45 protein-coding genes and 4 pseudogenes (2 of these 49 only partly in view) are annotated in these 57,671 nt (G+C 59.0%); 37 read left to right on the top strand and 12 right to left on the bottom strand.

What is annotated here, in order from left to right; genetic code table 11:
• The 11 genes in view from JHW44_RS19505 to JHW44_RS19555 are tightly spaced (at most 35 nt apart) and all read left to right on the top strand, a layout consistent with a single transcriptional unit that may run on beyond the window.
• Window positions 1-1,111 carry the 3' portion of a fused response regulator/phosphatase gene (locus JHW44_RS19505; RefSeq protein WP_179217697.1) on the top strand. It extends 29 nt beyond the left edge of the window, so only the last 1,111 of its 1,140 coding nucleotides appear in the window; its start codon lies beyond the left edge, outside the window; the stop codon is at window positions 1,109-1,111.
• A complete protein-coding gene (locus JHW44_RS19510; RefSeq protein WP_089344165.1) occupies window positions 1,108-1,458 on the top strand; it encodes an STAS domain-containing protein in 351 nt (116 codons plus the stop codon). The genes JHW44_RS19505 and JHW44_RS19510 overlap by 4 nt, the downstream gene beginning before the upstream one ends.
• Window positions 1,455-1,871 carry an ATP-binding protein gene (locus JHW44_RS19515; RefSeq protein ID WP_179217698.1) on the top strand — a complete coding sequence of 139 codons (417 nt, stop codon included), beginning with the start codon at window positions 1,455-1,457 and terminating at the stop codon, window positions 1,869-1,871. The genes JHW44_RS19510 and JHW44_RS19515 overlap by 4 nt, the downstream gene beginning before the upstream one ends.
• A complete protein-coding gene (locus JHW44_RS19520) occupies window positions 1,868-2,380 on the top strand; it encodes a hypothetical protein (RefSeq protein ID WP_089344167.1) in 513 nt (170 codons plus the stop codon). The genes JHW44_RS19515 and JHW44_RS19520 overlap by 4 nt, the downstream gene beginning before the upstream one ends.
• Window positions 2,381-2,382: 2 nt before the next feature.
• Window positions 2,383-4,113, top strand: coding sequence for a DUF3131 domain-containing protein (locus JHW44_RS19525; protein ID WP_245847041.1), 1,731 nt, complete (start codon window positions 2,383-2,385; stop codon window positions 4,111-4,113).
• A complete protein-coding gene (locus JHW44_RS19530) occupies window positions 4,110-5,255 on the top strand; it encodes an acyltransferase (protein WP_089344168.1) in 1,146 nt (381 codons plus the stop codon). Before JHW44_RS19525 ends, JHW44_RS19530 begins: the two co-directional genes overlap by 4 nt.
• A gap of 10 nt (window positions 5,256-5,265) precedes the next feature.
• Window positions 5,266-7,092: a glycosyltransferase gene (locus JHW44_RS19535; RefSeq protein WP_089344200.1), complete on the top strand. Its 1,827-nt coding sequence runs from the start codon at window positions 5,266-5,268 to the stop codon at window positions 7,090-7,092.
• Entirely contained in the window at window positions 7,089-8,420 is a 1,332-nt protein-coding gene (locus tag JHW44_RS19540) for a DUF3131 domain-containing protein (protein ID WP_089344169.1), read from the top strand. Before JHW44_RS19535 ends, JHW44_RS19540 begins: the two co-directional genes overlap by 4 nt.
• Window positions 8,417-9,298 (top strand): peptidoglycan-binding domain-containing protein, encoded by an 882-nt coding sequence (locus tag JHW44_RS19545; protein ID WP_089344170.1) that lies wholly within the window; start codon window positions 8,417-8,419, stop codon window positions 9,296-9,298. The genes JHW44_RS19540 and JHW44_RS19545 overlap by 4 nt, the downstream gene beginning before the upstream one ends.
• 4 nt (window positions 9,299-9,302) lie before the next feature.
• On the top strand, window positions 9,303-10,823 hold the full coding sequence (locus JHW44_RS19550; RefSeq protein ID WP_089344171.1) for a hypothetical protein: 1,521 nt from the start codon (window positions 9,303-9,305) through the stop codon (window positions 10,821-10,823).
• A 35-nt stretch (window positions 10,824-10,858) separates the two neighbouring features.
• A complete protein-coding gene (locus tag JHW44_RS19555) occupies window positions 10,859-11,758 on the top strand; it encodes an alpha/beta hydrolase (protein ID WP_179217699.1) in 900 nt (299 codons plus the stop codon).
• Window positions 11,759-11,791: 33 nt separating this feature from the next.
• Here JHW44_RS19555 and JHW44_RS19560 read toward each other — a convergent pair whose 3' ends face one another.
• Together JHW44_RS19560 and JHW44_RS19565 are read right to left on the bottom strand one after the other, a co-directional pair.
• On the bottom strand, window positions 11,792-14,293 hold the full coding sequence (locus JHW44_RS19560) for a hybrid sensor histidine kinase/response regulator (protein ID WP_089344173.1): 2,502 nt from the start codon (window positions 14,291-14,293) through the stop codon (window positions 11,792-11,794).
• Between the two features lie 7 nt (window positions 14,294-14,300).
• Window positions 14,301-14,807 (bottom strand): putative pterin-binding protein, encoded by a 507-nt coding sequence (locus tag JHW44_RS19565; protein ID WP_143811450.1) that lies wholly within the window; start codon window positions 14,805-14,807, stop codon window positions 14,301-14,303.
• 276 nt (window positions 14,808-15,083) lie between these two features.
• Between JHW44_RS19565 and JHW44_RS19570 the strand changes: the two genes are divergently transcribed.
• From JHW44_RS19570 to JHW44_RS19595, 6 genes are all read left to right on the top strand, one after another.
• Window positions 15,084-15,743 carry a response regulator gene (locus JHW44_RS19570; protein ID WP_089344202.1) on the top strand — a complete coding sequence of 220 codons (660 nt, stop codon included), beginning with the start codon at window positions 15,084-15,086 and terminating at the stop codon, window positions 15,741-15,743.
• 70 nt (window positions 15,744-15,813) lie between these two features.
• A complete protein-coding gene (locus JHW44_RS19575; protein ID WP_089344174.1) occupies window positions 15,814-16,479 on the top strand; it encodes a Crp/Fnr family transcriptional regulator in 666 nt (221 codons plus the stop codon).
• A 97-nt stretch (window positions 16,480-16,576) separates the two neighbouring features.
• The gene (locus JHW44_RS19580) at window positions 16,577-16,789 is read left to right on the top strand and encodes a YgaP family membrane protein (protein WP_089344175.1); all 213 of its coding nucleotides are present in this window, start codon (window positions 16,577-16,579) and stop codon (window positions 16,787-16,789) included.
• Window positions 16,790-16,792: 3 nt separating this feature from the next.
• Window positions 16,793-17,224, top strand: a complete 432-nt coding sequence (locus tag JHW44_RS19585; RefSeq protein WP_089344176.1) for a YeeE/YedE family protein — start codon at window positions 16,793-16,795, stop codon at window positions 17,222-17,224.
• Between the two features lie 3 nt (window positions 17,225-17,227).
• Window positions 17,228-17,659, top strand: a complete 432-nt coding sequence (locus tag JHW44_RS19590; RefSeq protein WP_089344177.1) for a DUF6691 family protein — start codon at window positions 17,228-17,230, stop codon at window positions 17,657-17,659.
• Window positions 17,660-17,687: 28 nt separating this feature from the next.
• Window positions 17,688-18,572, top strand: coding sequence for an MBL fold metallo-hydrolase (locus JHW44_RS19595; RefSeq protein WP_089344178.1), 885 nt, complete (start codon window positions 17,688-17,690; stop codon window positions 18,570-18,572).
• A 47-nt stretch (window positions 18,573-18,619) separates the two neighbouring features.
• Here JHW44_RS19595 and JHW44_RS19600 read toward each other — a convergent pair.
• A pseudogene (locus JHW44_RS19600) lies at window positions 18,620-19,024 on the bottom strand (integrase core domain-containing protein); the annotation flags it as partial.
• A 135-nt stretch (window positions 19,025-19,159) separates the two neighbouring features.
• On the opposite strand from JHW44_RS19600, the gene JHW44_RS19605 reads away from it, so the two are divergent.
• Window positions 19,160-20,416 (top strand): IS110 family RNA-guided transposase, encoded by a 1,257-nt coding sequence (locus JHW44_RS19605; protein ID WP_089346217.1) that lies wholly within the window; start codon window positions 19,160-19,162, stop codon window positions 20,414-20,416.
• A 236-nt stretch (window positions 20,417-20,652) separates the two neighbouring features.
• On the opposite strand, the pseudogene JHW44_RS19610 reads toward JHW44_RS19605, so the two are convergent.
• Window positions 20,653-20,933 (bottom strand): annotated as a pseudogene (locus tag JHW44_RS19610) (IS481 family transposase); the annotation flags it as partial.
• A 311-nt stretch (window positions 20,934-21,244) separates the two neighbouring features.
• Here JHW44_RS19610 and JHW44_RS19615 point away from each other — a divergent pair.
• The 4 genes and pseudogenes from JHW44_RS19615 to JHW44_RS19630 all read left to right on the top strand — a co-directional run.
• Window positions 21,245-21,658, top strand: coding sequence for a hypothetical protein (locus tag JHW44_RS19615; protein WP_089346211.1), 414 nt, complete (start codon window positions 21,245-21,247; stop codon window positions 21,656-21,658).
• Window positions 21,659-21,923: 265 nt separating this feature from the next.
• The gene (locus JHW44_RS19620) at window positions 21,924-22,274 is read left to right on the top strand and encodes a hypothetical protein (RefSeq protein ID WP_089346210.1); all 351 of its coding nucleotides are present in this window, start codon (window positions 21,924-21,926) and stop codon (window positions 22,272-22,274) included.
• Window positions 22,264-22,665 (top strand): hypothetical protein, encoded by a 402-nt coding sequence (locus tag JHW44_RS19625; protein WP_143811523.1) that lies wholly within the window; start codon window positions 22,264-22,266, stop codon window positions 22,663-22,665. The genes JHW44_RS19620 and JHW44_RS19625 overlap by 11 nt, the downstream gene beginning before the upstream one ends.
• Window positions 22,666-22,765: 100 nt before the next feature.
• Window positions 22,766-23,580 (top strand): annotated as a pseudogene (locus JHW44_RS19630) (IS3 family transposase); the annotation flags it as partial.
• Window positions 23,581-23,934: 354 nt separating this feature from the next.
• Here JHW44_RS19630 and istB read toward each other — a convergent pair.
• The 3 genes from istB to JHW44_RS19645 form a co-directional block, all read right to left on the bottom strand.
• A complete protein-coding gene (istB, locus tag JHW44_RS19635) occupies window positions 23,935-24,663 on the bottom strand; it encodes an IS21-like element ISPkr1 family helper ATPase IstB (protein WP_028031292.1) in 729 nt (242 codons plus the stop codon).
• On the bottom strand, window positions 24,593-26,161 hold the full coding sequence (gene istA / locus JHW44_RS19640; RefSeq protein ID WP_089346207.1) for an IS21 family transposase: 1,569 nt from the start codon (window positions 26,159-26,161) through the stop codon (window positions 24,593-24,595). The genes istB and istA overlap by 71 nt, the downstream gene beginning before the upstream one ends.
• 131 nt (window positions 26,162-26,292) lie before the next feature.
• Window positions 26,293-27,549: an IS110 family RNA-guided transposase gene (locus tag JHW44_RS19645; protein ID WP_089346217.1), complete on the bottom strand. Its 1,257-nt coding sequence runs from the start codon at window positions 27,547-27,549 to the stop codon at window positions 26,293-26,295.
• A 135-nt stretch (window positions 27,550-27,684) separates the two neighbouring features.
• On the opposite strand from JHW44_RS19645, the pseudogene JHW44_RS19650 reads away from it, so the two are divergent.
• Window positions 27,685-27,957, top strand: a pseudogene (locus tag JHW44_RS19650) (transposase); the annotation flags it as partial.
• A gap of 155 nt (window positions 27,958-28,112) precedes the next feature.
• Entirely contained in the window at window positions 28,113-29,936 is a 1,824-nt protein-coding gene (locus JHW44_RS19655) for a TniQ family protein (protein WP_089346096.1), read from the top strand.
• A gap of 449 nt (window positions 29,937-30,385) precedes the next feature.
• On the opposite strand, the gene JHW44_RS19660 is transcribed toward JHW44_RS19655, so the two are convergent.
• Window positions 30,386-32,224: a TniQ family protein gene (locus tag JHW44_RS19660; RefSeq protein ID WP_179217813.1), complete on the bottom strand. Its 1,839-nt coding sequence runs from the start codon at window positions 32,222-32,224 to the stop codon at window positions 30,386-30,388.
• 11 nt (window positions 32,225-32,235) lie between these two features.
• The gene (locus JHW44_RS19665; protein ID WP_179217812.1) at window positions 32,236-33,177 is read right to left on the bottom strand and encodes a TniB family NTP-binding protein; all 942 of its coding nucleotides are present in this window, start codon (window positions 33,175-33,177) and stop codon (window positions 32,236-32,238) included.
• 626 nt (window positions 33,178-33,803) lie between these two features.
• Between JHW44_RS19665 and JHW44_RS19670 the strand changes: the two genes are divergently transcribed.
• A complete protein-coding gene (locus JHW44_RS19670) occupies window positions 33,804-34,634 on the top strand; it encodes a protein NO VEIN domain-containing protein (RefSeq protein WP_089346093.1) in 831 nt (276 codons plus the stop codon).
• A 624-nt stretch (window positions 34,635-35,258) separates the two neighbouring features.
• Here the strand turns inward: JHW44_RS19670 and JHW44_RS19675 are convergent.
• Complete coding sequence (locus JHW44_RS19675; RefSeq protein WP_089346092.1) at window positions 35,259-36,191, bottom strand: IS5 family transposase; 933 nt, start codon at window positions 36,189-36,191, stop codon at window positions 35,259-35,261.
• A gap of 394 nt (window positions 36,192-36,585) precedes the next feature.
• On the opposite strand from JHW44_RS19675, the gene JHW44_RS19680 reads away from it, so the two are divergent.
• The 8 genes from JHW44_RS19680 (at window position 36,586) to JHW44_RS19715 (ending at window position 49,053) form a co-directional block, all read left to right on the top strand.
• Window positions 36,586-37,497: a hypothetical protein gene (locus JHW44_RS19680; protein WP_179217811.1), complete on the top strand. Its 912-nt coding sequence runs from the start codon at window positions 36,586-36,588 to the stop codon at window positions 37,495-37,497.
• The gene (locus tag JHW44_RS19685; RefSeq protein WP_089346090.1) at window positions 37,490-39,784 is read left to right on the top strand and encodes a hypothetical protein; all 2,295 of its coding nucleotides are present in this window, start codon (window positions 37,490-37,492) and stop codon (window positions 39,782-39,784) included. The genes JHW44_RS19680 and JHW44_RS19685 overlap by 8 nt, the downstream gene beginning before the upstream one ends.
• A 224-nt stretch (window positions 39,785-40,008) precedes the next feature.
• On the top strand, window positions 40,009-42,474 hold the full coding sequence (hsdR, locus tag JHW44_RS19690) for an EcoAI/FtnUII family type I restriction enzme subunit R (protein ID WP_089346089.1): 2,466 nt from the start codon (window positions 40,009-40,011) through the stop codon (window positions 42,472-42,474).
• Window positions 42,475-43,323, top strand: a complete 849-nt coding sequence (locus JHW44_RS19695) for an FRG domain-containing protein (RefSeq protein ID WP_089346088.1) — start codon at window positions 42,475-42,477, stop codon at window positions 43,321-43,323. It abuts the gene before it with no gap.
• Between the two features lie 3 nt (window positions 43,324-43,326).
• The gene (locus JHW44_RS19700) at window positions 43,327-44,772 is read left to right on the top strand and encodes a type I restriction-modification system subunit M (RefSeq protein WP_089346087.1); all 1,446 of its coding nucleotides are present in this window, start codon (window positions 43,327-43,329) and stop codon (window positions 44,770-44,772) included.
• Window positions 44,769-45,848, top strand: coding sequence for an endonuclease NucS domain-containing protein (locus JHW44_RS19705; RefSeq protein ID WP_089346086.1), 1,080 nt, complete (start codon window positions 44,769-44,771; stop codon window positions 45,846-45,848). The genes JHW44_RS19700 and JHW44_RS19705 overlap by 4 nt, the downstream gene beginning before the upstream one ends.
• Window positions 45,845-47,587 carry a restriction endonuclease subunit S gene (locus JHW44_RS19710; protein WP_089346085.1) on the top strand — a complete coding sequence of 581 codons (1,743 nt, stop codon included), beginning with the start codon at window positions 45,845-45,847 and terminating at the stop codon, window positions 47,585-47,587. The genes JHW44_RS19705 and JHW44_RS19710 overlap by 4 nt, the downstream gene beginning before the upstream one ends.
• Window positions 47,584-49,053, top strand: a complete 1,470-nt coding sequence (locus tag JHW44_RS19715; RefSeq protein WP_218822628.1) for a hypothetical protein — start codon at window positions 47,584-47,586, stop codon at window positions 49,051-49,053. Before JHW44_RS19710 ends, JHW44_RS19715 begins: the two co-directional genes overlap by 4 nt.
• A gap of 298 nt (window positions 49,054-49,351) precedes the next feature.
• On the opposite strand, the gene JHW44_RS19720 is transcribed toward JHW44_RS19715, so the two are convergent.
• A complete protein-coding gene (locus JHW44_RS19720; protein WP_076611129.1) occupies window positions 49,352-50,791 on the bottom strand; it encodes an IS1182-like element ISPse1 family transposase in 1,440 nt (479 codons plus the stop codon).
• Window positions 50,792-52,039: 1,248 nt separating this feature from the next.
• Between JHW44_RS19720 and JHW44_RS19725 the strand changes: the two genes are divergently transcribed.
• The 4 genes from JHW44_RS19725 to JHW44_RS19740 all read left to right on the top strand — a co-directional run bounded on the left by JHW44_RS19725 (window position 52,040) and on the right by JHW44_RS19740 (window position 56,078).
• Window positions 52,040-52,585: a hypothetical protein gene (locus JHW44_RS19725; RefSeq protein WP_089345292.1), complete on the top strand. Its 546-nt coding sequence runs from the start codon at window positions 52,040-52,042 to the stop codon at window positions 52,583-52,585.
• On the top strand, window positions 52,585-54,819 hold the full coding sequence (locus tag JHW44_RS19730; protein WP_089345291.1) for a DDE-type integrase/transposase/recombinase: 2,235 nt from the start codon (window positions 52,585-52,587) through the stop codon (window positions 54,817-54,819). The genes JHW44_RS19725 and JHW44_RS19730 overlap by 1 nt, the downstream gene beginning before the upstream one ends.
• 487 nt (window positions 54,820-55,306) lie before the next feature.
• Window positions 55,307-55,573: a hypothetical protein gene (locus JHW44_RS19735; RefSeq protein WP_245847297.1), complete on the top strand. Its 267-nt coding sequence runs from the start codon at window positions 55,307-55,309 to the stop codon at window positions 55,571-55,573.
• A 67-nt stretch (window positions 55,574-55,640) separates the two neighbouring features.
• The gene (locus JHW44_RS19740) at window positions 55,641-56,078 is read left to right on the top strand and encodes a hypothetical protein (protein ID WP_089345289.1); all 438 of its coding nucleotides are present in this window, start codon (window positions 55,641-55,643) and stop codon (window positions 56,076-56,078) included.
• A 389-nt stretch (window positions 56,079-56,467) separates the two neighbouring features.
• Here the strand turns inward: JHW44_RS19740 and JHW44_RS19745 are convergent, their stop codons facing one another.
• A protein-coding gene (locus JHW44_RS19745) for an adenosylcobalamin-dependent ribonucleoside-diphosphate reductase (RefSeq protein WP_089345288.1) crosses the window boundary here: on the bottom strand, window positions 56,468-57,671 show its 3' portion. It continues 1,064 nt past the right edge of the window; 1,204 of the gene's 2,268 nt are visible here — the last part of the coding sequence; its start codon lies beyond the right edge, outside the window; it ends in the stop codon at window positions 56,468-56,470.

Genomic DNA, 57,671 nt, shown 5'->3' on the forward strand with positions numbered 1-57,671 from the left:
GCGCAAGCTAGGCTATGAGCCACTGGAGGCCGAGGACGGTCTGAAAGCGCTGGACCTGGTGCGCAAAATCGGGTCGCAACTGCTGATCTGCGATCTGGACATGCCGGGGCTGGACGGCCACCAGCTGGCACGGCAGGTCCGGCAGGAAAACCGCGACCGCTATGTTCACATCCTGATGGTGACCGGTCGCGACCAACGGCGCGAACGTGAAAAGGCGCTGGAGTCTGGCGTCGATGATTTCATGGCAAAACCGCTGGACACGGCCAGCCTGACCGCCCGGGTGCGCAGCGTCAGCCGCCTGCTGCGCCACGAACAATTGCTCGCCGAACGCAACGAGGCCATCTCGCGCGCGAAGGAGCAGATCGAGGACGACATTCGCGCCGCCGCCACCGCGCAGCGCCGTCTGCTGCCCGTGGCACATGCCGAGGTCGCCGATTGCGCCTTTCATTCGGCCTTCGTGCCGTCCAACATCCTGTCGGGCGACATGTATTCCTATTACGAACTGGCACCCGGCCTGACCGCATTTTACGCGGTGGATGTGGCCGGTCATGGCGTGAACGCCGCCCTGCTGTCAGTGGCGCTTGGGCATCTGTTGACGGCCGAACATTTCCGACAGCAGGTTGTCGATACGGATGGCAACATCAACCCGGCCCGTCTGGTGCACAGCCTGAACGCACGTTTCTTCGACCAGTCCAGCAACGACTATTTCACGATGTTCTGCGGCGTCCTCGACCATCAGGCCAATGTCCTGCACTATTGTCAGGCGGGCTATCCCTCGCCGGTTCTGGCGCAGCGTTCGGGCGAATGCCACCTGATCGGAGAGGGCGGGTTCCCCGTTGCGCTGGTCGCCGGGATGGAGTTCGAAAGCCATCGCATCGACTTCCGGCCCGGACAGGCCCTGGTTCTGGTCTCTGATGGTGCGCATGAGGCCGAAAACCTCGAGGGAGAGCCCTTCGACGACGAAAGGGTCATTGCCACGATCCGCCAACGGGCTGCGGATCCTTCGGCCATCCCCGACAATCTGGTACAGGCGCTGACGCAGTGGCGTCAGGGCGCGACACTTGACGATGACCTCAGCGTCCTCGTTTGCGAAAGGAGACTGAAAGAATGATCAAGGCTCATACCGGTGCCGAGGACGGCATCTGTGTCATCGAGCCGGGCGCGGAACGGCTGACCGCAGCGAATGCGACAATGTTCCGCGACGAGGTAATCGCACTTGTGACACAGGGCGAGGACCGCCTGCTGGTTGATTTGGCCGATGTCAGCTTCGTCGACTCGTCGGGAATCGGGGCCATGGTCGGCGTGCTGAAACGGATCGGCAACCGGGGCGAGGTCGCGATATGCGGCCTGTCCGGGGGCGTCGAAAAGATGTTCAGGATCACCCATATGGACCGGGTTTTCTCCATTCATCGCGATCGAGACGCGGCACTGACAGCCATGAAGGAGCGCTTTGGATGACCTATCGTCTGGACATGTCGCCCGATCAGGCCGAGGTCGACCGCGTCGTTCCGCTGCTGATTGCCGAACTGTCCGGCGCTCTCTCCGAGGACAGGCTGATGTCGGTGGAAATCGCCATGGCCGAAGCCCTGACCAATGCGGTCAAACACGCGCTGGCATCGGGCACGCCCGATGTCATCCATGTCTCGGCGCAATCCGACGCGACACAGGTCCGCCTGGAAATCGTCGATGCCGGTGCCCAGAGTCCGCAGGATCTGTATCAGGATGTGGCCGAACTGGGCGATATCGACCCGATGAACGACAGTGGCCGCGGGCTCTCTCTGATCAGCCACCTGGCCGATGAGGTCGTCTTCAACCCCGCTCATGGCAAGAACCAGTTGATCCTGATCTTCAACCGGGACAGCATCGCATGAGCGGTCAACTGTGGATATATGCGGCCATTGCCTCGGTGCTGCCCATTCTGGCAATCATCGTGGCCATCCGGCGTCACCGCGCAGGGCTGCCGGTTTCGCCCGCCGCGCAGCCGGCCCCCCTGCCCCCCGAGCGTTTCAACCAGCCCGAGGAATTGCACGAGCGCGTCAATGAACTGCGCGAGGAATTGGGGCCGCAAATCCTGCCCTCGCTGCTGAAGGCCGCATTATCCGATCTGGAACGGCATCTTGCGGTGTTCGACAAGCCGGGTCAGCCCGAGGACGAAGACCGTCGCCGCGCCCTGCACTCATTTGTCGGCATCGTGGACACGGTCGGATGTTCCAGCCTGGCGCAAAGCGGACGCGATTTGCAGGAACGCCAGCGTCTTGGTGATCCCAGCCCGGATCAGCAGCGCGCCTTTCTGTCGCAGATCCGCCTGCTTCACGCGGAAATCAGCACATTACTTGAACAAGAATTATCCGGCGCCGAGTCGCCACATTCAGGAGGATAGGCATGAAACGTCCTGGCCTTGCCGTTCTGGCAACTCTCATCGCAGCCGTATTCGTGATCGACGAGGTCAGCTTTCCCGCCAATTCGCAGGAAACCGACAGCGAAACCACCGCAAGCACGGAACTGGACCGTGCAGACGCGCTGTTCCCCGGCGACACCCCGATCGCGGATCTTCTGCCGCCCGACCCTGACGCCGCGGCACTGCAATCGCGCCGCGACCTGCTGTTCTCACGCGCGCCCAGTTCGGGCGAATTTTTCGGCCGGCACGGTGCGTTGACCGAGCGCGAGATGCAGATGGCCCGCACCGCCTGGAGCTATTTCGAGAAAAGCTATCAAGAAGATACCGGTCTGGTGAATGCCGTCGGGTCCTATCCTTCGACGACCATGTGGGACACGGCCTCTTACATCAGCGCGCTGGTTTCGGCCCACGAGCTGGGCATTATCGACAAACGTGAATTCGACAAGCGCGCCACCAAGCTGATCGGAACCCTGCGCAACCTGGACCTGTTCCGGGGGGAAGCGCCCAACAAGGTTTACAACACCCAGAGCGGCGCCAAGGTGAACTATGCCAACCAGCCGGGCGAGGTCGGCTTTTCGGTGCTGGACATCGGGCGCATGCTGGTCTGGCTGCGTATCCTCAAGGAACGCTATCCCTATCTGGCCAATGGTGTCGACAATATCCCGCTGCGCTGGAATTTCTGCAATATCGTGGCAGATGACGGACGGCTTTTCGGGTCGATCCTCGGCGGTAATGACGAAACCCGCTACGTGCAGGAAGGCCGGCTGGGATATGAGGAATATGCCGCCAAGGGCTTTGCGCTGTGGGGCTTTGACGTCGATGGCGCGCTGGACCCGCATCCCCTTGCCTATACCAAGATCTATGATGTCGATGTGCCCTATGACGGGCGAGATCCACGCGTGTTCCACAACCAGAACTATGTGCTGACGGAAAGCTATCTGCTGGACGGGCTAGAGATGGGATGGGATTTGCCGATCCCCGACCCCGACGGGCCGCAGGTGGCCTCGCAGGGGTGGCGGGCCGAATTCGCGCACCGGATTTTCCTTGTCCAGCAGCGCAGGTTCGAATCCACCGGCATCATCACCGCACGTTCCGAGCATCAGGTCGAAGGCAAACCCTATTTCGTCTATGACTCGATCTTCGCGGATGGCTATCCGTGGAATACGCTGGACCCCAGCGGAGTCTATCAGCCCGACCGTGCCGCCGTGGCCGCCAAGGCCGCCATCGGCATGTGGGCGCTGTGGGATGTGCCCTATACCGATCTGCTGTTCGAAACCGTCGCCGACCTGTCCGAACCTGACGGCGGCTTCTACGAGGGCCTATACGAAAACGGCAACGGCTATATCCCGCTGCGCACCGCGAACAACAACGGCATCATTCTGGCCGCCCTGCTGTACAAGGTGCAGGGCCCTATCATGAAGTTCCAGAACGATAATACCAGCTTCTGGGACATGGCCTATTCGGGCAGCGATATCCGCACCAACAAATGCCTGCCCGAAAAGATGGTGGTCGAAGCAACCTGCTGTGCCTGTGCCGATCAGATCGAGATCAAGCCGACCGTGCCCTGGGAAGAGTTCAAATATTGCCGTCCGCTGGATCGTGACGCCGGTATCGCCGCTACCGATTGCCGCCCCGAGGAGCAGAGCTTTGCCAAGCCCGAACCGCGGGTCATCCTGCCCGCTGCCTGCCGGGCAAACCGGACCAGCACGCCATGAGTGGCAGATCCTCGCGCATGGTATGGTTCGACGCCAACCGCGTCTTCGCGGCGGTTGGCGTCGTCCTGATACACAGCACCACCGATTTCAGCGGCCGCCCCTTTCCCGATGCGACGGTGGGCGAGCGTATCGTTCCGGTTTTCCTGCGATCTCTGGGCGAGTTTTCCGGCTCGGAGATGTTCTTTTTCTTCTCGCTGTTCCTGATGGCATTGCGCATCGACCGGCGCCGCCCGACCTATCGCGATGCCATCACCACGCAGGCCGAGCGGCTGCTGGTCCCCTTTGCTTTCTGGACGGTGTTCTACGCGCTGTTCCGTCTGGTGAAGGCTCAGGCCTTCGGCTATGCCCCGCAATATCTGGAGCAGCTGACCCAGACCGACACCTGGGTGGCATTCTTCCTGCTGGGCAAATCGCAGTATCACATGCATTTCCTGCCCACGCTCTTTGCAATCTTCCTGTTTTATCCGGTCATGCGGCTTGCCATGCGCTTTCCGCTTCTGGGGGTCAGCCTGTTTGCCACGCTTGGCGCTATGGATCATGCGCAGGCCTTCTTGTGGGGGCTGGATATCTCGCCGCTGGCGCGTGACTATCTGGTGCGGATCACCAAGATCTGGGGCTATGTCGGCTATGGACTGGCGGCCTTCGCGCTGTATTCCCTGTGGCGTGACGGTCTGCCACGCGGCGAATCCAAACTGATCCGGCGTGGCGCCTTCTATTTCGCCTCCATCGCCTATCTGTCGACAATGCCCTTCTTCGGCACCGCCCTGTTCACCGGGCAATGGGGGCTGCGCTCGGGCTGGGACTATTACGGTCACTTTCTGATGCCGCTGTTCATGTTCAGCCTGTTCATGGGCCGCCAATATGCAGATTGGTCGCCGCGCTGGTCACATCTGGCGCGCTATACCTTTGGCGTCTATCTGGTGCATCCGCTGCTGATCGACCTCTTCGACGTCATGGCCTACAAGAGCGGGCTGGCCGGACTGCTGTCACCCGCAATGCTGGTGATCCTGCGTTTCGCGGTGGTCCTGCCAGCGGCCCTTGCACTGGCAAAGCTGATCGAACGCACCAAGCCCATGGCCTGGACGATCGGGCTGGGGGTCGCCCCTTGGAAAATGCGCCACCGCACGGCGGGACAAGGATGACGATGCCATGATGGACGACTATTTCCGCGCCTTCGAACACCGCCGCCCGCCCGAGCCTCTGCCCTATTCCCGGCTGCGGGAAATGCTGTGGCAATTCCTGGCCGTCATGACGCTGGTCGTCGGAGCATGGTATATCCACTGGCGCTGGACCAGCTCGCTGAACCCCGATGCCATGTGGTTCGCGGTCGCGCTGGCCCTGGCGGAAACCTGCGCTTTCGTGGGTCTGGTGCTCTTCGTCTACAACCTTTGGCAGGATCAGCCGGTGACCCTCCCCGACCCACCGGCGACCGTGGAGCAGATCGACCCCGACAACCCGGATCCGGGGCGCCCCATCGCGGTCGATGTGCTGTTTGCGACCTATAATGAAGAACCCGAACTGGTCCGCCTGGGCATTCTGGATGCCAAGGCGATGGATTACCCCCATCCGATCGACATCCACATTCATGTGCTGGATGACGGCAAACGCCCCGAGATGCGCGCCGTGGCCGAAGAAGAGGACGTGGGCTATATTACCCGCGACGGCAACGAGGGTTTCAAGGCAGGAAATCTGCGCAACGCGATGGAGCAGACCTCGGGCGATCTGATCGTCATCTGCGATGCGGACACGCGACCCTTTCCAACCATGCTGGTCCGCACCCTTGGTTATTTCCGGGATCCGAAAATGGCCTGGGTCCAGACGCCGCAATGGTTTTACGATCTGCCCGAAGGCCAGCCGCTGCCCGAGGTGCTTTCATCCCGTTTCGGCCAGCTCGGGGGACGGCTGGGGCGCGCGTTCCAGCGCATCTTCGGCGAATACCGCGTTGGCGCCGATCCTTTCGTCAATGATCCGCAGATGTTCTATGATGTGATCCTGCGTCGGCGGAACCGCGTCAATGCGGCCTTCTGCTGCGGAGCAGGCTCGATCCACCGGCGCGAGGCGGTGATGGAGGCCGCGCTGCGCAGCTTTGGCGACAATGTCGAACGCCGGGTGATTGCCGCCGAAGAGGAAATCACCCTGGAAAGCCGCGAACGCCGCGTCTCGCCGGAACTGATGGACGCCATCCGCACACAGGCCGTCGAGACCGAGGTGCTGACGCCTTACCGCTTTCACGTCTCGGAAGACATCTATACCTCGATCGTGCTGCATTCCGACCGCGAGCGCGGCTGGAAGAGCTGGCAACACCCCTATGTCGAATCCAAGATGCTGTCGCCGCAGGACCTGCTGACCTGGACCATCCAGCGTTACAAATATGCGGGCGGATCGCTGGACATCATGTTCAACGACAATTCGCTGTTTCGTCCGGGGCTGACCCTGCCCCAGCGTCTGATGTATGGGTCTACCTTCTATTCCTATCTGGGCGCGATCTGGAATGTCGTCTTTCTGTTCGCCCCGGCCATCTATCTGTTCACGGGGATCGCGCCGGTTTCGGCCTATTCCAATGATTTCTTCGCCCATGTGATCCCTTTCATGATCCTCATGGAGTTGAGCATGATGGTCGGCACCTGGGGGATATCGGGCTATGCCTCCAAGGCCAGCTATCTGTCCTTCTTCCCGGTCGGATTGCGCGCGATCTGGGCGGTGATGCGCGGTGAAAAGATCTCCTTCCCCGTGACACCAAAGGACCGGCAAACGGGTCGCTTCCTGTCCCTTGTCCGGCCACAGATCGCGGTGCTGGTGATGACCGGGCTCGGCCTCGTCTGGGCCATTGGCGCGCTGGCCATCGGCAGCACGCCCCATACCCTGACCGGCGTCGTCACCAATGCACTTTGGGGTCTGAACAACTGCGCGGCCATGGCAGGCATGATCTATGCCGCCCTGTGGCAGCCCCCGACATCCACTCAAGAGGCACCGGCATGAGCTTTCGTCAGAACCTTCTGCGCGCGCGCGGCCATATCGTGATGATCTGCGCATTGATCGCGGGATTGCTGCTGGTCCTGTGGCTTGAAACCCTGGGCGAGCCTGAGCCAGACTCGACCCGAAACATGGCACAGGATCTGATGCAACCCTTCGAATCCCTCAGCCCTCTGCCATTGGCGATCCGTGGCGAAAGCTCGGAGCGCGACATGAAACATGCGCGCATCGCCTGGACCTATTTCCAGAACAATGTCGACGAGGAAACCGGGCTGGCCAATTCGGTCCACAATTATCCCTCGACCACCATGTGGGAAACCGGGTCTTATATCGTCGCCGTATTGTCCGCCGAACGTCTTGGGCTGATCGACCGCGCCGAAGCCGAAGCGCGTCTGGGCAGGGTTCTGTCCAGCCTTCAGTCGCTGCGGCTGTTTCAGGACACCCTGCCCAACAAGGCCTATCAGACCCGCACCCTGGAACTGGTCGATTACGGAAACAAACCTTCGGAACTGGGCCTTGGCTGGTCAGCACTGGATGTGGCCCGGATCGTGGGAACATTGGGACTGGTCGAGCGCAATCACCCGGAACTGGCTGGTGAGGTCGAAAAGCTGCTGAACCACTGGCAACTGGATCAGATGGTGCAGGGGGGCGAGTTGATCGGCACCAATGTCACTGCGGGCGAAGTTCGCAGGAACCAGGAAGGCCGCGTCGGCTATGAACAATATGCTGCAAAGGCGATGATGCTGTTCGGCTATGATGTCTATCGCGCCTATGAGGTCGAGGACAATCTGATGGTCAAGCAGGTCGAAGGACAGCCGATCCCGGTCGACAGCCGGTTGCATCGCGCCACCACCCCGGCTTTCGTCGTCAGCGAACCCTATCTCTTCGACGGGCTGGAATTCGGCTTTGATGATCGCTCGCATCGCTTTGCAACCGCGATCTATCGCGCGCAAGAGGCCCGACATGCCGAGACCGGCAAGCTGACCGCCGTGACCGAAAGCCATCTGGCCGAGGCCCCCTATTTCGCCTATTCGACGGTCTGGGGCGGAGGCTCTCCCTGGGCAGTGATGACCTTCACGGGCGAGCGGATCGACAGCCGCAGGACATTGGCAACAAAGGCTGCCTTTGGCTGGGACGCGCTGTTTGGGACCGATTATACCACCCAACTGGTCGATGCGGTCGAGGCCTTTGCCGACCCCGAAAAGGGCTGGCCCGAGGGCATCTATGAAGAAACCGGCGAGGTGAACGGCTCGACCACCGCAAACACCAATGCCGTCGTTCTGGCCGCCCTGGCCTTCAAGGCAACAGGGCCCTTGATGCGGGTCGTGCCATGAAAGCCCTGTTGCTGCCCATTGTCCTGTTTCTGGCTGCGCCCGTGACAGCCCTGGCCGAACCCTGTGTCGGCAGCAATTTCGACCGCGCTCTGCCGGGCGCGGTCAATGTCCAGCGACGAACTTCGGATGTGCCGACCGCGCGCTATCCCGGCATCTGGCAAGAGGGCCGGGTGGCTGGCTATGCCTATCAGATCGCCAGCGATTATTCCGCGCTGCTCACCGATCGCCATGACTCGCCAAGCTGGCAAATCGCGGTGATCTGCGAAGCTGGTGCCGAGAGTTGCGAGATATCGACCGAAGGTCAGCCCGACGCTTCGGCAGGCCCCATTGCCGAGGCACTGGGGCGTTGCCTGCTGGGACAGCCTGTCAGCAGCGCCGATTTCTCGCGGCCGGCCCATCTGGCCAACGACGGATTGCCCCTGGATGTCGGCATCACCGATCCTGAACGCAGTATCGACTCGGTCGCTGCGATTGCCACTGCGGCCGGCGTGCAGCGTTCGGCAGAACAGCAGGCGACGGATGGCACCCGGACCCCGGCCAGCGGCAACGATCCGGAAGCGGATCGCCCCGCGGCCATTCCCGACCCGGTGCTGGAACAACCCACCGAAACCGCCGCCGAAAGGGCCTCGAATATCCAGAATGGCCCCTCGTTGGTTCCGGACCAGCCATGTGGCTTGCAGTTGATCGAGCCCGGCACATCGACCGTCCAGACCCTGCAGCGGCTCTTGACGGCGGCGGGATTTCAGCCCGGCACCGATGACGGCGTCATGGGCAGGCGCACGCGCCAGGCGCTGACTGCAGCCCTTGGAGAGGAGGCCGCGACGCTGAGCATCGAAGAGGCCATCCGCGCGCTCAACAAGCAGATGTGTCAGGAGTGAGGGGATGTCGCTGCGGGCGAACACATGGCGCAACAGCCTCGTGATGATCGCACTGTTGGCGACGGCCTCTTCTGCAGGTGCCCAGACAATCGAAAGGAACACACCGCCGGGCTTGTCCGCGCATCTCAGCTGGCCCGAGGATATCTTTCCCGCGCCAAGTGCCGAGTGGCGGCAGCAAAGCCCCGGCCCCCATGCCATCGACACCGCCACCCCCGCCGTTCCCGGCGCGCACGAAGTGCTGCACGACACACCGAATGTCTTTGTCTGGTCACGCTATCAAACCGGAAGTCTGGGGGGCTGGACCTATCGCCTGTTTCCCGATGGCTCGGCCATTGTCGTGGCCGATGATGGACGGGTGGCCTCTGAATACCTGTTGAAGTGTCGAAGTGGCGTCTCTTGTCAGATATCCAATGACAGCGGTGAAATCCTGTCCGTGCCGGCCATCGGCGCGCCCAAGCCACAGCCGCCAGATGACGTGGACGGCCTGTCCATGGCACGTTTTCTGGCGGAATGGATCCTGGCTGGCACCGGGACGCCACCACCCCCTCCGCCGCCGCCACCGGACCCTGTTTCCGAACCTGCAGAGCCTGTGGTCCCCGAGGTGGCAACCGTCGAAGTCGCCGAGGCGCCGCTTGCCGAAGAGACAGAGCCCAACCTGCTGCTTGCACCTGTCGTGGAATGCACCGATCCCGACCCGTTCTATCCCGACAGTTGCACCTTTGGCGATGAGCCGCCCGGTCCTGCCCCCCTGCCCGCGTCACCACAACGCCAGACAGCGGCACCCCCTTCTGTTCCCGCGCGTTCACAGCCTGCCATCCGCAGCGAAACGGCGCGACCCGAGCCCCAGACGCTGGCCGAGAAATACAAGCTGGCATGTTCCATCAGCACGGGGGCGGGGCTGCAGTATAACGACCATGTCACGCAGGAAAAGAAATATGGCAAGTTTCGCGTCAGCCTGGGCTGCAACGCCCAACTGACCGAACGGGTCAAACTGTCCATGGCGCTGATCCAGTATCCGCTTTCGGATCAGCAGGCTCCATGGGATCCAGATTTCACCTATGCGATGGATATTCGCGTCACCGACAAGCTGAGCCTCAGCTACTCCAATTATTCCGCGCGATTTTCCGGCGGCGGCAGCAATCTGGTGTCATCGCTGCTCGAAGGCAGCCTGCGGGCGTCCTACAAGCTGCCCTCGATCCCGATCCCCTATCTGGAGGGGCGCAAGCTGAATTGCTCGATCGGGCTGGGGCTGAGCGACCCCAGTTCGGATGCCGCCACCTTGTTCTGTCACAGCTCGATCACCGACAAGCTTTGGGCAGGTGTCACCCTCTATGCCTATCCGGCAGACGCGCAAGAGCCATGGAACCCGGACTATTCCTATATGGCCACCTACAAGATCAATGACCGGATGGCCCTGAACTATTCGAATTTCAGCAGCAACCGCTGGCCCTGGAACCGGGGATCCTCTCCGGGACCGGGCATTCTGGGCGGCTCGCTCAGCCTGTCATACAAATTGATATTCTGAGGGGAAACATGCGGTCAGGACGGATCATCACTTGGATGTGCGGCGCCCTTTCCGGCGCGCTTCTGACATGGGGCGCGGCGCAGGCCGAGGTCCGCATGGAAAATGTCATCGCCAGCAAGGTTCTGGGCGAGCCGGTCCGCTACGCCATCTATCTGCCGCCCGATTACCGACAGGACAAACGCGAGTATCCGGTTCTGTATCTGCTGCATGGCGGGGGAACCGGGCAGCCCGCCGATTGGTTCACCCTGGCCGGGATTGACCAATTGCTGGACCGGCTGATCAAGGATGGCCGCATCCGTCCCGTGATCGCGGTCGCCCCGGATGGGCGGCGCGACGCGGACAACATCGTGGCCACCTATTTCCTGGATGATGCCGATGGCACGAGACGTTGGGAAACGATGTTTTTCGACGAGTTCATGCCGGCCATCGAACAGCGCTATCCGATCATTCCGGGCGGAGACAATCGCGTCATTCTGGGCATTTCCATGGGGGCGTTGGCGGCCATCGTCTACCAGTTGCAGGCCCCCGATGAATTTGCGGGAACGATCGCACTCAGCCCCGCCTTCCGCAGGGATGAGCAACTTCTGGCCCTGTCATCCTCAGGCTATGAGGCGCGATATGGCGGGCTGCTTGGCACGGGGCTGGAAGGTGCCGACCGGATGACTGACGACTGGGAAAAGCTGCGCCCCGAAAGCCTTGTGGCCGAGGCAGACATGTCGCGCCTTGGGCGCATACCGCGGCTGCTGATTGATCTTGGCGCAGAGGATCCCTTCTTTGCCGGAGCGGCGGATCTGCATCTTGCGTTGAAAGGCGCCGGCATCCGGCACCGGTTCAGGGTGCAGGAAGGGGGGCACGACTGGGTCTTCTGGCGCTCGGCCCTGAAGGAAGCGCTGCTCCATGCCGATGCGGTATTGACCCGCGACTATGGCGAATAGCACGGACCGCGCCTTGCAGGCCCGCCCTTCCCACTAGAAGCCAGTGTTGTTTCTTTCGCGGTCAAGCCGGATCAGAATATCTGAACGCGCGCGCCGCCAATCCTGTTCGGGCAGGGTTTCGATATATTGCAACGTCTTGTGCAACTGCATCTGCCCCAGAACGGCCGCTGCCCCGGCAATCCGATGTGCGGCATCCCGGTGACCCTGCAACAGTTCGGCCGCGCCATCCAGCTGTCCCGCCAATTCGGTCAGCTCATCAGTCAGCTTGCCCAGCTGCTCACGATAGGCGTCCTCGCCAAATCGTGCGATGAAATCCGCGGCAAGACCCCTTCCGGATTCAGTTTTTTCGGGTTGATCGCTGTGGGCAGCAAGTTTCTGCGTCAGCCGTGCCAGCGTGATCGGCTTGATCAGCATGTCGTCGAATTTCGCCAGAATCCTTTCGCGATCCTGCCGTCCGGTATGGGCAGTGATCGCAATGGCAGGTGCCTTCGCCGTCGGAACCGGCAATTCGCGAATTTCGGCCAGCGTCTGCAACCCGTCCTTGCCGGGCATGCTGATATCAAGAAGCAACAGGTCGAAATGCCCCTTCCGCGCCAGTTCGATCCCCTTGTCGCCGCCATCCGCGCTTTCGAAGCTGCAGCCAAGATCACCCAGCATATGTTCCAGAATCATGCGATTGACCTCATTGTCCTCGACAATCAGCACATGCAGCGGACACTGTCCGACCTCATTGGCATCGGCGTCCTCTCGGTCGATGGCGGGCTGCGCCTTGCCCTGCACCAGCGGCACCCGCATGGTGAACATGCTGCCCTCGCCTTCAAGGCTTTGCACATCAATGCTGCCGCCCAATGCCTTGATCAGCCGCGCCGTGATCGGCAGTCCAAGTCCGGTGCCGGGATTTTCACGTGCATAGGCCGTGTCGATGGTCACAAATTCTTCGAAGATCCGGTCGATGTTCTCTTCGGAAATTCCGACGCCCGTATCCGAAATACGGAACTCGACCATATTGTCCCTTGCCAGTTTTTCGATCTCGACCGAGATCACGCCATCGCGGGTGAACTTGACCGCATTTCCGATCAGATTCACCAGACATTGCTGCAGGCCACGTTTGTCGCCCGTCACCATGCCGATCCTGCCACCCACGAATTCGCTACGCAACTCGTTCCCGCGCGCGCCTGCGGCAGGACGCAGGCTGTCGATCAGATTTTGAATCAGTTCGGCCAGATCGAAACTTGCCCGTCGGCTTTCAGCCTGATCGGAATCAAGCCGGGACAGGTCCAGCACATTGTTCACATGCGACAGCAGCAGTTCACCCGATACGCCAATGGCCCGCAACAGCCGCTGCTGCCGTTCGGTCAGATTGTCGCCACGGATCAATTCCAGCGAACCAAGGATCCCGTTCAGTGGCGTGCGCATTTCATGGCTCATGACGGTCAGCAATTGTGATTTTGCCTTCTCGCCGGCCTGTGCCTTGTCGCGGGCCTCGCGCAGTTCCTCTTCGGCCTTCAACTCGGGAGTGATGTCGCGGATATAGGCGACGAATACTTCATGTTTGCCCGTGGCCGCGGATGAGATCGACAGTTCAATGGGGAATATCTCGCCCGATTTGCGCATGGCCGTGATGCGGATGCGCCCCTGACCGACCAACTTGCGTTCGCGCGTGGTCAGATAATGGTTCATGCCGGCATGATGGGCCGCGCGCAGTTCAGGCGGCACGATCATTTCGGCCATGTCGGCCCCAATGGCTTCTTCGCGGGAATATCCGAAAATCTCTTCGGCGCCGCCATTGAACTCGACAATCTGGCCGTCGGTATTCACGACCAGAATCGCATCAAGGGACGAACTTACCGCCGCCTCGAAACGATTGCGGGCTGTTTCGCTGGAACGTGCGGCACGCCGCCCCTGCACGTAGAGTCTCTGAACCAACAGCATCGACAACAGCAATCCAGCCACCAGGACGACGCCGGTCAGCGCAAGCTCGCGCATGGTATTGAATATCTCGGTGCGCCGCTGATCGGCCGCTTCGGCAAATCGCGAAATCCCGGCCAGCGTCAGACTGCGGATTTCCGGCACCAGCCGCTGGGTCCGCCGGCCGATTTCATCCAGCGCCGCGGCAAGTTCCGTATCGGAGCCATCAATATAGGGAACCAAATCCGCAAGGAACTGTTGCGCCGCAGCCAGATTTCCCTTGGCAACGGGATCCTCGCGCAGCGCAGCATAGATCGGGCTGTCGCCCACCGTCATCAGCCGGCCATAGAAAATGTCGAAACGCGTGCGGACGTCCTTCAGGTCAGGCGCTGGCGAAACCTGCGCCCTGTGAACCGAAGACTCCAGACGCAGCAGTTCGACCTCGACCTGCGACAAATTCCAGCGGATGTCATCGCTGGGGGCCGTGGACAGGTTTTCCAGCCCCCGCAGGGCCTGGTTCGACAGGTTCAGGATCTGCCCCAGAATGAGAATGATCGCAGCAATCCAAAGCGCCTGTTTCCACCTGCGTTGAAGATATATCCGCAGCGACCATTTTTTCCTGGGCATTCAGATCCTATTCCTGATCGACGATGTCGATCCTTGCCAATTGCCAGATACTGCGCGAGTAATATTTTTCGCCATTATACTCAGGGTTGTCATCAAAAGGATAGACAATCCACAAGGGGCCTTTCTCGCGCACGGCCATTTCCTTGCCATCGACCAGATAGGCCAGAAGCGCACCGCCCTCGACAGCGTCCTCCATGGGAATCTCGATGGCATAATCGTTCAATGCGGTGGCCAGGATTGCATCGCCTTCGCCGCCGACAGCCTCGACCAGATCCACCAGTTCGATGCCGGTGAAGGTCAGGGTGCCCTTGGTCCAGACGGTGGACGTCTCGACGACGGTGGCCGGTAGCGCCTTGAGCGCATCGATGTCAAAGCGGGTTGGCGCATCAGGCGAGATATTGCCGCCAATGGTCAGAATGACGTCATCGGGCGTCACCGCGGATTCCCCGGCAAGGCCCGGCAGGGAAGTCGCCAAGAGCGAAAGGGTTGCGACAAAAGTGCTGCGATAACTCATGACATTCTCCAACAATCGGATCAGAGTGCATTATACGCAGCCATGGCCCTCCATCAAACGCGCATAGAGGTATAACCCCATATCCTAAAGGTCATGTCGCAATTGCGCTTTGGGTCAGGGCAGAAGCATGTGTTTCTATTGACAGCTCCGACAAGTTTGGTCGTGATAAGGAAATACAGACTTGCACGTCACAGGCGAGGAGGCCTTCCACTTCATGTGTGATCGAAACCACCCATGATCGCGATCGGCAGATTTCAGGCGCGCGTAGCTGTCCGAATGCCCGCCGAGGCACAGACCGGCGCCGGCGGAACGGCGGCGGCGACGCGTATCCTGCTGGCCGATGATCACGAGATGGTGCGCGATACGCTGGCATCCTATCTGCGCAGTGAAGGCAATGCCGAGGTCGTGGCGGTCGCCGATTTCGACGCGGCATTTCGCAGGCTGAAGGCGGGCGAGACCTTTGACCTGGTGCTGCTGGATTTCAACATGCCGGGGATGAACGGGCTGGACGGGCTTGATCGCGCCATTGCCGTTGCCGGCGATGCGCCTGTTGCCATCCTCAGCGGAACCGCCCCGGCCTCGATCGCGCAGCAGGCCATAGATGCAGGGGCCGCAGGATTCATCCCCAAGGCCATGGGCGCAAACTCGCTGGTCAATGCTGTCCGCTTCATGGTGATGGGCGAAACCTTCATCCCCGCTGCCGCGCTGATGGCCGAGGAAACGCCCGGACAGGCCGATTTCGTCAAGAATCTGAGCAAACGGCAGATCGAAGTGCTGACCGGACTTTGCCGTGGCAGTTCCAACAAGGAAATCGCCCGCGAACTGGACCTTCAGGAAGTGACCGTCAAACTGCATGTCAGAACGCTTTGCCAGAAGATCGGCGCCAAGAACCGCACCCATGCCGCGATGATCGCCAAAGAGGCCGGATTCACCTGAATCCGCGCAGGACGTGCCGCCCTGTCACCTCAGCCCCAAAAGGTCTTGTCCCCATGATGCGGAATTCAGCATGAAGATCGACGACTGGACAGAGCGGTTCCAGGGCACCCGCGCCCTTCCCCGCCCGGTGCGCGACCGGTTGCTGCAGGTCGCCCGGATCGTGCGGCTGAAAAAGGGCGAACAGGTCTTTGGACCGAGGAACATCCCTGACAGTCTTTTCTTTCTGTATGATGGCCGGATCCGTGTGTCCCAGACATCCGAGAATGGCCGCGAGATCGTGCTGTATCGTGTCGATGCCGGGGAAAGCTGCGTGCTGACCACGGCCTGCATGCTGGCGGAAGAGGCCTATCATGCCGAAGGCATCGCCGAGACCGACATCACCGCCATCGTGCTGCCCAAACCGGCCTTTGACCAATTGGCCGCGGAAGAGGCCGCCTTTCGCAATTTCATATTTGCCGCCTATTCGCGCCGCCTCATCGATCTGCTGCGCGTCGTCGATGACGTCGCCTTTGGGCGCATAGACATGCGGCTGGCCGAGCGGCTGCTGAGCCTTGCTGGCGACCGCAGGGAGATCGCTGCAACCCATCAGGAACTGGCCAGTGAGCTGGGAACCGCGCGCGAGGTGATTTCCAGAGTGCTGCATGATTTTCAGAAACGCGAGTTGATTGCCCAGTCGCGCGGACATATCACCTTGCTGAACCGCGCGGCCCTGCAGACCCTTGCCGGCAGCGGCTGACAGATGCCTTCGCTTTTTCCGATTTGCGTGACAATGTCACTGAAGATGCCGGATCTGCAGGCTATCCTGACTGCAACTCTTGTGACTGGAGGTTGTCATGTCGATCAATGTCGGAACGTTTGACCGGGTCTTTCGCGCGATCCTTGGGCTGGTCCTCTTGTATCTCGCCTTTCTCAGCGGCCTGCCGGCCTTTGACGGCGCAATCCTGAAATATGGCGCGGCCCTTGTCGGCATCGTGATGCTGGTCACTGCCGCGACCCGCGTTTGCCCGCTCTATTCGATCTTTGGCTTCAAGACCTGCAGGACCTGATCCATGGAAACCACGTTCACTCCCCTTGCCTCTCTGGGTGGCGGTCTGGCCATCGGGCTGGGCGCGGTGCTCTTGATGCTGGGCCTGGGGCGTATTCTTGGCGCAACCGGCATCATCTCGGGGCTGGTTTTCGCTGAGAACCGTGATGAGGGCCTTTGGCGCGGCGCAATGGTGCTGGGCATGGTTCTGGCCCCCGGCCTGATCTATCTTGTCACCGGCAGCATGCCCGCGCTGGAAGTGCCGGTCAGCCCTGCCATGATTGTCGTCGGCGGCGTCATTGTCGGTCTGGGTGCCAGCCTTGGATCCGGCTGCACCTCGGGTCACGGCGTCTGCGGGCTGGCGCGGCTGTCACGCCGATCACTGGTCGCGGTGCCGGTCTTCATGGCGACGGCGGCCATCACGGTTTTCCTGATCCGCCATGTTTTCGGAGCCTAGACCATGAGATTGATATATGCCCTGATTACCGGACTGGTCTTTGGCATCGGCATCGCCCTGTCGGGAATGATGAATCCGGCAAAGGTGCTGAACTTCTTCGATCTGGCGGGACATTGGGATCCCAGCCTTGCCTTCGTGATGGGTGGTGCCCTGATCGTCACATTCTTCGGTTATCGGCTTGTCTGGCGCAGAAAGGCCCCGCTGTTTGGCGGGCGGTTCCAGATCCCCGGCGCGACGGAGATCGACGCCAAACTGATTGGTGGTGCGGCCCTTTTCGGCGTGGGCTGGGGCATCGCAGGATTTTGTCCCGGCGCGGCATTGCCCGCCCTGGGCACCGGACGCTGGGAGGTGGCCCTGTTCGTTGCATCCGTGATCGGCGGCATTTTCCTGCGCCGCCTCTTGACCCCGACGAAACGCGCGGGCGCAACAGCCTGATCCGAATTGATACGCATTGGAGGAACACATGACCGATTATCCCGTGAACATGGACATCAAACCGGACGTTCAGGCGTTCTTCGATGACGCGACGAATACCATCAGCTATATCGTCAAGGATCCTGAATCCGACGCCTGCGCAATCGTCGATAGCGTCATGGACATCGACTATGCCGCCGGTCGCATCACCTATGACCACGCCGATGAGTTGATCCGTCAGATCAGGGCGCAGGGACTGAAGCTGGAGTGGATCATCGAGACCCATGTCCATGCCGACCACCTGAGTGCCGCGCCCTATATCCAGCAGGAACTGGGTGGAAAGATCGGCATCGGTGCAAAGATCATGGTGGTGCAGGATACCTTTGGCAAGATCTTCAATGAAGGCACCGAATTCCAGCGCGACGGCAGCCAGTTCGATGCGCTGTTCGAGGATGGTGACACCTATCAGATCGGCAGCATGACGGCCTTTGCCATGTATACCCCCGGCCATACCCCGGCCTGCATGACCCATGTGGTGGGCAATGCCGCCTTTGTCGGCGATACGCTTTTCATGCCCGATGGCGGCTCGGCCCGTGCCGATTTCCCGGGGGGTGATGCCGGCACGCTCTATGACAGCATCCAGAAGGTCCTGTCCCTGCCCGATGAAATGCGCCTGTTCATGTGCCATGATTACGGGCCGAATGGGCGCGATATTCAGTGGGAAACCAGCGTCGGCGAAGAGAAGGCGCATAACATCCATGTCGGCGGCGGCAAGACCAAAGAGGAATTCATCAAGTTCCGTACCGAGCGCGATGCCCAGCTTGCTATGCCACGGCTGATCATCCCGTCGCTTCAGGTCAACATGCGCGCCGGACGGGTTCCCACCGACAAGGACGGCAGACCCATGCTGAAAGTGCCGGTCAACGAATTGTAAGACGGCTGCACCGCTGCCTGTTTCATGGCTACCTTGTCCGGTTCGCGTCAGGCGAGAAGGCTCGGGATGATGGCCATGTCCCGAAACGAGACATAGCTGTTTAGTCCCGGCATTTGGTGGATCGGATTTCGGGTTAAACGATCAGGCTCTGAGGTCCAGATCTTGCAGATGTATTCGTAGGGCGTAAGGCCGCTGAGGGTCTTGAGTCTGCGGCCGAAATTGTAGGCTGCCAGGAAGTCCGCAAGACGGGTGCGGAGTTGGTCGTGGTTGTCGTAATGGAACCGCTTGACGGTCGCCTCCTTGATCGTGCGGTTCATCCGCTCGACCTGGCCATTCCTCCACGGGTGCTTCACCTAGGTCAGTCTGTGCTCGATCTCATGCTCCCGGCAGACGCGGTCAAAGATGTGTTCGAAAGCATTCGTATCGCGGCTTCGATTTGCGAATTGCACGCCGTAGCACGTCGGGAAGAAGCGCTGTTTTAAGGTTATGGCCACGCGCGTAGCCCCCAAATAGCGCAGCGTGTGGCCATAACCGGTCTCAGGTCTCAACAGTGGTTTTGCAGAACCACACCGCTGAGGAGACCGGCTATGCCCGCCAACCATTCTACTGCTGCGACTGTGCTTGTCGCCATCGACATTTCCAAGCACCGCCACGAGGTCTTGATCGAGGTACCGGGCAAGAAGCGCCGTCGTCGCATGACGATCATGAACACGTTGGAAGACTTCCAGCGCTTGTCCGCGAGCCTGGCCAGCTACGGCCTGCCTGTGCGGGTCGGGTTCGAGGCGACCGGCAACTATCACAGGCCACTGGCACATCATCTCGGGCAGGCCGGGTTTGACTTGAAGCTCATCCCTTCTGTCGGGCTCGCCCGGACGCGCGAGGCCCTGCACAACAGTTGGGACAAGAACGACCCGAAGGATGCCCAGGTCATCCTGCACATGCTGGAGATTGGCGCCGTGCAGTTCTTTCATGATCCGCTGGTCGTCGGGACCGCCGACATCCAGGAATTGTCAAAGACGCACGAGATCGTTTCACGCTCGAAGACCGAGCTCTGGCACCGCATCCTGACCCATTACCTGCCGCTCTATTTCCCAGAGGCCGAACGGTTTCACCGAAGCTCACGAACCGATTGGTTCCTGGCCTTCCTCGAGAAGTATCCGACACCGACGATGATCACGGCCATGAGCCAGGAAACCTTCATCGCAGACGCTTGGCAGGTGGTGGGCAGGAAGGTCGCCAAGGAGCGCCTGCTTTCAGATATTTACGCTACGGCGGTCAACTCTGTTGGATTGCCCGTGGAACCGGATTCCGACGCCGTTCGCATGTTCCGCCTGGTCCTTTCCGAAGGTAGAAGCCTCGTCCGCCAGCGCAACGAGATCGAGGCCCGGGCGGTCGCGCTGCTCTCCGATCTGCCGGATTATCAGCTACTGACAACCATCCCCGGCATTGGTCCGATCAATGCCATGACCATCTTGGCCGAGGCCGGTGACCTACGCCGATTTCGGCATCATCGGCAGTTCCTGAAGTTCTGCGGCATGGATCTTGCCACCGTGCAGTCCGGCATGTTTCGCGGGCAGAGCCGGATCTCGAAGTACGGCAATGCCCGGCTGCGCCGCACGCTATGGATGGCCGGCCAGACGGCGGTCCAGACAAAGACCAACAGCTTTCGGGACAAGTTCGAACGCTACATCTCGAAAGACCGACACAACGCTCATCTGCGCCGCAAGGCCTACACCGCGATCGCGGCCAAGATGGCGCGCACCGTACACGCTGTGGTCAATCACGGCGAACCCTATCGCCCCTTCTTCGAGGGGGTGAGCCCAGGCGGAAGGACCTCTCTCTGACTGAGCCGTGGAGGCAGTCAATCTGACCTCGTAGATAATGTTCGGGCCTTCTGCTTGGGATTTGGGATCTCGTATTAAGGACGGTGAGGGCCGCCAGCGCGCGTACCCTGTGTTTGCTATGGATGAGATCATTTCTTGACGGCAGAGCCCGTCTGGGCAACCTTATCAGGGTATCCGGACAGCCGGATGCCACACGACCTGCTGACCTAAGCAGCCAGATTTTCCTGACATAGGACGTTGTCGGTCAGCACCCCGTGCAGGCGGTAGGGGACAGCCGCATCAGGTCACACAAGAACTGGGCTGCCGCCATCTTCCCTGCCTTCTTGACAAGCAGGGCGAAAGCGAACCTGCCTGTCCGGTCAATGCCGACGAACAGATAGAGCTTTCCTTCCGCCGTCTGCACTTCTGCGATGTCGATATGAAAGTAGCCGATAGGATAACGTTTGAAGCGCTTTCGCTTTGGTTTGTCGCCGTCAACATCGGGCAGCCGTGAAATCTCATGCCGTTGCAGGCCGCGGCAGATGCCACCTCCTCCTCCTTGGACCAGGAGGCCGCGTATCGCCGGACTGAACCGCGCCGGGTTTGCCGGATACTCCAACTCATGAGTAGGATGGAGCATCCGGCAAACCCGGCGCGGTTCAAGCCGAATGGCGGCTACGGCCAAGGAGTTCCCCAATTTTACCGAATGAAGTTGAAGTTTTTTCTTCGTGCCGCGAGCACTTAGCCAATCTCCGTGTCGAGGGACGAAAACAAGGAGGACCATACCGAAGCGCAGACAGGCTTGACGCTGCCACGAATGGCAGACGCGCAACAAACAGGAGGACCACCATGCTGCGCAAGTTTCCCACGAATACCCTGTCCGCAGATCCGCAACTCGACGCCGTGCGCGCACATTTCGACAAACACGGTGCCGCCCTGTGCAATGCCGCCGGGCTGATCAACGGCGAGGCCGGGACGGCTCGCGTCCTACGCCTCATGTCCGGGCTCCGCGAAGCCTCGCGCCTGGACCGAGCCGCCCGGCGCAAGCTGGTCGAGCTGCACCGGCTCCTGTCCCTCGATCCGTTTGGCGATGATCTCGAACCGGATTTGTCGTCCTGGCCTCTACTCGATCCTGCCAGCCCCGTCGTGGAAGAGATATGCCTACTCACCGACCGGCTCTATGACCTTCTGGTCGAGATCGGAGAACTGGATGACGAGCAGAAGGCGCTGGCACTCGCCCACGGGGTGCAGGACGCCGCTTAAAACGCCATGCCGGTCGTGCGGTGTGCGCATGGCCGGCGGCATGCTCTTGGATAGACGCAAAGAAAAAATTGCGGCCCCGCCAGATTTCTTCTTCGTCTCTCAAAAGAACGACCAATGTTCTCATCACCAGCACCCAAGACCAGCTTTTGAAACCAACCAGTAGGAGCCCGCCGAAACCCAAGCATCTCCCGCGAAGCAAGGAACATGACGCCGCAGAATAGGCGCACCGGCACCGTTTCCGCCACCGCATGAAAGGGAGAACATCATGCTCAACACCACCAACCTCCACGCCGCCGAGGCGCGTCTCAGCGCAGCCTACGCCGCAGAACAGCATCTGCGCCGCCATGGTGCAAGTCTGTGCGACCTGCTCGATGCTCTGGATGATCCCAGCGGCTTCGCGGCACTCTGTGACCTGCATGGCGCCTACGGGCAGCCGATCCCAGATACGGATGCCGTCGAGACTGCGCTGCGCGACATCCAACGCATCCTGGCCGAGCAGACGCCGTCATCGCTCGACCGGATCGGTCATGAGCGGCGTCTTCCCGCGTCGGACATGGCGCGGTGGCACGGCGCGCGCGTCAGCGAGCTTCTCGCGCGGTTCCGCCATGCCCAATAAGGCCGTCGGCACACGCTGTGCCCTTCAGGTGGCGCGTAAGCGCCGCCTGAGCGTCAATCCTGACGCGTTCGCGGTAGAGCAGGACATCTGCGACGTGACGCTCTGGCTCTCCGAGAAGCACAACTTGTCTCGGGTCCACGTATGGGTAGACCGGCACTATACACAGGCCGGTCAAGAGATCGCAGGTGTTACCGTGATAAACTCACCGAGCCTCCCCGCGCACCTGACCGAGGAAGCACACGAGGCCTTCCTCGCGCTTGGTTACAAGGTCGAAGATACGGGGGCTGACATATACGCCTATGGATTCTGTCACGGCAATCATTCGAGGCACGAGGCCATCCAAGCTTACGCGCGCATCGAGAACGCGCTGCGACTCTGGCGAGCACCTTAGGAAAATCATAAGCTCCTCGAAAAGGGCGGCGGTAATCCCCCCCGATCTTAGGGGGATGCGGAAGTAGAATTTTCTCGGCAGGATGAACGAGGAGATACCGATGAAGAAGACACGTTTCACAGAAGCCCAGATCATGGGCGTGCTGCGCCAGATGGAAGGCGGCGTTCCTGCTGCCGAGTTGTGCCGTGAACATGGCATGAGCAGTGCCACGCTTTACAAATGGCGGGCCAAATATGGCGGTATGGATGCGAGCCTGATCAGCGAGATGAAGGCGATGGCCGAGGAGAACCGCCGCCTGAAGCGTATGTTCGCTGATGTCAGCATGCAAAACGACCTGCTGAAGGAGGCGCTCGGAAAAAAATGAAGCGGCCAGCTCAACGCCGAGAGTTGGCCGTGAAAGCGGTGGCGATGAAGGGCGTCAGCATCGCACTGGCGTGCCGGGCATTTGATGTCAGCGAGACCTGCTACCGATACAGCCCGAAGCTGGACGATGAGAACGAGCAGATCGCCGACCTGCTGCTTGGGCTGACGAAGGCGAAGAAGACCTGGGGCTTTGGCCTGTGCTTTCTCTACCTGCGCAATGTCCAGGGCCATGGCTGGAACCACAAGCGGGTCTACCGGATCTACCGCGAGCTGGAGCTGAACCTCAGGATCAAGCCGCGCAAACGGCTGAAACGGGAGAAGCCCGACGAGTTGGCCGTGCCAGAACAGCCGAACGAAGTCTGGTCCATGGCCTTCATGGCAGATCGCCTCGGGGACGGACGCCAGTTCCGGCTGCTGAATGTCCTGGACGACTTCAACCGTGAAGGGCTGGGTATCGAGGTCGACTTCTCGCTACCCGCGGAACGCGTCGTCAGGGCGCTGAACCAGATCATCGAATGGCGTGGTGCGCCTCGAACCATACGAGTCGACAACGTCCTATGTCAGGAAAATCTGGCTGCTTAGGTCAGCAGGTCGTGTGGCATCCGGCTGTCCGGATACCCTGATAAGGTTGCCCAGACGGGCTCTGCCGTCAAGAAATGATCTCATCCATAGCAAACACAGGGTACGCGCGCTGGCGGCCCTCACCGTCCTTAATACGAGATCCCAAATCCCAAGCAGAAGGCCCGAACATTATCTACGAGGTCAGATTGACTGCCTGTCAATCGGCAGGCAATCTTGACCCCCTATCGGCGTTCAAAAATGACCCCCATGGAGCGCACGGGTAGCTGGCCCGATGCGGTGTAGCCCCCATACAGCGCAGCCGTATCGGGCCAGCGTGGCCGTCGGTCATTCTCGGGTCTTGAAGCGCCAGCTCTCGTTGCCGGTTTCGACGATGTCGCAGTGATGGGTCAGCCGGTCGAGCAGCGCCGTGGTCATCTTCGCGTCGCCAAAGACCGAAGGCCATTCCCCGAAGTCGAGATTGGTCGTCACGATGATCGAGGTGCGTTCGTAGAGGCGGCTGATGAGATGGAACAGTAGCTGGCCGCCGGTCTGCGCGAAGGGGAGATAGCCGAGCTCATCGAGGATCAGGAAGTCGAGGCGGCAGAGCAGGTCTGCCGTGCGCCCCTGTCGATCGGCACGGGCTTCGGCATCGAGCTTGTTTACCAGGTCTACGACATTGAAGAAGCGCCCCCGCTTGCCGCGCCGGATGCAGGCCCGGGCGATGCTGACGGCCAGGTGCGATTTACCAGTCCCGGTGCCGCCGATGAGGACGACATTGCGCTGCTGTTCGAGGAACTCTCCGGCGGCCAGATCGCGTACCAGCGTCTCGTTGACCGGCGTTTCCTCGAAGCTGAACTCGTCGACCTCTTTCGCCAGCGGCAACTTGGCGATCGTCATCTGATATTTGATCGAGCGCGCCTGCTTCTCGCTGATCTCGGCATTCAGCAGGTCGCCGACGATCTGTTGCGGCTCGTGCTGGCGCTTCACCGCCGTGGTGATGATCTCATCGTAGGCGGCCTTCATGCCGTAAAGCTTCAGCTGGCTCATCGCGTCCAGCACTTGTGATCTTTCCATGGTTGGGTCTCCTGAGACTGTCGTAGCGTTTGCAATCGGCGACGGGCTCGCAGGTCAGTCGCAACGCGGCCGGCGTATCGATGGTCAGTGGCGGTGGCGGCTCCCGATGCCGTGCAAGGATGTTGATGACGACCGAGGCCGCAGGGACCCCTTCGCTCAGGGCCTCGGCACAGGCAGCATCCACCGCATCCAGCCCATCGATCGGGATCATGCTCAGGATCTGGACCATCTGCCGGTCGCCGTTCGGCACCTTGCCAAGCTTGCGCTGCACGCGCCTGATCGCCGGCGGCAGGTCCCAGCCCTTGAAGGGGGCCCCATTCCGGAGGGCGCCGGGCTTGCGAGCCAGAACCGGAATGTAGTGCAACGGGTCGTAGATGGCCTTGTCGCGCCCGAAGGCTCGGGCGTGCTGCCCCACGATCTTGCCGTCCTGCCAGAACTCGACCCGCTCGGCATAGGCACGGATCTCGACAGGTCGGCCAACGGCCCGGCCGTTCACGGAGTAGCGGTTCTTGTCGAACCGGACGAGACAGGTCTTCGAGACCGAGGCTGGCACGGCATGGAAGCCGTCGAACGGACCGACGTAGGGGACAAGACTCGTGCGCTCGTCCTGGAATACCTCCCAGATCGTTCGATCCCGAAGCTCCTGGTGCGGGTTGGCTTTGGCCCAGGCAACACAGCGATCCTCGAGCCAGGCGTTGAGTTCGGCGTAGCTCTTGAACTTCGGCCGAGGCACGAAGAACCGCCGCCGGACAACGCCGACCTGGTTCTCGACCTGTCCCTTCTCCCAGCCGGATGCCGGGGTGCAAGCGACGGGATCGACGAGGTAATGGCTGCACATCTGCTGGAACCGGCGGTTGTAGGCGCGGTCGCGGCCGACGAAGATCGTGTCGACCGCGGTCTTCATGTTGTCGTAGATGCCCCGTGTGCAGGTGCCCCCGAAGAAGGCGAACGCCTTGTCATGGGCGTCGAAGACCATCTCCTGCGTCTCGCGGGGATAGGCACGCACGAACAGCATCCGGCTGTGACACAGGCGGACATGTGCCACCTTCACTGTGGTCGTCGCGCCATCGATCACTACGATCTCATGGCTCCAGTCGAACTGGTAGGCTTCCCCCGGATCGAAGCTCAGCGGCACATAGGCCGCGGCGGATGCCACCACCTCCTCCTTGGACCAGGTTGCCGCGTATCGCCGGACCGCATCATAGCCGCCATCATATCCTCGGGCCCGGAGTTCCTCGAAGATGCGGATGCGGGTCAGTCGCTCGCGCTTGGGCTTCCGCGCGTTCACCGACAGCATCTCGTCGAGCAAGTCTTTCCAAGGTCCGATCTTCGGCAACGGCTGAATGGTTCGCTCGTAGGTGAGCTCCGTTGCACCTGATCGGATCACCTTGCGCACCGTGTTCCGCGACACCCGCAGTTCACGGCAGATCTGCTTGATCGACTTCTTGTCCTGAAAATACGCCCGCCGGATCTTCGCTATCGTCTCCACGACCAACATCCCACACTGTGCTCCCCGATGACCTCGGGGGCATCATCCACATCAGTGTAAGGGGGTCATTTTTGGACGCCGATCACCCCTCTACGGGGTCAAAATTGCACGCCGGTTCACAGACTGCCTCCACGGCTCAGTCAGAGAGAGGTCCTTCCGCCTGGGCTCACCCCCTCGAAGAAGGGGCGATAGGGTTCGCCGTGATTGACCACAGCGTGTACGGTGCGCGCCATCTTGGCCGCGATCGCGGTGTAGGCCTTGCGGCGCAGATGAGCGTTGTGTCGGTCTTTCGAGATGTAGCGTTCGAACTTGTCCCGAAAGCTGTTGGTCTTTGTCTGGACCGCCGTCTGGCCGGCCATCCATAGCGTGCGGCGCAGCCGGGCATTGCCGTACTTCGAGATCCGGCTCTGCCCGCGAAACATGCCGGACTGCACGGTGGCAAGATCCATGCCGCAGAACTTCAGGAACTGCCGATGATGCCGAAATCGGCGTAGGTCACCGGCCTCGGCCAAGATGGTCATGGCATTGATCGGACCAATGCCGGGGATGGTTGTCAGTAGCTGATAATCCGGCAGATCGGAGAGCAGCGCGACCGCCCGGGCCTCGATCTCGTTGCGCTGGCGGACGAGGCTTCTACCTTCGGAAAGGACCAGGCGGAACATGCGAACGGCGTCGGAATCCGGTTCCACGGGCAATCCAACAGAGTTGACCGCCGTAGCGTAAATATCTGAAAGCAGGCGCTCCTTGGCGACCTTCCTGCCCACCACCTGCCAAGCGTCTGCGATGAAGGTTTCCTGGCTCATGGCCGTGATCATCGTCGGTGTCGGATACTTCTCGAGGAAGGCCAGGAACCAATCGGTTCGTGAGCTTCGGTGAAACCGTTCGGCCTCTGGGAAATAGAGCGGCAGGTAATGGGTCAGGATGCGGTGCCAGAGCTCGGTCTTCGAGCGTGAAACGATCTCGTGCGTCTTTGACAATTCCTGGATGTCGGCGGTCCCGACGACCAGCGGATCATGAAAGAACTGCACGGCGCCAATCTCCAGCATGTGCAGGATGACCTGGGCATCCTTCGGGTCGTTCTTGTCCCAACTGTTGTGCAGGGCCTCGCGCGTCCGGGCGAGCCCGACAGAAGGGATGAGCTTCAAGTCAAACCCGGCCTGCCCGAGATGATGTGCCAGTGGCCTGTGATAGTTGCCGGTCGCCTCGAACCCGACCCGCACAGGCAGGCCGTAGCTGGCCAGGCTCGCGGACAAGCGCTGGAAGTCTTCCAACGTGTTCATGATCGTCATGCGACGACGGCGCTTCTTGCCCGGTACCTCGATCAAGACCTCGTGGCGGTGCTTGGAAATGTCGATGGCGACAAGCACAGTCGCAGCAGTAGAATGGTTGGCGGGCATAGCCGGTCTCCTCAGCGGTGTGGTTCTGCAAAACCACTGTTGAGACCTGAGACCGGTTATGGCCACACGCTGCGCTATTTGGGGGCTACGCGCGTGGCCATAACCTTAAAACAGCGCTTCTTCCCGACGTGCTACGGCCCAGAATACATCAGCGGCACCCTCATGGAATGGGCCGAAAACAAGGGCATCTCCTTGGCCCACATACAGCCGGGGAAACCGCAGCAGAACGCTTATGTCGAGCGCTACAACCGGACGGTCCGGCACGAATGGCTGGACCTCCACATCTTCGAAAGCATCGACGAGGTGCAGCAGATTGCCACCGAATGGCTCTGGTCCTACAACAATGAACGCCCGAACATGGGCAACGGCGGGATGACACCCGCACAGAAACTGAGAATGGCCGCGTAAATTCTACGACCAAGCCCCCGTAAAAACGGGGGGATTACCTGGGCTGTCCAGGAAAAGGCGGATGTCGGAAAGAACGTCTTCTTGTCAAACGATTGGTCGAAGATCGACCTCTCTGAGAAACCCCTTCCACCCCGCGACAGAAAGGGCCGCTGATTATGCTGCTACCCTTCTTGCCGTTCGACCCCAATGAGACGCCGTTATCCTATGCCGCGCGCTTGGCTCACTATCATGCCGACAAACCGATAGTTCCATTTCTGAGGGATCTGCAGATCCGACCGGAGGCGATCGCGTCGTCCGAGCCGGACGCTCTCGCAAGGCTGGCGGAGACTTCTGGTGCGCCACTGAACGATCTGCGCCGGAATGCTGCAGTTCGCCAGGGCAAACGGACATATGATCTTCGTGGTGAGCCGGTCACCGCCGAGTTCCTGTCGAACCCGTACACTGTATTCTGCCCTGCCTGCCTGGCAGAGGATGATATGACTGGACGACGCCGTGGACGTTGGCACTGGGCCCTTTCGATCGTGCGGACATGCCCGCATCACGAGATCGCTCTGGTTCGCCAGGCGCAGGCCGCATGGGATGACAAGCTTCACGAGCTTGACCGCCGGGTGCCCGAGCGCGGCAGTGAACTCCAGGCCATGATCGAAAGGGCAGTGCGCCGCTCAGTTTCGCCCCTGCAAGGCTATGTGCAGCGACGCCTCGAAGGAATTGCGGGCCCAGATTGGCTGGATGCCCAGACCCTTGATCAGGCGACCCGCGCGACAGAACTCCTGGGAGTTTTGGTCGTCTACGGGCGGACCCAGAAGCTCCCGGAGCTCACCTCTGATGACTGGGATCATGCCGGTCGCGTTGGCTTCCAGTTCACGTCGCGCGGCGAAGAAGGCATTCGGGAGGCGCTCGAAACGCAGTTGCGGAAATTCGACGAGGCCACTGGAAACGCTGGACCACGCAAGATCTTCGGGTGCTTCTACAACGCCCTCGCGCACTCGAAATCACTCAAAGAACCTGGCGACATCGCGCGCATTCTTCGCGACGTCATTACCGAGAACATCGTAATGCCGGCTGGGACGAAGGTGCTGGGCGTCGAATTTCCCGAGCGCCAGTTGCACACGGTCGCATCCCTGGCCAAGGAGCAATCCCTCGACTCGCGGACCCTGAGTAACGTGCTGGTTGCCGCGGGGGCGATCCCGGAGAATGCACCGGCACATTTCGCGATCCCGGCAGATCTGGGTCGTGAAATCGCGGGACGCATGAAGCGCACGGTGAACGTGATCTCGCTGTGGAAAGACATGAATTGTACTCGCCCGCTCGTCGATCAGCTTTTTGCTGATCGGCTTCTCACTCCCATTTACTACGGGAGGCCGAGCGCGAGAGGGCGTGCCCAAAAAGCCGTGGATCGCGACGAGATTGCCGTGCTGGTTGGCAAGCTCCATGCGAAGGCGGCTGAACTGGATGCCGAAACCGACGGGTTGGTGCCGGTCTCGAAAGCTGCGGAGAAGGCAAAGGTGCCGGCCGTTGCTGTGGTGCATATGATACTGGGAGGTTTCCTCGGTCGTGTATTTCGCTTGGCTGGTCAGGGCGGGATAGGCGCGCTTCGGGTCGACTCTACGGAGGTCGAGCGGCACGCGGCTGCCTTCGGCGTAGGTCTTTCACCGATGGCGGCCTTCGGCGCGCTGAAAATCCCGAGGGATGTTGGTTGGCGCCTGGTCGATCGGCATCCGCAGGAGGTGAGTTTGACCGTCGACTGGATCGCTGGATCCGACGACAGCCACCGGATTCCACGGTTCGATCCGGCGGACGTCGGCGACTTCAAGGCTCGGTTCACCCATCCTGCACGGATCGCCGAGACTCATGGCCTTCAGGTGGGGGAGGTTGTCGGCCGCCTAAAGCGTCGGGGCATTCGTCCCATCTTGACCAGGGCCAAGATCGGCGTGGACTTCTACCGGACCAACGATCTGGAGCCGGATCTGTTCACTTAACATAATGGGGCTTCTCGGCCCTTTCGCCACATCGAAATCTTGAAGCCGCCCTTACGGGCGGCTTTTTTCATGTCTTGGTCTCGGATGTTGCGAAGAAGAGGGCAGGGGCAAGTTATTCTTACAAGGAGTGGTCAGAATATGCTTCCATAGTGGCCAAATTATTGGAGTGATGGAATAAATTATTCAATGAAATCAATGATTCCAATCTTCACAATGGACAATAAGTCCTTACGGCTACAACAAGTGTGATGACAACCTAATTTCGGCCATCAACAACCTTTAAGCCATTGATTTTATTAAACGTAGAATCAAAGTCGGCGGCAAAATGGGCCATTTGACAAGCTAATCTTGGCTACCGGATTTCGTGAGTTGCAGCCCTGCAGCCGAACAAAAGAACGGCCGCCCCCAAGGGACGGCCGACCAATGATGTTACATGTTGTCAGGGATGTCTACACGCGGAAGCGATCCGGCAGATCGCTTCGTCGAAAGATCCGTACGCCGATGTCGGACTTTAGCAAAAAGGGCTTCGCTCCAGCCGCCTTCATCACCGGCTTCAGGTCTCGAACGCCCATCCCCAATGCGGCACCGATATGCACTTCCGTCGTAAATTCGGAAAGAAACGCATCGACGACTTCAGGCTCAAACCGATGGATGACGTGTTCTCCATCTTCGGACCGGATTTCACATGCCCGTAGAAGCCCCCGCCGAACCAGTTCCCAGCCGGATGCAACGGGAATACCCATCCGGATGAATGCCTCCGAAGGCGACAAGCCGCCCATGACGTCAGAAACGACCGCCTTGGCTTCGATCGGATCCAAGTGGATTGCGTCACATCCGTCAAAACCAACGGCTCGTACCACCTTCTGAAGGTGCCCTCCCAAGATGAGATGCACGATCTCGACCGCAGGAGCGTTCGACTTCATGGCTGCTTTCGCGAGATCGACCATGCCGCCTGGGATTTTCTCGACCGGCTTCGTGAAAGCGGTGATCCGACGAAGCAGCTCCTCGGCCTCCTTTTCATCGACAGCCTTTTTCTTGCGACCCGGAGCATCCGAGACCTCGTCGACGATCGGCGTCAAAATCCGTTCGGCAACGAGTTGTTCTGCGAGAGGACGCGTGCAGCCGAGCAGTTTCGGCAGCCCCGAAATCGGAACAAGTCGACGCACGGTCTGCGAGACTTCGCGACCGAGATCGGCGTCAAAGACGTAGTTGGCGTCTCGAGCCGCATTCAATGGGATAACCGCCTTAGCTTCCAGCACATTTCGAAGCGTGCGTGGGTCGAGACCGCTCTCTTTTGCGAGAGTGGCGCAAGTATGAAGCCGACGCTCAGCAAGTGTCTTGCCGAGCACAGTCTTGCCCGCCGGCATTTCGATGTTTTCGACGATGTAGTCACGGAGGATCCGCTTGATGTCTCCGGGCTCCTTCTTGGCTCGGGACCGCGAAAGCCACTGGTACAGGCGGCCGAAGACCGCCTGAGGGCCAAGCTTGCCGCCCTTTCGGTTGGCGCGCGCGTGAATATCGGCCAGGACGCGACGGATACCGTCTTCGCCTTGGGCAGTGATGGCGTAGCCCGCGGCACCTGCCCGATCCCAATCGTCCTCCGTGAGGTTGTCGAGGTTCGGCCTCGCACCGAACAAAACAAGCGCACCAAGCATTTCGCTTGCACGAACAGCTTGCTCGAGGCCTTCGCTGTCGAGCCAGGCGGGGCCGGTCTCTCCTTCGAGGCGCGCGAGGGTATAATTCTGAAGAGGCGATACGGAGCGAGGCTGAAGCTGGCCGATCATGTCTGCGAGGCGCTCGCCCGTTTCCGGGACAATGACTCCAAGCTCGTGAAAACGGTCGCCCGAGAAATCCGCCTTTCGACGCATGAGGGGAAGACCGTGGCTTGGGCAGGTCCGAACGACAGCCAGTTGCCAGATCCACTGGTGACGCCGTTCACCGGTCTGGCCGCCGGATGCCTGATCATCCTCCAGCAGGCACGCCGGACAGAATACCGTATAAGGTGACGCCAGAAATTCCGCTGACACGTGCTCTCCGCGTAGGTCATAATGCCGTCGATCCAAACCCCGAGGGGCGTTGGCGAAGAGCGCATCTGGCGAGACGCCAGTCCAATCTGCCAGCCGATGTACGGCATCAGAATCCCCGCGCGCAAGCTCCGGAGGCTTTATGCCATTGTCGCTAAGGAAAGAGCCCGTTCGACCGCCGATGTGGAAGGCTGCCAGGCGTGCTACGAAGCCCATTACGGATTCGGCCGGATCATGGGCGATGTGAGGTGAGAGCATTGCCATGAACATGAACCTCACGCGGCTTCGTGGAGTTTGGTGAGGTCGATTTGGGCCCACCGTGGAGACAGGAAAACGTTCTTGCCGGGCATGACGCCCTCCTGCATCGCCCACGAATGCGCGAAATGCTGCGCCGTAAGCTGCCCATCGCCCTTCCGGAGGGCCGTTTCGATTGCGGCAATGATGTTCTCGATGCAGCGACCGAACCGGGAGCGGCTCGCATAGACAAGCCGATGGATGATATCCGACCCGGCATCCGGAACGAGACCCGCGTCTTTGCAGAACTTTTCCATAATACCCCGCAGCATCTTTTCGTGAGTGCTCGCAGAGATTGTGGGCAGCGTGACCTTGGAATAGCGCCTTTTGACCTGATCGTCGTAGGATGCGATGTTCCACAGGGAGTCGATGCCAGTCAGAATGACAATCACCGCGCCCTCCCCTTGCATCACCGATTTCAGCATCTTCAGGATGTCTTCGATCGCCTTCCCGGCCCTGAACAGGTCATGGGCCTCGTCGATCCAGAGTACGGCCGTCCCCAGTTGCTGCATGCGGAAACGGACAAGTCGCCAGATGTCCCACTCCTTGCGTTTTGAAGAAACCTCTGGGTACCCGGTAGCCCGAAGTATCTCGAGGCCCAGGCTTTTTAGGGTCGCGGGACTTGGTACGCGGACCCCGATCCACGGCTTGTGGCCAGGCTCTTCGCTCTGCAACGCGGGATGGGTCTTTAGGAAGTGATGCACCAGCGAAGTTTTCCCGCCGCCAGGACCTTCGACGAGCACGATCCCGTGGGTTTCACCGGTTGAGGTAAACGTCACTGGCTTGGCCATAGGCTGACCCTTTGCGTCGTGCTGCAGCAGCAGCTCGAAGTGTTCCTGGAGAATTTTGTCACGAGCCGTCTCGATATAGTTTGCGCGCAGTTCCGCACTGACCCGGAACGGATCGGTTCCACGTTTGTCCATGTTGTTCTCCGAAATTTGAAGGTTGCTGACAGCCGACGTCCGTCTTTCTGCAGCGCACACCGGTCTGTGCTCCGAAAGTGCGTTCATCGGAATTTCAACAGAAATTGTTTGACGACGCGTAGCGACCTGAGACCAGCATTCTTGCTCATGCCAGGGGCGCGGGGGCCCGTCAGCCTCCAAAGGATGTTGTGCTTCGGGTCTGAGGTACCGTCTTGTGATAGACGGTCACCGCGTGGCGGCGAGTTACGCGTCCCCGCGCGGTCGTGTCTGAATTCTCATGACAATTCTCCTCTATCGTCGCACCCAAGAGGTTGGCCAACTTGTGTGGAAAGGAAGAAGATTTCACATGAAATCCGAACGGATGAATGCGAGGCGGTTTATCGCGGCGCCTCGAGCTTTGTCCGGTTACTCGCGACAGCCTACAGCGCAGGCACTCGCAGATAGCAACCTAACCCATTCACGAAGCCCGACGAGATCAAGCACTCTCGGCTCGACGGGAGAACTGGCCCCCAAGTACACCATGGTGATGGTTCGCCGCCCCCCCCAATACCAGGCCATGTCCGGCCCCGCTGAACAGCGTCGCGTTTCAGAATGACAAGCTATTCGGCACCGCTTATCGTGCGATCATGGAAGCAACCGATTGGTCCGATTTGGAAAACGACGCTGTGGTCGCAGCGTATTTCTCGATGCTAAGCGACGAACTGTCGGGGCGTCGCTACAACAAGGCCGCCCAGAACCGCGCCCTTCAGGACCAGATCAACCGCAGCCGGGGCTCTATAGAATTCAAGATGTGCAACGTCTCTGCCGCTCTGCGCGGCCTCGGGTTGCCGATTATCAAGGGCTACGCGCCCCGCTTCAATTTCCAGATGGCGCTCGCCGAGGCTGCAGCCCGCTGGCTGGCATGCAATCCGGAGTGGGAGATCGCGCTTCATCAGAAAGAGCAGCGCCAGATGGCCGAACCTGCGCCGATTTTCGTCGGCGTGGCCCCCACCCTGAGGAATGCGCCGCCCCCGGACGAGCTTGAACAGATGCAACGCATCGCACGCCGTTTCGACGCGGCAGGACGCGACGAGCGCAACCGCGCCCTGGGATACGCCGGCGAAGAGCGTGTATTTCACCACGAACGCGCGACCTTGAAATTAAATGGCAGAGACGACCTCGCCCGACAGGTACGGTGGGTATCGAAGGAGGACGGCGACGGTCTGGGCTTTGACATCGCCAGCTTCACGCCGGACGGACAGGATCGCCTGATCGAGGTGAAGACAACCAACGGATGGGAACGCACGCCCTTTCATATCTCTCGCAACGAGTTGGAGGTGGCCGAAGAACGGCGCGATCATTGGCACCTGTTTCGCCTCCATGACTTCGCACGGGAACCCAAGGCGTTCGAACTGCGCCCCCCACTGGAGGCGCATGTCTCGCTGAGCGCCACGAGTTTTCAGGCGAGTTTCGAATGACAAGCGAAGGACGCATCTTTCGCCGGACGATCGGCATCGACTACTCTGGCGCCCAGACAGCAGAAGCCAGCCTGAAGGGGCTCAGGGTTCAACAAACACAGTACGATGGGCCAGCGATCTCATATGTAAGACGCGTCAGGTCGCAGGCCTGATAGAGTGACCACAAAGCTTGGACATGTTCCGTTGCAGGGTCATGATCAGGCTCCAATGTGCCTGCACCGAACCATTCCCATTTCACCATCTCGGCGCGCGGCACTTCGCTCGCCGCTTCAACGGTTCGCAAAAGCATCAGCGCAGTGGGGGGCCTCAATAGGGCGGTGCATCCCGAGCGGATCGAGACCGCCGTCTTGACCGAGTTCAGTCCACTCGGGGAAACCAGGTTCAAAGTCCTTCATCGTCAATCCACCAATATGAAAATCAAATAGTGGGATGATGGCCGGAACAAGGTTCGTGTGCAACTCCGAGTTACTATTCCCAGAATGCGATGGCCCTCGTAGATCTCATACCGCAACACGTATTTCCCGTAAGTGAGTTTAGGTTGCAACTGCGTCGTTGGTTTTTGGTACGGTGGGGGTTGTTGCGCAAATCAGCGTTCGGGCTGAAGATGCCCTTTCCCGTGGCCTTTCAGGCGATGGCCTCGATCTCGGCCCTGCCGAGGGCCGAGAAGCGGTTCATAATGGCGATGCGGATCTGGATTTCGGCGGTCTGGCGGTCGGGGTCTCGGGACATGATCCGCTCACCGAAGAGCTTCAGGCGGTTCATCTGGGCCTCGACCCGACTTCGGACGTGGTAGCCCGCCCACTTCTTCCAGAGTGCCCGACCGAAGTGGCGCGTCGCGCGCAGGATCTCATTTCGCGCCAATGCGGCGGGGCAGTCTTCTTTCCACGCGCGGCCGTTGCGGCGGATCGGTATGACGGCATCGGCGCCGTGCTCGATGATGGCAGTGTGGCATCGGCGTGTGTCGTATGCGCCGTCCGCGGTGACAGTGGCGATCTCTTCGCCCTCAGAAATTTGCGACAGCAGGTCTGGCAGCAGGGGGCTGTCGCCCTGGCGGCTTGAGGTGAACTCGACTGCGCGTATGTCCTCGGTCTCCGTGTCCATGGCGATGTGAACCTTGCGCCATTGCCTCCGGCGGGAGGAGCCATGCTTCCGGGCCAGCCATTCGCCATCGCCGCGGAACTTCACCCCCGTGCTGTCGACAAGCAGGTTCAAGGGCTTACCCGAGCGGCGATAGGGGATCTGCACCCCGATCCGCGCTTGCCGTCGGCACAGCGTCGAATAGTCCGGAGCCGGCCAGTCGAGCCCCGCCATCCGGATCAGGCTCTCAACCAGCCCGACCGTCTGCCGCAGCGGAAGGCCGAAGAGGACCTTCAGCGTCAGGCAGGTTTGGATCGCGGCATCCGAGAACGCCTCGGGCCGTCCCCGCTTGCCGGTCTTTCCGGCGTGCCAGGCCGTGTCGGGATCAAACCAGACCAAGAGCGAACCCCGCTGGCGCAGCGCTGCGTTGTAGTCGGACCAGTTCGTCGTGCGATAGCGGGTGGGAGAGGGATTCGGCATGGCACTGATCTAACGCACTGGATTCGCGCAGTGAATCCTCATCACTGATATGTGCAACAAGGTCGGTACGGTGTTCAGATGGAAGGGGTGAAATCGATCTGCGAGAGCTTCTACTGGCATCTTCGCCTCCCTATCAATACTCTAAGCTTAAAAGAGAAATTCTTAGGTTGGGCTTAAAGTGATCGATTGGAAAAGAGGCGGCCGGACAGGCAGCATCAATAGGCTGGTAAGGAGGGAGGTGAGCGATCATCTCCGTAAAAACTCGGTGGCGAGACGGTCACGATATCGGTTTGCGCACCGGTTCCTAAGGCGCTTCTTTTCGATCGGGACATTTGGCCGGTTCGTTGGGTTATACATTTTCTTGGACGTTGCATTGGTAGTAACCGAAGGAAGCATGGCGAAATTTGCTCCCGAGTTCCTCTCCAACTGGCCGGTAGCCACTTCAGCATCCGCAATCAAGGAATCCCTGCGTAGTATAGCAAGTTATTTGATCGCGGCTCAGGTCGGTGTGCTTGGTGTAATATCAATGGCGCTCGCATTGATCACCCTGATCGCTCAAAGAGAAAGCTCATCCACCGATGTTAAGGTATACTATCACGAGTCCTTCTGCTTTGAAGTCGTCGCAAGCTCAATTGCGCTCTTGGCCATTCTATGTGCACAGCTTTTTTGGCCGGTTCAAGCGCCGCTGTTCTGGCTGGGGTTGGACCATCCCTCTCCAATTTTCGAGGCCGGGTTGCTTGGATTCCATCTTTCTTGGTTGCTCCTGAACCTTGCTGGGCTTGCTCACTTCATTACGACAACCTTCGGCTTTGTTCAGCAGTCGGAGCGAGAGTTCTTAAGGAACCGCTACACCGCCAACGTCGTGCAGCCAATGGAGATGACCACACGCTTGCGGAGACATTTTTATTCGGCCGCAAATACAATGCTGGATGGGAACGATGAGAATGCGGATGAAGAACAACCCCGTGCTACCTTCGGATCTGAATTTGGCACGCCATATAGTGTTGAATTGACGTCAGTGTTTTCGCGCCCCAAGGCTCTCCGCGATGTTCGCATGACTTGGGTCCTTTGGGCCCTGCGTCGATGGGCGGCCCGCTGCACCGATGCTGCGACAAAGAAACCCAAAGCAACAACCGACGGGCATTGGCAGAAGAGCCCAAAGATATGGTTTACACCGCATCTCGACGGCACCTTGAAGGGAAAGCAAGACTGGTGCCGGCGCTGCGGTGGGGTTCCTCTTGATTGTATTGAGAAATTTGTCTTGCGGCGGGCCTTTTGCTTCCAAAGGATTGATGAGAATGCGTGACCTTCCAACGCCAGAGCAAATCCTCGAAGAACTGGCCGATAAAACCGCTGCCCACATGGATCGCAAGGCTGTTGTCGCTTTCGACGGCGCATTAGCCGAAATGACACGCTATCACCGTTTCTTGCTGGCCTTGAACGCCTCCCAAGCTCGGGATGGTACGGTTTTTAGTTTTGCCGAAGTAGCTGGAGGCTCTTGGAACAAACCTCATCAAGATTGGACTGGGCAATACCGCCGCCTCTTCGAGCGTGCTGCTGATCAAATTCCAAATGAAACACACTACATTCGCTCGCTCGCCCATATTCCTTCACGTCTTCTGCCAGGATCAAATGATCCGAGCCTAACAACTGATGTTACTAATGGAATACTCGATCTCGGGCCAATGATGATGCATCGCCTGGAAGCTTGGGTCACTAAACGAACGGTACTTGATACACCCGAAGGTCAATCCGCTAAACCCCGGCTCTCGCTTGCAGGTTCTGACGCGAGAGCATTCGAAAGCATTTTGCCCGGGTTGGTTGGCGCGTGGGAGAGCATACTGGAACGCGCTCCAAGGTTGTACAACTGGGGTGAGCGAGGTGAGACCGATGAGGCAAAGCGCTGGGAAGCATTCCGGAGAAGCTGGCCCTTCCTTTGGCAGCACCTCACCAATACGGCCTATTGCCTTGCGATCACAGTATGGAATGAGGATGAAATTGCAGCATCCCTATTCCGCGAAGCCCTCGTGCGGTGGCCGGAAACTTTCCAGTACGTACTTGATCGTGACGCTGATCTACCAAGTAGGCGATATCTCTTTCCTGATGTTATGCAAATGGATTGGCCAGCGGCGAGCGGACACGCGGCATCTTTCGCTCATGAAAACATGCAGCCATTAACAACCGACCAAGTGTTTTCGAACATGATCCGAGGCGCGCATGACGACGTAATTCTTCTAACTGCAGGCCTGCTCTTGTTCTGGACCATGAACGAGAAGCAAACATCAAATATTGGCGGTCAAACAGCATGGGCGCTTCTGAAGCGCGAGAGTGGATGCGAGCACCGCAATCAATCAGTTGGTGATAGTGTGCGCTTGCAATCCCTATTCCTGGATTTTCTTCGGATTGAGATGTCCGGCGATAAAAATACTGATGAATCTTATGCCGTAGATCTCGACAAATTGGTCGAATCTTTAGATCGAATGACTGAACGGCGAGTAGTTCCAGGACGAATTTACACCCCATCCACGTTGCACGGGCGAGACGGTATATTGATGCCTTTGGCAGCGGTGTTGGCAGCAGTGACGCCTGAGAACGGTGATGACAGTGTATCACGTCACATCACTGAAATCGCCGAAAAGGATGAGGTGCTACCAGGCAGAGATAGGTCCCTGCGAAGGATCATTCGTGCACTCAAAAGCGTGCAATCGATACTGGAGGAACCTTCGCCCGATCTTGAAGGCGGTGTTTCTGTGCTAAAGCCGGAATTAGCCACACGTAAAGCAATCGATAGACTACGCACGATTGTTGAAGATGCTATAATTTCTATTGAAACCAAACGCCGCGAACGCTTGCAGGAACGACCGGTTGACCCAGCAAAGCTCGAGCGGATCCGCTCGGCGGTTGAAGCTGCGCTACTGAACGAAGCCGCCGAAGTACCGTTCTTTCGAGATGTGCGGATCGAACAAGCGCCACATAATGCTGATGCCGATCCAAGCGAGATAACCTTCTTGAAAATCGATAAAGCACAGATGGTTGATCCAATTATGGAATCATCAATATCTAACTTTGACGATTGGTTCATTCGGGAAACACAACAGAAGGCTGGCCGCGACGCGTGGGATGCCTTCAAACGTCGACCGCGCATGCAAACGGTGGTCAGCGCGAGCGTTGAGGAAGACGCGTTCTGGAAACAAATCGCTGGCCATATAGAACAAGTGGGTCCCGACCCAATTCTCGTGATTTCTCAGTCCGCAGAGGGCCACGCGCTTCGAAGTCAATTAGATCAGGGTGCGGATAACTTTCCTGATCTCAGGATCGAACGCCGCCCACGAGATGATGCGGGGGGCTCCTATATCGTCACCGTGGAAGGTGTGGACGTTTTCGGTGCCGATTTTCCGGCCGGCGTAGGCTGGCTGTTCTCCGGGCAAATGCTTCAACAAATTCGATATGCCGAGCTGGGCACCTCTGGACGCTATGTCGACATCGCCTTCGAACTCAAGGATGAAGAAAAAGTAGACTTACGGTTTGGGTTCCGCCACCAATTTGTCTGGAATGATAGACCAATCTTCGAGATCAAAGGGCAAGACGCGTGACCTGCCCCCCGCGAAATCCCTCACCGTGATGTAGAGTCTGCGCCAACTCTGAAGGAGCAGACAGATGCTGATCTGATCCCCGCAAACTGGGCTCCGGTCGCGGCTGGATGAAAGTTCAGTGGCAGGTCATGCTCTGGCCCTTGTTTGCGCGATTTTCGGCAAGCCAGCGCTTGTGTGTTGCGGTCGATCCGGTAGGTTGTTCAGATACTTGCGGGAAGGTTGGAATGGAAAAGCGCTTTCTCTCCGAACGAGATATTTGCAGCAAATTTATTATGCCCGCTTTGATTGCGGCGGGGTGGGATCTGAAAACACAGATTTCAGAGGAAAAGACGCTGACAGATGGGCGAATAATTGTCCGAGGCAAAATGGTTGCCCGCGGCCAGAAGAAGCGTGCGGATTACGTTTTGTATTTGAAGCCCAACATCCCAATCGCCATTATTGAGGCAAAGGACAATAAACACAGCATCAATGACGGGATGCAGCAGGCATTGACTTATGCTGGGATGCTTCGCGTCCCTTTCGCATTTTCGTCCAACGGGGATGGGTTCGTGTTCCACGACAGAACCGGTCAGTCTTCTGAAATTGAAACACGGATTGGGCTGGATGACTTTCCCTCGCCAGCGACATTGCTTGCGAAATACAAGGCGTGGAAGGGGTTTACTGACATCCAGGCCGAAAGTGCGCTTTTCCCATACTACGATGATGGAAGAACGCCGCGCTACTACCAGATGAACGCTATCAATGCTTCGCTGGAAGCGATTTCGAAGGGCCAAGACCGACTGCTGCTCGTTATGGCTACAGGCACGGGCAAGACACTCACAGCCTTCCAGATCATTTGGCGCCTATGGAAATCGGGAGCCAAAAAACGGGTCTTGTTCCTCGCTGATCGTAACATTCTGATCGACCAAACCATGGTCAACGATTTCCGCCCGTTCATCGGTGACATGGCAAAATTGTCTTCGCACTCCAAGACGATTGAACGCCCGGATGGCAGCACCGAGCAACTGACGTTGGCCGTTGACAAGAAAAGGCGCATCAACACAGCGTATCAAATCTACCTTGGCCTCTATCAAGCCCTCACCGGCCCGAAAGAATCCCAAAAGATATTCAAGGAGTTGTCGCCTGATTTCTTCGACCTGATAATTATCGATGAGTGCCATCGAGGAAGCGCAGCAGAAGATTCGGCATGGCGTGAAATCCTCGATCATTTCTCAAGCGCCACGCATATCGGCCTCACGGCAACCCCGAAGGAAACCGAATACGTCTCCAACATCGATTACTTTGGGGAACCCGTCTATTCTTATACGCTTCGGGAAGGGATTGATGACGGGTTCCTGGCTCCCTACAAGGTCATCAAGTGCCATATCGATAGAGATGTCGAAGGATACAGGCCCGAGGCTGGTCAAGTAGACCGAGATGGCGTTGAGGTCGAAGACCGCATCTACAACACCAAGGACTTTGATCGCGTCCTTGTCATTGATGACCGCACCAAGTTGGTCGCGCGACGCGTCACCCAGTTCTTGAAAGAGAGTGGTGACCGGATGCAAAAGACCATCGTATTCTGCGTCGACGAAGAGCACGCTGCTCGCATGCGCCAAGCCCTCATTAACGAAAATCAGGATCTTGTCGCGAAGGAATCCAAGTATGTCATGCGGATCACCGGCAGTGACAAAGAAGGCATAAACCAGCTCGCGAACTTCATCGACCCGGAAGCGCACTGTCCGGTCATAGTCACGACATCCCGCCTGCTCAGCACCGGCGTCGATGCCCAAACGTGCCGTCTTATCGTTCTTGATCGGCAAATCGGGTCTATGACCGAATTCAAGCAGATCGTGGGCAGGGGCACACGTGTGCACAGCGACACTGGAAAATACTATTTCACGCTGATGGATTTCCGAGGAGCGACAAGCCACTTTGCCGACCCCGACTTCGATGGTGATCCGGTCCAGATATACCAACCTACCGGTGATGATCCCATGGTGCCGCCGGAGGATGGCGACGATGCCATTGATATCGACAACGGCAATGGAGCCGATCCCAACATTGACGGCATCGAAATTCTGATCAATCCCACCGACGGCGACGATACAACGGCCATCGACGGTAGTGACAACACCGGTCCAATCCGGAAAATCTATATCGATGGCGTCGGTGCCACGATCATCAAGGAACGGGTCGAATATCTGGACGCAGACGGAAAGCTCATCACCGAAAGCCTGAAGGATTTCACCCGCAAGCATCTCACACGCCGCTTTGCTTCGATGGACGACTTCCTGAAGCGTTGGAATGCCGAAGAGCGTAAACAGGCCATCATCGATGAACTCGCAGATGAAGGGCTGGATCTGACCATGATTGGTTCAGAACTCGGCCAGGACCTCGATCCATTTGATCTTGTCTGCCACATCGCGTTCGACGCCAAGCCACTTACCCGTAAGGAACGGGCGGAGAACGTCAAGAAACGGGATGTCTTCAACCGCTATGGCGAACAGGCCCGCGCTGTTCTGGACGCCCTGCTTGAAAAGTATGCCGATGAAGGGGTATTCGACCTCGACGATACGAACATCCTCCAAATCAACCCCTTCTCCCACATGGGAACGCCAATCGAGCTTATGCGGGCTTTTGGTAGGAAACCTGATTATCTGCGGGCAGTTCACGACCTTCAAAACGCCCTATATGAAGAAAGCGCTTAGATGAGGACTATTGGAAAATCCAAGTTGCTGAATATTCCGGCGCAAGGGGGAATTCCCGTCGAGCAAACAAACGATCAGATTAGAAAATCAAAACCCACTCCTGTCCAAAATTACTTAGACTTAGCCAACAAAATCGCAGAAGTTCAATATCTAAACCCAGAACACGTTCTGGTTTTTCGTGGCCAGTCCGCTGATCACACAGACGAAAATCACATGACTTCAATTAGGCCAGGAATATTTCGTGGGCACGATTCTACGGTTACCAGGTCGCCGATTGCAGCTCGATTCGAGAAGCTCAAAAGGGCAGAAAAGCTGTTGATTGAAAAATGGTTGGATGCGCCGATTGCCGGAAATGAAAAGATAAGAAAATATCGAATTCTACGATGGTCAATTTTACAGCACTACGAGATCTGCGAGACACCATTACTCGACGTTACCTACTCACTCCGCGTAGCGGCTTCGTTCGCGTCGTTGCACGACGATAGTCACGGATATGTCTTTGCCCTTGGGGTCCCGAACATCTCCGGAACGGTGACAACTGATATGGAAGCCGGTCTTCAGACAGTTCGACTTTCGAGTGTTTGCCCGCCCCAAGCGCGCCGGCCACATATCCAGGAAGGTTATCTGTTGGGAGAGTATCCAGATATCAGTGTCTATGCCGAAAAGCAAAACTACTCGTCCTTTGAGGTCGACTTCGGCCGACGATTGTTGGCCAAGTTCGAGTTTGTCAAAAAAGCATTTTGGAACCGCAACACATTTCCTCAAATCTCGCAGCAAGCACTCTATCCCAACAGAGAAGACACCTTTAAGGACGTAGCAAAACAGATTATAATCGAACTGGGTGAATAAACTATGTCCATGAGAAACCTCGTAAAATCAATTCAGGACGTGATGCGCAAGGACGTTGGCGTCGACGGTGACGCACAGCGCCTGTCTCAGCTGGTCTGGATGTTCTTCCTCAAGATCATCGACGACCAGGACGAGGCCTTGGAATTCACCCGCGACGACTACACATCCCCCATTCCCGAGCGCCTTCAGTGGCGCACTTGGGCAGCCGATCCCGAAGGTATCACTGGCGACGACCTGCTGGAATTTGTGAACGATGACCTGTTCCCGACGCTCAAGGAACTGCCCGGCACGACATCCCGCGCCAAGGTCGTCCGCTCCGTCTTCCAGGATGCCTACAACTACATGAAATCCGGCACGCTCATGCGGCAGGTGATCAACAAGATCAACGACGTCGATTTCAACTCCCTGACCGAACGCCAGCACTTCGGCGACCTCTACGAACAACTCCTGAACGACCTGCAAAACGCGGGCAACGCCGGCGAATACTACACGCCCCGCGCCGTCACCGCCTTCATGGTCCAGCAGATCGACCCGCACCCCGGCGAAATCCTGATGGACCCCGCCTGCGGCACCGGCGGCTTCCTGACCTGCGCCATGCGCCACATGCGCGACAACTACGTGAAACGCCCTGAGGACGAGGCGCTCATGCAGGCCTCCCTCCGCGCGGTGGAAAAGAAACCGCTGCCCCACATGCTCTGCACGACCAACATGCTCCTACACAACATTGAGGAGCCATCTTGGGTCAAACACGACAACACCCTCGCCCGTCCGCTCATCAGCTGGACCAAGGATGAACGCGTCGACATCATCCTTACCAACCCGCCCTTCGGCGGCAAGGAAGAGGACGGGATCGAAAACAACTTCCCCGCCTTCAAGACCCGCGAAACTGCCGACCTGTTCCTCGCCCTCATCATCCGTCTGCTCAAGAAAACTGGCCGCGCCGCTGTGGTCCTGCCCGATGGCTCGCTCTTTGGCGAAGGGATCAAGACCCGGCTCAAGGAACACCTGCTGACCGAATGCAACCTGCACACCATCGTGCGCCTGCCCAACTCGGTCTTCAAACCCTACGCCTCCATCGGCACCAACCTGCTGTTCTTTGAAAAGGGCACGCCGACGCAGGACGTCTGGTATTGGGAACACCGCGTGCCAGAGGGGCAAAAGGCCTATTCCATGACCCGGCCCATCAAGCTGGAACACCTGGACGACTGCGCCGCATGGTGGGGCGGTGCAACCCGCGAGGGGCGCGAGGAAAACGAACAGGCCTGGAAAGTCTCGATCGACACGATCCGCGAACGTGGCTTCAACCTCGACATCAAGAACCCCCATGTGGTCGAGGACGACCACGGCAACCCCGACGACCTGCTGAACGAACTGACCAAGGCAGAGGCGTCTGTTGAAAGTCTGCGGGCCGAGCTGAAGGCTATCCTGACCGAGGCGCTGGCACGATGACACTGCAATCCATTCCCGAAAATGCCATGGGCCGCTTGCGGGCCGCCAAGGCCGCAATGCTGGACAGACAAGACACCCGTGAAATCTTGGAGGCCAAAGACGAAGTCCTCGCGCGCTACAGCCCCGCATTCCAACCCGATACAATCGGCACAATCGACGAAGATGTCCTGCGCTCCTTCCTCTACTTCGAAAACAACCGCCACTGGTCCGGCCTGAACCGTCAGGTCAACCGCGTCTGTGGTGACATGCCGACCACTCGTGCTGCCCTTTTCCACCTCGTCGACGAAGCCCGCCCAATCGCGGAGCGGATGCAGCCTGTCACCGACATCAAAGGCATGGGCAAAGGCATCATCACTGCGATCCTCCATGTCGCCTATCCCGAAAAATACGGTGTCTGGAACAACACCTCCCATGATGGCCTCGTCGAGCTTGGCCTCCTACCGAAAACCCCACGAGGGGCCAGCTTTGGCGAACGCTACGCCGCCGTGAACAAAGTCCTGCTGCAACTGTCGGCCGCGCTTGATGTCGATCTCTGGACCCTTGATGCGGTCTGGTGGTTCCTCCATTCCGATGGAGAAGACGAGGATACGGATCAGCCTGCCCTGAGCACACCGGATGCCCCCGCACCAAGCCCAACCACCAAACCCACCCGCTTCGCCCTCGAACGCCACCTGCATGATTACATGGTCGACAATTGGGACATGCTGGACCTTGCGCAGGAATGGGACATATACACCCGCGACGGAGAGCCCGAGGCAGGCTATGAATTCCGCACTCCCATCGGACGCATCGACCTGTTGGCCAGGCACAAACGCGACCCGCGCTGGCTGGTGATTGAACTCAAGCGCGAGAAATCCTCGGACGCGGTGGTCGGTCAGGTGCTCCGCTATATGGGCTGGGTGCAGAAACATCTGATTGAGGATGGTGAGACAGTCGAGGGCCTTGTCGTCGCCACCGAAGGTGACCCGCAACTGCACTACGCGCTCGAAGTCGTGCCCTCGGTGTCGTTCAAATCCTACGAGGTCGAATTCCGCCTCAAGAATGGCCCGACGTTTGAGGAGTTCGCCAAGCCATGAACGCTGACCGCCTTTTGGAATTGTTTAATCAGATCAGCGAAGCGCCGGATGCCATCGCACGGCTGCGGCGGTTTGTGCTGGATCTGGCAGTGCGGGGCAAGTTGGTGGAGCCGGACCCAACGGAAGGCACAGGAGCAGAATTGGCCCGCTGCATTGCTGCCGAGAAAACGGAAAAGGCGCAAGCCGGTCTGATCAAACCAACAAAGCCACCAAAAGGAATTACCCACGACACGGCATTGGAATTTCCAGATCACTGGCAGCCGTTGTTGATGGCAGATATTCTGGATGAACTCCAAACTGGGCCCTTCGGCAGTTCTCTGAAGAAGTCAGACTATGTTGTCGGCGGAGTTCCAGTGATCAACCCTGCTTCAATCGTGAATGAAGCTATCCGGCCAGTTGCTGAAATGGCCGTTGGCTCTAAGACTCTTGAGCGGCTGGCATCGTTCAAACTGCAACGGGGCGACATCGTGATGGCACGGCGCGGCGAGATGGGCCGCTGCGCACTCGTTGGCAACACTGAAACCGGATGGCTTTGCGGCACGGGGAGCCTAATACTTCGCCCCTCGAAGCTGTTGTTTGGCCCGTATCTGGTGCTTTTGATCGGCTCCCCATATTCCCGGAATTACCTTTCTGGAAGTGCGGTTGGCGCTACGATGCAAAACCTCAACCAGAACATCCTGCTTTCTATGCCCATTGGCTTACCGCCAAAGCTTGAACAACACCGGATCGTCGCCAAGGTCGATGAGCTCATGGCGCTCTGTGATCGGCTGGAGGAGGCCCGCAAGTCCCGCGAAGAGACGCGCGACAAGCTCACCGCCGCCAGCCTCGCCCGTCTGACCGCCCCCGACACCACGCCCGAGGACTTCCCAGCCCACGCCCGCTTCGCCCTCGCAGCCCTGCCGTCCCTCACCACCCGCCCCGACCAGATCAAAACCCTCCGCCAAACCATCCTCAACCTCGCCGTCCGCGGCAAACTGGTGGAACAGAACCAGGCGGATGAACCGGCTTCAGAACTGTTAGAACGGATCGGGACGTTGCCGCCACCACCGCGATACACCAAGCGTAGCCCCGAACTGATACCCGGAGACTGCGGTCTGTCGATCAACATGCCCGAACTTACAGTTCCGAATGGTTGGCTTTGGGTGCCCCTTGTGAAGATCGCGCGTCTGGAAAGCGGGCACACACCAAGCCGAAACCGGCCGGATTGGTGGGACGGTGACATTCCTTGGATGGGGCTCGTCGATGCGCGAGCCCACAACAACGGCCGCATTTCCGAGACGATCCAGCATACAAACGAAGCGGGCCTTGCAAACTCCGCCGCGCGGCTGCTCCCCAAGGGCACAGTCTGTTTCAGCAGAACTGCTTCCGTGGGTTATGTCGTGATTATGGACCGATCAATGGCGACCAGCCAAGACTTTGTGAACTGGGTCCCGACGGAGGCGATCTCGGCGGAATGGCTGCAACTCGTAATGATCGCGGAAAGACCAGCGATCCCAAGGTTCAGCAAGGGCGCCGTTCATCAGACCATCTACTATCCGGCGTGGCTATCTATGCACGTCGCTCTTCCCCCCGTCGCCGAACAACATCGCATCGTGGCCAAGGTCGACGCCCTCATGGCCCTCTGCGACCGGCTGGAGGCCGCCCTGGCCACCACCGACACCACCCGCACCCGCCTCTTTGAGGCCCTCCTCCACGAGGCGCTGGAGCCGAAATCAGACATCTTGGAAGCCGCTGAATGACACTTGCCCCCAAAGACGCCGAGCGCCTTCTCTATGCCCGCTACGTTGAGCCGGCAAAATCGCCGACCAAGTATGTCGTCGGTTTCCACACCCCAACCGGAAAAGTTCTGGCCATCCACCGCACCGTGGCCGAGACCATGGTCTGGTTCCAGCCCCCCGAACCGCCGCGCCTTGATGGCGTCGACCTTCAGTCAGAACCGAACAACGGAAACCACAACATAAATGGTCCTTTGACCCCGCTGAGCCGCCCAGACACCTTGCGCGCTCGTATCGATAGCGCCACCGCTCTGAACCGTTTCCTTGACTGGTATGACGGTGTAGCGGCCAGCGACGCTGTCCCAACGACACCGCGCCCGACAGATTTCGCGGCGTCCTATGCGCATTTCCAGGACCTCGTGACACAGAAGTCCGGCGAGCCTTTCACCCGGTTCGATGAGGGGCTGATTGCGGCATGGGAAAGCTACAAACCGCGCGTGCGGGACTATGCGTTGGAATTGCTGGCCGCCGACCAATGGACGGAAGATCAGATCGGGTCCGGTGAAATCCTGGGAAAAGTCATCTCTGCCATAGAGATCCAGGCGACGCATGGGGATCGCACGAACAACATGGTCTTCTGGCAGAACCGATTTGGACATGCACAGCGGGATCACCGCGCCCTTCTGGACGCGGAGCGCGATGAACGAGATAAGCAACGGTTTGAACGCCTGTTTTTCGACCTATATCGGAGTGATCACGACGAAGGCGCAATCTTTGAGGGCCTTCGTGATCTGTCGGACGGAAAGTATCCGCTTCTCGCCTACCTGTTTTTTCTGAAAGACATGGGGCGTTTTATGCCGATCCAGCCTACCGGGTTCGACAGGGTCTTCAGCGAGCTGGGGATCGAGCTTAAAACCCTGCGGAACTGTTCTTGGGAGAATTACCAGACGTTCAACGCAGTTCTGAACGAACTTCGAGGTGGCATCGAGCGGCAAACCGGTCTGAAAGATGTCAGGTTGATCGACGCCCATTCGTTTTGCTGGTTGTTCAGCACGCTTCTGAGACAAGCCGCAAATGGCGAGTTGGCATCGGGTGGAAAGATCAACGAGCGCCATCTTGGTGCCCGCGAAAAATCCATCGCCGACATCAAGTATTCGGTTAACAAAACCGTGTTCAACTCGAATGGTCAGGTCGTTCCCCGAACGGTCAAGGAAAAGGAACTCCGTATGTCCGATGCGGAGCTGGACAAGCGCATCCGCGAATTGCTGGAGATACAGGGCGACCGCTGCGCGATCACCGGTCTTCCGTTTCAGTTTCAGGGGGCTCATGAAGATTCAAATATGTTGCCGTCGCTGGACCGGATCGACAGCAATGGTCACTATGAAGCATCGAACGTTCAACTCGTTTGCCGGTTTATCAATTTTTGGAAACAGGCCTCTGACGATGCAGAGTTCCGGCGGCTTATGCATCTGGTTCAGGGAGTAGGGTGAGGAAATGGGGTTGCCCACAAATCTCTCTGGGCCGTTTAGAGCCCAGGATACAAAATTCTGCGAGAATCTTAAAGGTCGGTCTTGAACAGCAAGCAGCCTATTAAAAGGCTCGGCAGCCAACATCGGCAGCTGTGCATTCGGCCGAGGCTGTGTGGAAACGTGCTGGCAAAACCTACCTGATGCTGGTTTCCCGCACTGCTCGTTTTTAGCGACCTCCGACCATTCCTTCGCGCGCATGGCGGCCTGATGAGCCCTTGCTGGGCAGAGCGTGACGACTGAGCCCGGGGCGGCTACCCGATCAGGCCGGAATGGCCTGCATCAGGCGCCGGAGGCCAATCAACGCGATCACTCGCTTGATATTATAGGCCAGAACATTGAGCGCCATTTCGGTGCTGACATTCTTCAGCCTCCGCGTCAGGAAATGGGTGTGCCCCATCCAAGCCTTGATCGTGCCGAACGGGTGTTCGACCGTGCAGCGGCGTAGGGTCATCGGGTCCGCGTCCCCGCTCAGCCTTTCGCGCATCGCATCGACCAGATGCTCATGGTCCCATCGCGTGATCCGGCGTTCTTTGCCACTGGTGCAGCGGTGCCGAACCGGACAATGCTGACAGGCATTGGTCCAGTAGCGACCGACCTGCAGCCCGTCTTCCTCGCGCGTGTAGCGGTAGGTCAACTCTTCACCCGCGGGGCAGGTATAGACATCGCGTGCCGGGTCATAGGCAAAATCGGCCTTCACATACATACCTTTGGCCCGGTTGCCCGAGGTTTCCGGGCGCGGCACGGTCGTGGTGATCCCCGCTTGATGGCAAGCCAGGATTTGAGACCCACTGAAATATCCCTTGTCGGCGACGGCGTGCAGGTCGTCGCGCTGCAGGGCTTCCTTGGCGGCGGTCGCCATTGGGCTGAGCTGGTCGCGATCGAAACCCTGATTGGTAACGTCGTGTGCCACGACCAGATGCGTCTCGGTATCGACCGCTGTCTGCACATTGTAGCCGACCATGCCGCTGTGCCGGGCGCTGGTCGACATGGCGCGGGCATCGGGATCGGTCAGGGATATCTGCCCGTCGGGCGCATCGGCCAAAGCCTTCTCCATTGACTTCAGCCGCGCGATCTCCTGCCGGATGCGGCCATAGCGACGGGCGAGATGGGCAACCTTTTCGGCCCGGGCCTTACCCTCCTCTTGACGGTCTATGCGCACCATCTCATCGATGTAGCGCTCAACATCGCTCTCGAGATGTGCCAGACGGCTGGCGATCTTGTTCTTCGTGAAGTTGTGGTCGCGGTTATTCACTGCCTTGAACTTACTGCCGTCGATGGCAACGCAATCCCCCTTCAGCACGCCGATCCGGCGGCAAAGTTCCACAAACTGTGCGCAGGTCCTGCGGATGGCCGGGCCATTGTCCCGCCGGAAGTCAGAGATGGTTTTGTGGTCGGGCACCAGGCGACCGGTTAGCCACATCAGCTCGACATTGCGACCGGCTTCGCGTTCCAGGCGGCGGCTGGACGGGATCCGGTTCAGGTAGCCATAGATGAAGAGCTTCAGGAGGACGGATGGATGGTAGCCCGGGCGACCGGTTCGAGCAGGCACACAGCGTCCGAACCCGAGCGCGAGAAGATCGAGCTCATCGACGAAGAGGTCGACAACACGGACCAGATGATCCTCCCCAATCCAATCTTCGAGACGCTCGGGGAAAAGCGTGGCTTGCTCCCGGTCGATGCCATCAATGAAACCCGCCATCCATGCCTCCCGCTGCCTCGCGGAAGTATACCATGGACTTCAGTTTCCACACAGCCTCGGCCCACAGCGAACATCCGCATATTCCGCCAATGCTGCATCGCAGCTTCCCGAAAGAGGGCGTTCGTGATCATCTGGCCGCAAATTGCTAAGTTCCTACGCGAGAAACCAGTTGGATCGAGATTGATCTGATCCCCGCAAACTGGGCTCCGGTCGCGGCTGGATGAAAGTTCAGTGGCAGGTCACAGCTGAGACGGTAAGAAGTTGCTGTTCTTGTGGTTGCCTTGCGCAATTTGAACCGCCTCAATTATGGCCCTGGCGAAGTTCCAAACGACATCCGAAGTTTCTGCAAAGATTTTTTTCTTCTTCGCGTCGCGATTAGCCAACCTTTCTTTACAGAACCGACGGCACTCCCACCAAAGAAGGCTATCTCAATGACATCAGAGAAAGTTTCGCGCTGCGCCCTGCAGTTCTCCATGAAGCGGAGACTCAGTAAACGGAGGCCCGATGTTCATCCGGACGAACACGCGGTCGAACAGGACATCTGCGACGTGACACTTTGGCTCCGCGAGAGGTACCACCTTCAGTCACTCCACCTCTGGGTCGAACGCCATTTTTCGCAAATCGGCCGACAGATCGCCGCAATCTCGATCTTGCACCCCAAGGATCGAGCCGAACAGCTGGTCCCAGCAGCGCACGCGGCTTTTGTCGCAATTGGGTACGAGGTCGAGCACTATGGGGCCGATGTGTACGCGTATCAGGCCTGCAACGGAAGGCACTCGCAACACGAGGCCTTACAGGCATACTCGAGAATTCAAGCCGCGCTTCAGTCGACAGCAGCAACCGGATAGCCCCATCCCTGAGTAAAGCCTTTACTTGATGGGAAGTAATTGGGAGATGGATTTTTCCATTACAAGTCAGTAGGTTAAGCGTTTCAAATGCGTTTTTCTTGCCCGCAGCGCCCATTTCTTCTTCTGCCAATTGTGGATCGACCAATGTCCTTCTCGAGCCCTTGAATCGGGTTCATAGGCAGAACAGAGAAGGAACGGTCAGTTGGATCACACCCGAAACGCCCCCGTCCCCGGCTGGAGCCGAACAGATAAAACCAGTCTCTCTACGAATGTTGACCATACGGGAAAGGTCGCAATGCTTGCTTTGCCTGAGCGTCCTGCGACGGATCGCACACCAGGAGTGGGCGCGAAGAAACGCTTCTCTTGCACATTTGTGCACGGGCCGGGCGCAGGTTGCGTGATGGATACCGAGAGCCTCACTGAGAAGCGGGTCGCGTTTGTGCTGTTGGCCCGCACGGACGTCGCCAAACTGGAAAACCAGGTTCTTTTCACCTGGGGCCAAGAGGATGGGCCCAAAGAGCGGCACACTTTCGACTTCCGGGCGACAATGGTGGACGGCAGCCGGGTCGCGATCATGGTCAAATACGACAAGAAGCTCAGCGACGAGAAATTCATCGCCAAGAGTTCCCGGATCGTAGCACATGTGACCACCGACTTCGCGGACCGCGTGACCCTGCTGACGGAAAAGCATCTCGATCCTGTCGCTGTCCACAACGCCATACTCTTCAATGCCGTACGCAAGCCTGACCCTGATGCAGATGCCGTCATGCGGGATGCGGTGTCCAACCTTATCGGCGCCGCCAAGATCGGCGACCTGATCCAGCACACTGGTCTTGGTGGTCGAGGTTTCCGGTCGATTGCCCGTCTCATCGGCGCTCATGAGCTTGAGTTGCAGCGGCCGGCGCGGATCGACTACGACAGCTACGTCATGCGGAGGGCCGCGTGATGCTCGATGTGCAGTTCAGCCCGACGTTGCCGCGTTTTGCCTTCGGCGAATTTGATGAAGTGATCATGGATGGGATCTCGTATCGTCCGTCCGAAAGTAACGAATTTGGATATACCTTCCTTCGAACCGACCGCTCGGGTGTCGCGGAATCGTTCACCCACGCAGAGCTGTCGCAGCGGGTCACTTCAGGTAAACTCAAACATCGACGTGATGCATTCCTGCCCGAACATGCAAAACGACGGCTGAGGATGCCGACACAGGAGCTGTCCAAGCTTTCGTTAAAACAGCAGCAGAAGGCCAAATACCATGAGTCCCTCGTGCGCGCGTTCCTGGAGATGGAGTCCGAGGGCAAGGTCAAACGCACCGAAGGTTCCGTGAAACTCGCCTTGTCCGAAATCAAATTCCGGGCCGGAAAGTACCTATCGGTGCCGAGCGAAGGCGACCCGGCCCCCGCCGGCGGCAAAACCATGATCGTTCCCACGAAGATCAGCGCGAGCAGGCTACTCAAGCGCGTAGCCGCCTTCAGCCGAGACGGGATGGTGGCCCTCTATGGCCAGGGCGGACAAGGACGTCGCAGCCGCCGTCTCGGCGCAGATGAACTCGCTCTTTTGTCCCAAACGGTCCGCAACTACCTGACGATGGAAAAGCCAACCATTGCGCAGGTGATCGAAGACGTGGAGCACGCATTCATTGCTGAGAACCTTCGCCGCAAGGAGTTGAGGGAAAGGGAAGTAGCCGGTGAGGCGCACGGCCAGAGTACCAGGCCGCTCGTGATGCCGTCTCGAGAGACGATCCGGCTCGAAGTCAGGAAGCTGGACCCATTCGAGGTGGACCTTGCTCGGTTCGGACTGGAACAGGCCCGCAAGCGCAACGCGCCGGTTGGAAAGGGGCTGGAACTCACGCGCCCCTTGGAACGCGTAGAGATGGATGAGTGGAAAGTTGATCTCCAGTCTTTTCTGGCGACGACTGGCATTTGGTCAATCCTGAGCGAGGAGGAGAAGGCCAGTTTCGGCCTCGAGGACGGCAAGAAGGCACGCTGGTTCCTGACTGCCGCGATCTGCTGCACTACCCGCTGCATTGTGGCCATGAAGCTCTCGCGGGCGCCCAGCAAGCGAAGTGCTATGCAAACCATCGACATGATCGTGCGCGACAAGGGCGTCTGGGCAGACGCGGTCGGCGCACTCTCACCATGGAACATGTCCGGCACGCCTGAGTTGATTGTCACCGATTGTGGTTCCGCTTTCATCGATTTCGACACAAGGGTCGGGGCAACCGATCTCGGCATCAATATCGACGCTGCTCCGGCGGGAATGCCCGAATTTCGAGCGAGGATCGAGCGCCTGTTCGGAACGATGTCGAACAACTTCATCGGGCGGTTTACAGGGCGTACATTCAGCAACACTGTCGTGAAGGGCGACTACGATGCCGAGGCTCGTGCTGCATTGACGGCAGAAGATCTCAGTGAAGCACTGGTCCGCTGGGTGGTGGACGTATACCACCGTCGCCCGCACGCGGGCCTGAACGGGGAAACGCCCCTCAATTGTTGGAACCGCCTCGTCGGACGGTATGGGGTCGCGCCGATGCCTGCGCTCGAGCTACGGCGCAGGGCCCTTGGTACCCGGCTGAAGCGCTCGGTGTCCAAGAAAGGGATCTTCGTTCTGGGCATCCGCTACCACTCCAAAGAACTCGCCCACTGGTTCATGCATAACACCAAAAAGGAAGTCCGTGTCCGCTGGTATTCGGAGGAGCTCGGCGCGATCGCGGTAGAGCTGGATGGCGATTGGATCGAGGTGCCTGCAGTCTTCGAGCGCTTCCGCGGGGAACGTGCGCAAACGTGGATGTTGGCGGTGCGTGAAATCCGTGCGTCGGTGGCAGCGCAGAAAAAATTCGACCAAGAGGTCATCTTCCAGGCAATGACCCGTATCCGCGAGATCAACTCCGACGCCTTGGCGCGGCAGGGACTGTTCGTCGACGACTATTCCGAGGAGCGCGTCGTGCAACTCGAGGACCAGTTCCTGATCGGGCTTGAGGTGGATGAAACGCCGCGCACTCCACGGATGCGACCCATTTCAGACGGCCTTGGCATCGACCTGTCGACAGCGCGTTCAAACACGCAGCCCCAGTCCCCGATGGAGGTTTCAGGCCACGTCGAACCGAAGCGCCATTCTGGGTCAGCAGGCGAACCCGATCCTTTCACCGACCCCGATGCCGAATGGTCCTTCCGGGACAAGTAGGGAGCACTCCTTGGCTCACGACATGGCCCCTGCAGTCGACACGGACTGCGGGGGTTTTCGTTGTTCTGGTGCCACTACAGAGATGAGCTCCTTGGTTCCGCCACGTCTCCAACCCAACGCGTGCAGATCCAGAATCCGCACCACGGTCCTCTTTGGATTGGCTCAAAGTCCACAACGATTTTAAAACGAAAATAATTTTTTTTCTTCGTCCCGGAGACTTGTAGCCAATTTCCTTGTCAGAAGACGAAACTAATACTCATCGAGAACAGAAACGGGAAAAACGACGGACAGGCTTGATGCTGCCGCGATTGGCAGACGCGCAACCCAAAGGAGGACCACATTGCTGCGTAGACTACCCACGAACCCCCTGTCCACTGACCCCCAACTGTCCGCAGTCCGAGCGCATTTTTCCGCGAACGGGGAATCCCTTTGCAACGCTGCGGCCCTGATCGATGGTGACGCCGGGAGATCTCGCGTTCTACGGCTCATGTCTCAGCTGCGGGGCGCATCGCGTCTCGATCGGACGATCCGGCTCTGGCTGGTCGAATTGCATAGGCTTCTTTCTCTCGACCCTGACATCGGCGCGTTCGAGTCAAACCTGTCATTCTGGACCTCCTTCGACCCGGCGGGTCCGGAAGTGGAGGAAATCTGCCTCCTTACGGACCAGCTCCACGATCTCCTCGTCGAGATTGGCGAACGGGATGATGCCCGGGACGCGCAGGCACTCGCGTTCCAAGCCAACGATGCCGCATGAAGGTAGCCCGTTGGTCGAGCACGGCCAGCGGCACTCCACTCCCCAGAAGCGAAATGAGGATATTGCCATGAAATACTTCGACCATATGACAGACACGACGCTCTGCGCCCACATCCTGCAAGGGCTCGACATCCTGCACGATCAGATCCAGCGCAATGATGCGGATATGCCTGCCACCGACCTCATATTGGTTCTGCAAAGTCTATCCGCACTGCGCCGGAACGGTCCACTCTCCGAGACCGCAGCCGATGAAATTGGACGCATCGAGAGCCTTCTCGACCAAGCCATCTCGCAGGAAACCCTCGGCTTCCGGAACGTCTTCGACGGGATTGAAGACCCAGAACTCGGAGCCGTCGGTCGTGTTCGCGCGGTCCCCGTGCTATCCGAAAAGGGTGCCGCTCTCGACAGGCTGCTGAAAGGCTTCCGGCAGTTCCTCGCGATGCGGAATCTGTTGGCAGCCAGGGTCGATAGCCGGCTTATGGTGAACCGAAAAATAGCCGCGTAGTTCTACCTGGCGGAGTGTGGTGAGGAAACGCCAACTGATCAACAATTGCGGTCATGTGGCAACCACCGACAGGCGACCGTTCATGCAAGCATCGAAGGCCACGGGAATACCCGTGGCCTTCTTGCTTTCATGGATCGCAGCCCCAAGAAGATGGCGTTACATCGCTCAAAATAGGGCTCGCCGCTTTGACGCCACTTTGAATGACCGAAAACAAGATAACTTTTAGCTCCTATTTTCGTAAAATTCTACCCGACCCTATAGAAAACTCGAAATACTCCGCTCTCGGAGAGGGCTTTCCAAATAGCCGCCCTTAACTTGTGGAATGGCCATTTTCTTCCGAAAATGGCCAAAATTAGCTTGTCGCCACAACAAGAACACCTGATTGCCGATCAGCCGCATTTCGAATGGCCGCAGCTTGGGCAGGTCATGCAGCCTTCGACCATGCGCATTCCATATTGACCGCAGCTGGGGCAGGCTGGCCCGCGGGGGCGTTCTTCTCCGACGGCCATGACCTCGGCCTTGGGATCCGTCTTGAGGCCGAGACCCTCGCCTTCCAGGAACCCCGTCGCGATCAGGTGGCGCTCTATGACACCACCAATAGCCGCAAGGATCGAGGGAACATAGCGCCCCTGCATCCACGCTCCGCCACGGGGATCAAAGACTGCTTTCAGTTCCTCGACCACGAAGCTGACATCGCCACCGCGCCGGAACACCGCCGAGATCATCCGCGTCAACGCGACCGTCCAGGCGTAATGCTCCATGTTCTTCGAGTTGATGAACACCTCGAAGGGGCGGCGATGGTCGCCCTGAATGATGTCATTGACCGTGATATAGATGGCATGTTCCGAACCCGGCCATTTCAGCTTGTAGGTCGCGCCTTCCAGTGCCGCCGGACGGTCCAGCGGTTCGGTCAGATAGACCACATCCGCGCCCTGATCGGCCTCGGGCGTGGTTTCGGTCTTCTCGCTGACCGACAGCACGCTGCCAGTGACGTCATTGGGGCGATAGGTCGTGCAGCCCTTGCAACCCAGATCCCAGGCCGAGAGATACACATCCTTGAATTCCTCGAAGCTGATGTCCTCGGGGCAGTTGATGGTCTTGGAGATCGAGCTGTCGACCCATTCCTGCGCGGCCGCCTGCATGGCGACGTGATCCTTGGGGGCAAGGGTCTGCGCGTTCACGAAATAATCCGGCAGCGGCGCATCACCATGCAGGTCACGCCACATCTGCACCGCGTAATCGACGACCTCTTCTTCGGTGCGCGAGCCATCCTTCTGCAAGACCTTGCGCGTATAGGCATAGGCAAAGACCGGCTCGATGCCAGAACTGACATTGCCGGCATAAAGGCTGATCGTGCCCGTCGGTGCAATCGAGGTCAGCAATGCGTTGCGGATGCCATGTTCGGCGATGGCGGCGCGGACATCCTCGTCCATCTTGGCCATGAAGCCGGAACTCAGGTATTTTTCCGCGTCAAACAGCGGGAAGGGGCCTTTCTCCTTGGCCAGATCGACACTGGCCAGATAGGCCGAACGCGCGATCGCCTTCATCCAGACGCGGGTTTGCTGCACGGCATCCCCGGCCCCATAGCGCAGA

The sequence above is a fragment of the Paracoccus seriniphilus genome (genome assembly GCF_028553745.1).
In the GTDB taxonomy this organism is placed as follows: Bacteria; Pseudomonadota; Alphaproteobacteria; order Rhodobacterales; family Rhodobacteraceae; genus Paracoccus; species Paracoccus seriniphilus.

What these genes read in the sequence shown, in the direction of transcription:
- JHW44_RS19510 (WP_089344165.1), top strand. Translation starts at nt 1,108, where the DNA reads ATGATCAAGGCTCATACCGGTGCCGAGGACGGCATCTGTGTCATCGAG.
- JHW44_RS19515 (WP_179217698.1), top strand. Translation starts at nt 1,455, where the DNA reads ATGACCTATCGTCTGGACATGTCGCCCGATCAGGCCGAGGTCGACCGC.
- JHW44_RS19520 (WP_089344167.1), top strand. Translation starts at nt 1,868, where the DNA reads ATGAGCGGTCAACTGTGGATATATGCGGCCATTGCCTCGGTGCTGCCC.
- JHW44_RS19525 (WP_245847041.1), top strand. Translation starts at nt 2,383, where the DNA reads ATGAAACGTCCTGGCCTTGCCGTTCTGGCAACTCTCATCGCAGCCGTA.
- JHW44_RS19530 (WP_089344168.1), top strand. Translation starts at nt 4,110, where the DNA reads ATGAGTGGCAGATCCTCGCGCATGGTATGGTTCGACGCCAACCGCGTC.
- JHW44_RS19535 (WP_089344200.1), top strand. Translation starts at nt 5,266, where the DNA reads ATGGACGACTATTTCCGCGCCTTCGAACACCGCCGCCCGCCCGAGCCT.
- JHW44_RS19540 (WP_089344169.1), top strand. Translation starts at nt 7,089, where the DNA reads ATGAGCTTTCGTCAGAACCTTCTGCGCGCGCGCGGCCATATCGTGATG.
- JHW44_RS19545 (WP_089344170.1), top strand. Translation starts at nt 8,417, where the DNA reads ATGAAAGCCCTGTTGCTGCCCATTGTCCTGTTTCTGGCTGCGCCCGTG.
- JHW44_RS19550 (WP_089344171.1), top strand. Translation starts at nt 9,303, where the DNA reads ATGTCGCTGCGGGCGAACACATGGCGCAACAGCCTCGTGATGATCGCA.
- JHW44_RS19555 (WP_179217699.1), top strand. Translation starts at nt 10,859, where the DNA reads ATGTGCGGCGCCCTTTCCGGCGCGCTTCTGACATGGGGCGCGGCGCAG.
- JHW44_RS19560 (WP_089344173.1), bottom strand. Translation starts at nt 14,293, where the DNA reads ATGCCCAGGAAAAAATGGTCGCTGCGGATATATCTTCAACGCAGGTGG.
- JHW44_RS19565 (WP_143811450.1), bottom strand. Translation starts at nt 14,807, where the DNA reads ATGAGTTATCGCAGCACTTTTGTCGCAACCCTTTCGCTCTTGGCGACT.
- JHW44_RS19570 (WP_089344202.1), top strand. Translation starts at nt 15,084, where the DNA reads ATGCCCGCCGAGGCACAGACCGGCGCCGGCGGAACGGCGGCGGCGACG.
- JHW44_RS19575 (WP_089344174.1), top strand. Translation starts at nt 15,814, where the DNA reads ATGAAGATCGACGACTGGACAGAGCGGTTCCAGGGCACCCGCGCCCTT.
- JHW44_RS19580 (WP_089344175.1), top strand. Translation starts at nt 16,577, where the DNA reads ATGTCGATCAATGTCGGAACGTTTGACCGGGTCTTTCGCGCGATCCTT.
- JHW44_RS19585 (WP_089344176.1), top strand. Translation starts at nt 16,793, where the DNA reads ATGGAAACCACGTTCACTCCCCTTGCCTCTCTGGGTGGCGGTCTGGCC.
- JHW44_RS19590 (WP_089344177.1), top strand. Translation starts at nt 17,228, where the DNA reads ATGAGATTGATATATGCCCTGATTACCGGACTGGTCTTTGGCATCGGC.
- JHW44_RS19595 (WP_089344178.1), top strand. Translation starts at nt 17,688, where the DNA reads ATGACCGATTATCCCGTGAACATGGACATCAAACCGGACGTTCAGGCG.
- JHW44_RS19605 (WP_089346217.1), top strand. Translation starts at nt 19,160, where the DNA reads ATGCCCGCCAACCATTCTACTGCTGCGACTGTGCTTGTCGCCATCGAC.
- JHW44_RS19615 (WP_089346211.1), top strand. Translation starts at nt 21,245, where the DNA reads ATGCTGCGCAAGTTTCCCACGAATACCCTGTCCGCAGATCCGCAACTC.
- JHW44_RS19620 (WP_089346210.1), top strand. Translation starts at nt 21,924, where the DNA reads ATGCTCAACACCACCAACCTCCACGCCGCCGAGGCGCGTCTCAGCGCA.
- JHW44_RS19625 (WP_143811523.1), top strand. Translation starts at nt 22,264, where the DNA reads ATGCCCAATAAGGCCGTCGGCACACGCTGTGCCCTTCAGGTGGCGCGT.
- istB (WP_028031292.1), bottom strand. Translation starts at nt 24,663, where the DNA reads ATGGAAAGATCACAAGTGCTGGACGCGATGAGCCAGCTGAAGCTTTAC.
- istA (WP_089346207.1), bottom strand. Translation starts at nt 26,161, where the DNA reads ATGTTGGTCGTGGAGACGATAGCGAAGATCCGGCGGGCGTATTTTCAG.
- JHW44_RS19645 (WP_089346217.1), bottom strand. Translation starts at nt 27,549, where the DNA reads ATGCCCGCCAACCATTCTACTGCTGCGACTGTGCTTGTCGCCATCGAC.
- JHW44_RS19655 (WP_089346096.1), top strand. Translation starts at nt 28,113, where the DNA reads ATGCTGCTACCCTTCTTGCCGTTCGACCCCAATGAGACGCCGTTATCC.
- JHW44_RS19660 (WP_179217813.1), bottom strand. Translation starts at nt 32,224, where the DNA reads ATGGCAATGCTCTCACCTCACATCGCCCATGATCCGGCCGAATCCGTA.
- JHW44_RS19665 (WP_179217812.1), bottom strand. Translation starts at nt 33,177, where the DNA reads ATGGACAAACGTGGAACCGATCCGTTCCGGGTCAGTGCGGAACTGCGC.
- JHW44_RS19670 (WP_089346093.1), top strand. Translation starts at nt 33,804, where the DNA reads ATGGAAGCAACCGATTGGTCCGATTTGGAAAACGACGCTGTGGTCGCA.
- JHW44_RS19675 (WP_089346092.1), bottom strand. Translation starts at nt 36,191, where the DNA reads ATGCCGAATCCCTCTCCCACCCGCTATCGCACGACGAACTGGTCCGAC.
- JHW44_RS19680 (WP_179217811.1), top strand. Translation starts at nt 36,586, where the DNA reads ATGGCGAAATTTGCTCCCGAGTTCCTCTCCAACTGGCCGGTAGCCACT.
- JHW44_RS19685 (WP_089346090.1), top strand. Translation starts at nt 37,490, where the DNA reads ATGCGTGACCTTCCAACGCCAGAGCAAATCCTCGAAGAACTGGCCGAT.
- hsdR (WP_089346089.1), top strand. Translation starts at nt 40,009, where the DNA reads ATGGAAAAGCGCTTTCTCTCCGAACGAGATATTTGCAGCAAATTTATT.
- JHW44_RS19695 (WP_089346088.1), top strand. Translation starts at nt 42,475, where the DNA reads ATGAGGACTATTGGAAAATCCAAGTTGCTGAATATTCCGGCGCAAGGG.
- JHW44_RS19700 (WP_089346087.1), top strand. Translation starts at nt 43,327, where the DNA reads ATGTCCATGAGAAACCTCGTAAAATCAATTCAGGACGTGATGCGCAAG.
- JHW44_RS19705 (WP_089346086.1), top strand. Translation starts at nt 44,769, where the DNA reads ATGACACTGCAATCCATTCCCGAAAATGCCATGGGCCGCTTGCGGGCC.
- JHW44_RS19710 (WP_089346085.1), top strand. Translation starts at nt 45,845, where the DNA reads ATGAACGCTGACCGCCTTTTGGAATTGTTTAATCAGATCAGCGAAGCG.
- JHW44_RS19715 (WP_218822628.1), top strand. Translation starts at nt 47,584, where the DNA reads ATGACACTTGCCCCCAAAGACGCCGAGCGCCTTCTCTATGCCCGCTAC.
- JHW44_RS19720 (WP_076611129.1), bottom strand. Translation starts at nt 50,791, where the DNA reads ATGGCGGGTTTCATTGATGGCATCGACCGGGAGCAAGCCACGCTTTTC.
- JHW44_RS19725 (WP_089345292.1), top strand. Translation starts at nt 52,040, where the DNA reads ATGGATACCGAGAGCCTCACTGAGAAGCGGGTCGCGTTTGTGCTGTTG.
- JHW44_RS19730 (WP_089345291.1), top strand. Translation starts at nt 52,585, where the DNA reads ATGCTCGATGTGCAGTTCAGCCCGACGTTGCCGCGTTTTGCCTTCGGC.
- JHW44_RS19735 (WP_245847297.1), top strand. Translation starts at nt 55,307, where the DNA reads ATGTCTCAGCTGCGGGGCGCATCGCGTCTCGATCGGACGATCCGGCTC.
- JHW44_RS19740 (WP_089345289.1), top strand. Translation starts at nt 55,641, where the DNA reads ATGAAATACTTCGACCATATGACAGACACGACGCTCTGCGCCCACATC.